This window comes from Halalkalicoccus paucihalophilus, assembly GCF_001593955.1.
In the GTDB taxonomy this organism is placed as follows: Archaea; Halobacteriota; Halobacteria; order Halobacteriales; family Halalkalicoccaceae; genus Halalkalicoccus; species Halalkalicoccus paucihalophilus.
Window position 1 is genome coordinate 57,672 of record NZ_LTAZ01000012.1, and the last position, 57,671, is coordinate 115,342.

At 56.8% G+C, this 57,671-nt stretch carries 47 protein-coding genes, 1 tRNA gene and 4 pseudogenes (2 of these 52 cut by a window edge); 23 read left to right on the plus strand and 29 right to left on the minus strand.

The window, feature by feature from the left end; translation table 11 throughout:
• The 3 genes from HAPAU_RS14860 to HAPAU_RS14870 all read left to right on the plus strand — a co-directional run.
• Positions 1–737 carry the 3' portion of a cytosine permease gene (locus HAPAU_RS14860; RefSeq protein WP_245634152.1) on the plus strand. Its footprint begins 640 nt before the window's first position, so only the last 737 of its 1,377 coding nucleotides appear in the window; its start codon lies beyond the left edge, outside the window; its stop codon occupies positions 735–737.
• A 258-nt stretch (positions 738–995) separates the two neighbouring features.
• Positions 996–1,814, plus strand: a complete 819-nt coding sequence (locus HAPAU_RS14865) for an IclR family transcriptional regulator (RefSeq protein WP_066384349.1) — start codon at positions 996–998, stop codon at positions 1,812–1,814.
• 442 nt (positions 1,815–2,256) lie between these two features.
• On the plus strand, positions 2,257–3,627 hold the full coding sequence (locus HAPAU_RS14870) for a uracil-xanthine permease family protein (RefSeq protein ID WP_066384638.1): 1,371 nt from the start codon (positions 2,257–2,259) through the stop codon (positions 3,625–3,627).
• 40 nt (positions 3,628–3,667) lie between these two features.
• Here HAPAU_RS14870 and HAPAU_RS14875 read toward each other — a convergent pair whose 3' ends face one another.
• The 3 genes from HAPAU_RS14875 to HAPAU_RS14885 all read right to left on the minus strand — a co-directional run bounded on the left by HAPAU_RS14875 (position 3,668) and on the right by HAPAU_RS14885 (position 8,234).
• Positions 3,668–5,086, minus strand: coding sequence for an amidohydrolase family protein (locus HAPAU_RS14875; protein ID WP_066384350.1), 1,419 nt, complete (start codon positions 5,084–5,086; stop codon positions 3,668–3,670).
• 191 nt (positions 5,087–5,277) lie between these two features.
• Positions 5,278–7,731, minus strand: a complete 2,454-nt coding sequence (locus tag HAPAU_RS14880; RefSeq protein WP_066384353.1) for a xanthine dehydrogenase family protein molybdopterin-binding subunit — start codon at positions 7,729–7,731, stop codon at positions 5,278–5,280.
• A complete protein-coding gene (locus HAPAU_RS14885) occupies positions 7,728–8,234 on the minus strand; it encodes a (2Fe-2S)-binding protein (RefSeq protein ID WP_066384356.1) in 507 nt (168 codons plus the stop codon). Before HAPAU_RS14885 ends, HAPAU_RS14880 begins: the two co-directional genes overlap by 4 nt.
• Positions 8,235–8,294: 60 nt before the next feature.
• Here HAPAU_RS14885 and HAPAU_RS14890 point away from each other — a divergent pair, with 60 nt between their 5' ends.
• The 7 genes and pseudogenes from HAPAU_RS14890 (at position 8,295) to HAPAU_RS21075 (ending at position 14,910) form a co-directional block, all read left to right on the plus strand.
• A complete protein-coding gene (locus HAPAU_RS14890) occupies positions 8,295–8,762 on the plus strand; it encodes an XdhC family protein (RefSeq protein WP_066384357.1) in 468 nt (155 codons plus the stop codon).
• A 35-nt stretch (positions 8,763–8,797) separates the two neighbouring features.
• Entirely contained in the window at positions 8,798–8,980 is a 183-nt protein-coding gene (locus tag HAPAU_RS14895) for a solute carrier family 23 protein (protein WP_066384360.1), read from the plus strand.
• Positions 8,981–9,087: 107 nt separating this feature from the next.
• Entirely contained in the window at positions 9,088–10,431 is a 1,344-nt protein-coding gene (locus HAPAU_RS14900) for a 5'-deoxyadenosine deaminase (RefSeq protein ID WP_066384362.1), read from the plus strand.
• Between the two features lie 415 nt (positions 10,432–10,846).
• Positions 10,847–12,238, plus strand: coding sequence for an NCS2 family permease (locus tag HAPAU_RS14905; protein WP_066384363.1), 1,392 nt, complete (start codon positions 10,847–10,849; stop codon positions 12,236–12,238).
• Between the two features lie 331 nt (positions 12,239–12,569).
• On the plus strand, positions 12,570–14,234 hold the full coding sequence (locus HAPAU_RS14910) for an adenine deaminase (RefSeq protein ID WP_066384365.1): 1,665 nt from the start codon (positions 12,570–12,572) through the stop codon (positions 14,232–14,234).
• Positions 14,235–14,380: 146 nt separating this feature from the next.
• A pseudogene (locus HAPAU_RS22970) lies at positions 14,381–14,524 on the plus strand (transposase); the annotation flags it as partial.
• Positions 14,525–14,661: 137 nt separating this feature from the next.
• On the plus strand, positions 14,662–14,910 hold the full coding sequence (locus HAPAU_RS21075) for a hypothetical protein (protein WP_157078495.1): 249 nt from the start codon (positions 14,662–14,664) through the stop codon (positions 14,908–14,910).
• Between the two features lie 66 nt (positions 14,911–14,976).
• On the opposite strand, the gene HAPAU_RS14915 is transcribed toward HAPAU_RS21075, so the two are convergent.
• The 15 genes and pseudogenes from HAPAU_RS14915 to HAPAU_RS14980 form a co-directional block, all read right to left on the minus strand.
• A complete protein-coding gene (locus HAPAU_RS14915; protein WP_066384367.1) occupies positions 14,977–15,420 on the minus strand; it encodes a hypothetical protein in 444 nt (147 codons plus the stop codon).
• Entirely contained in the window at positions 15,417–16,301 is an 885-nt protein-coding gene (locus tag HAPAU_RS14920; protein WP_066384369.1) for a ParA family protein, read from the minus strand. The genes HAPAU_RS14915 and HAPAU_RS14920 overlap by 4 nt, the downstream gene beginning before the upstream one ends.
• 302 nt (positions 16,302–16,603) lie before the next feature.
• A pseudogene (locus tag HAPAU_RS22975) lies at positions 16,604–16,833 on the minus strand (ring-cleaving dioxygenase); the annotation flags it as partial.
• Positions 16,834–16,853: 20 nt separating this feature from the next.
• Positions 16,854–17,954: a mandelate racemase/muconate lactonizing enzyme family protein gene (locus HAPAU_RS14925; RefSeq protein WP_066384371.1), complete on the minus strand. Its 1,101-nt coding sequence runs from the start codon at positions 17,952–17,954 to the stop codon at positions 16,854–16,856.
• A gap of 81 nt (positions 17,955–18,035) precedes the next feature.
• Positions 18,036–20,246 (minus strand): LUD domain-containing protein, encoded by a 2,211-nt coding sequence (locus HAPAU_RS14930; protein WP_066384374.1) that lies wholly within the window; start codon positions 20,244–20,246, stop codon positions 18,036–18,038.
• Positions 20,243–20,761: an LUD domain-containing protein gene (locus tag HAPAU_RS14935; RefSeq protein WP_066384375.1), complete on the minus strand. Its 519-nt coding sequence runs from the start codon at positions 20,759–20,761 to the stop codon at positions 20,243–20,245. The genes HAPAU_RS14930 and HAPAU_RS14935 overlap by 4 nt, the downstream gene beginning before the upstream one ends.
• Positions 20,762–20,869: 108 nt before the next feature.
• Positions 20,870–21,298, minus strand: coding sequence for a universal stress protein (locus HAPAU_RS14940; protein WP_066384378.1), 429 nt, complete (start codon positions 21,296–21,298; stop codon positions 20,870–20,872).
• 72 nt (positions 21,299–21,370) lie between these two features.
• Positions 21,371–22,396, minus strand: coding sequence for an NAD(P)-dependent alcohol dehydrogenase (locus HAPAU_RS14945; RefSeq protein WP_066384380.1), 1,026 nt, complete (start codon positions 22,394–22,396; stop codon positions 21,371–21,373).
• Positions 22,397–22,565: 169 nt separating this feature from the next.
• On the minus strand, positions 22,566–23,702 hold the full coding sequence (locus HAPAU_RS14950; RefSeq protein ID WP_066384382.1) for a UxaA family hydrolase: 1,137 nt from the start codon (positions 23,700–23,702) through the stop codon (positions 22,566–22,568).
• Positions 23,702–24,016 (minus strand): UxaA family hydrolase, encoded by a 315-nt coding sequence (locus tag HAPAU_RS14955; protein WP_066384390.1) that lies wholly within the window; start codon positions 24,014–24,016, stop codon positions 23,702–23,704. Before HAPAU_RS14955 ends, HAPAU_RS14950 begins: the two co-directional genes overlap by 1 nt.
• On the minus strand, positions 24,013–25,200 hold the full coding sequence (locus HAPAU_RS14960) for a UxaA family hydrolase (RefSeq protein ID WP_066384392.1): 1,188 nt from the start codon (positions 25,198–25,200) through the stop codon (positions 24,013–24,015). Before HAPAU_RS14960 ends, HAPAU_RS14955 begins: the two co-directional genes overlap by 4 nt.
• Positions 25,201–25,315: 115 nt before the next feature.
• The gene (locus HAPAU_RS14965) at positions 25,316–26,620 is read right to left on the minus strand and encodes a TRAP transporter large permease (RefSeq protein ID WP_066384394.1); all 1,305 of its coding nucleotides are present in this window, start codon (positions 26,618–26,620) and stop codon (positions 25,316–25,318) included.
• Positions 26,613–27,179: a TRAP transporter small permease gene (locus HAPAU_RS14970; RefSeq protein WP_066384396.1), complete on the minus strand. Its 567-nt coding sequence runs from the start codon at positions 27,177–27,179 to the stop codon at positions 26,613–26,615. Before HAPAU_RS14970 ends, HAPAU_RS14965 begins: the two co-directional genes overlap by 8 nt.
• Before the next feature lie 35 nt (positions 27,180–27,214).
• Positions 27,215–28,111, minus strand: coding sequence for a TRAP transporter substrate-binding protein (locus tag HAPAU_RS14975; protein WP_066384640.1), 897 nt, complete (start codon positions 28,109–28,111; stop codon positions 27,215–27,217).
• 295 nt (positions 28,112–28,406) lie between these two features.
• The gene (locus HAPAU_RS14980) at positions 28,407–29,195 is read right to left on the minus strand and encodes an SDR family NAD(P)-dependent oxidoreductase (protein WP_066384398.1); all 789 of its coding nucleotides are present in this window, start codon (positions 29,193–29,195) and stop codon (positions 28,407–28,409) included.
• Between the two features lie 188 nt (positions 29,196–29,383).
• On the opposite strand from HAPAU_RS14980, the gene HAPAU_RS14985 reads away from it, so the two are divergent.
• The 4 genes and pseudogenes from HAPAU_RS14985 (at position 29,384) to HAPAU_RS15000 (ending at position 33,584) form a co-directional block, all read left to right on the plus strand.
• The gene (locus HAPAU_RS14985) at positions 29,384–30,343 is read left to right on the plus strand and encodes a mannonate dehydratase (protein ID WP_066384399.1); all 960 of its coding nucleotides are present in this window, start codon (positions 29,384–29,386) and stop codon (positions 30,341–30,343) included.
• Positions 30,344–30,544: 201 nt separating this feature from the next.
• Positions 30,545–31,315 carry an IclR family transcriptional regulator gene (locus HAPAU_RS14990; protein WP_066384408.1) on the plus strand — a complete coding sequence of 257 codons (771 nt, stop codon included), beginning with the start codon at positions 30,545–30,547 and terminating at the stop codon, positions 31,313–31,315.
• Positions 31,316–32,569: 1,254 nt separating this feature from the next.
• Positions 32,570–33,010 (plus strand): annotated as a pseudogene (locus HAPAU_RS14995) (Tm-1-like ATP-binding domain-containing protein); the annotation flags it as partial.
• 500 nt (positions 33,011–33,510) lie between these two features.
• A tRNA-Thr gene (locus HAPAU_RS15000) sits at positions 33,511–33,584 on the plus strand.
• 116 nt (positions 33,585–33,700) lie between these two features.
• Here HAPAU_RS15000 and HAPAU_RS15005 read toward each other — a convergent pair.
• The 5 genes from HAPAU_RS15005 to HAPAU_RS15025 form a co-directional block, all read right to left on the minus strand.
• The gene (locus tag HAPAU_RS15005; RefSeq protein WP_245634156.1) at positions 33,701–34,090 is read right to left on the minus strand and encodes a DUF5518 domain-containing protein; all 390 of its coding nucleotides are present in this window, start codon (positions 34,088–34,090) and stop codon (positions 33,701–33,703) included.
• A gap of 279 nt (positions 34,091–34,369) precedes the next feature.
• On the minus strand, positions 34,370–34,711 hold the full coding sequence (locus tag HAPAU_RS15010; protein ID WP_084383774.1) for an SDR family NAD(P)-dependent oxidoreductase: 342 nt from the start codon (positions 34,709–34,711) through the stop codon (positions 34,370–34,372).
• A gap of 94 nt (positions 34,712–34,805) precedes the next feature.
• Positions 34,806–35,309, minus strand: a complete 504-nt coding sequence (locus HAPAU_RS15015) for an SRPBCC domain-containing protein (RefSeq protein WP_066384414.1) — start codon at positions 35,307–35,309, stop codon at positions 34,806–34,808.
• Positions 35,306–35,644: an ArsR/SmtB family transcription factor gene (locus HAPAU_RS19960; protein ID WP_084383775.1), complete on the minus strand. Its 339-nt coding sequence runs from the start codon at positions 35,642–35,644 to the stop codon at positions 35,306–35,308. Before HAPAU_RS19960 ends, HAPAU_RS15015 begins: the two co-directional genes overlap by 4 nt.
• Positions 35,645–35,762: 118 nt before the next feature.
• Positions 35,763–36,155, minus strand: coding sequence for a DoxX family protein (locus HAPAU_RS15025; protein WP_084383776.1), 393 nt, complete (start codon positions 36,153–36,155; stop codon positions 35,763–35,765).
• Positions 36,156–36,369: 214 nt separating this feature from the next.
• Here HAPAU_RS15025 and HAPAU_RS15030 point away from each other — a divergent pair, with 214 nt between their 5' ends.
• Entirely contained in the window at positions 36,370–36,897 is a 528-nt protein-coding gene (locus HAPAU_RS15030; RefSeq protein ID WP_211263596.1) for a helix-turn-helix domain-containing protein, read from the plus strand.
• 288 nt (positions 36,898–37,185) lie between these two features.
• Here the strand turns inward: HAPAU_RS15030 and HAPAU_RS22360 are convergent, their stop codons facing one another.
• Entirely contained in the window at positions 37,186–37,506 is a 321-nt protein-coding gene (locus HAPAU_RS22360) for a SprT-like domain-containing protein (RefSeq protein WP_245634157.1), read from the minus strand.
• Between the two features lie 799 nt (positions 37,507–38,305).
• Here HAPAU_RS22360 and HAPAU_RS15040 point away from each other — a divergent pair.
• Entirely contained in the window at positions 38,306–38,965 is a 660-nt protein-coding gene (locus HAPAU_RS15040) for an ABC transporter ATP-binding protein (RefSeq protein WP_066384424.1), read from the plus strand.
• On the plus strand, positions 38,962–39,783 hold the full coding sequence (locus HAPAU_RS15045; protein WP_245634158.1) for an ABC transporter permease: 822 nt from the start codon (positions 38,962–38,964) through the stop codon (positions 39,781–39,783). The genes HAPAU_RS15040 and HAPAU_RS15045 overlap by 4 nt, the downstream gene beginning before the upstream one ends.
• Positions 39,784–39,993: 210 nt before the next feature.
• On the opposite strand, the gene HAPAU_RS19965 is transcribed toward HAPAU_RS15045, so the two are convergent.
• On the minus strand, positions 39,994–40,416 hold the full coding sequence (locus HAPAU_RS19965) for a universal stress protein (RefSeq protein WP_084383777.1): 423 nt from the start codon (positions 40,414–40,416) through the stop codon (positions 39,994–39,996).
• A gap of 272 nt (positions 40,417–40,688) precedes the next feature.
• On the opposite strand from HAPAU_RS19965, the gene HAPAU_RS19970 reads away from it, so the two are divergent.
• Positions 40,689–41,189, plus strand: coding sequence for an HPP family protein (locus HAPAU_RS19970; protein WP_084383778.1), 501 nt, complete (start codon positions 40,689–40,691; stop codon positions 41,187–41,189).
• 507 nt (positions 41,190–41,696) lie between these two features.
• Here the strand turns inward: HAPAU_RS19970 and HAPAU_RS21805 are convergent.
• Positions 41,697–42,020, minus strand: a complete 324-nt coding sequence (locus HAPAU_RS21805; RefSeq protein ID WP_084383779.1) for a hypothetical protein — start codon at positions 42,018–42,020, stop codon at positions 41,697–41,699.
• 472 nt (positions 42,021–42,492) lie between these two features.
• Between HAPAU_RS21805 and HAPAU_RS15055 the strand changes: the two genes are divergently transcribed.
• From HAPAU_RS15055 to HAPAU_RS22375, 4 genes and pseudogenes are all read left to right on the plus strand, one after another.
• A complete protein-coding gene (locus tag HAPAU_RS15055; RefSeq protein ID WP_066384431.1) occupies positions 42,493–42,858 on the plus strand; it encodes a group I truncated hemoglobin in 366 nt (121 codons plus the stop codon).
• Between the two features lie 1,118 nt (positions 42,859–43,976).
• Positions 43,977–44,396: a universal stress protein gene (locus tag HAPAU_RS15060; RefSeq protein WP_066384434.1), complete on the plus strand. Its 420-nt coding sequence runs from the start codon at positions 43,977–43,979 to the stop codon at positions 44,394–44,396.
• 725 nt (positions 44,397–45,121) lie between these two features.
• A pseudogene (locus HAPAU_RS22980) lies at positions 45,122–46,427 on the plus strand (RNA-guided endonuclease InsQ/TnpB family protein).
• A gap of 452 nt (positions 46,428–46,879) precedes the next feature.
• Entirely contained in the window at positions 46,880–47,467 is a 588-nt protein-coding gene (locus HAPAU_RS22375) for a helix-turn-helix domain-containing protein (RefSeq protein WP_245634160.1), read from the plus strand.
• A gap of 500 nt (positions 47,468–47,967) precedes the next feature.
• On the opposite strand, the gene HAPAU_RS15075 is transcribed toward HAPAU_RS22375, so the two are convergent.
• On the minus strand, positions 47,968–50,928 hold the full coding sequence (locus HAPAU_RS15075) for a PAS domain S-box protein (RefSeq protein WP_066384643.1): 2,961 nt from the start codon (positions 50,926–50,928) through the stop codon (positions 47,968–47,970).
• A gap of 529 nt (positions 50,929–51,457) precedes the next feature.
• Between HAPAU_RS15075 and HAPAU_RS21080 the strand changes: the two genes are divergently transcribed.
• Positions 51,458–51,859: a DUF7344 domain-containing protein gene (locus HAPAU_RS21080; RefSeq protein WP_066384439.1), complete on the plus strand. Its 402-nt coding sequence runs from the start codon at positions 51,458–51,460 to the stop codon at positions 51,857–51,859.
• A 601-nt stretch (positions 51,860–52,460) separates the two neighbouring features.
• On the opposite strand, the gene HAPAU_RS15090 is transcribed toward HAPAU_RS21080, so the two are convergent.
• Positions 52,461–53,744 (minus strand): TIGR00341 family protein, encoded by a 1,284-nt coding sequence (locus HAPAU_RS15090; protein ID WP_066384450.1) that lies wholly within the window; start codon positions 53,742–53,744, stop codon positions 52,461–52,463.
• A gap of 504 nt (positions 53,745–54,248) precedes the next feature.
• On the minus strand, positions 54,249–57,671 hold the 3' portion of the coding sequence (locus tag HAPAU_RS15095; RefSeq protein WP_368085893.1) for a glycoside hydrolase family 97 catalytic domain-containing protein. Its footprint extends 258 nt past the window's final position; the window shows 3,423 of its 3,681 coding nt (coding positions 259–3,681); the start codon falls outside the window, past its right edge; its stop codon occupies positions 54,249–54,251.

Genomic DNA, 57,671 nt, shown 5'->3' on the forward strand with positions numbered 1-57,671 from the left:
CCGTAATCGCAGCGCACGTCGGGACTGCGATAACCGGGGCACTCAACGCAGCTGACATTAGTCGGCATCTCAAGAAGCGCCGTGGCTCGTGGAACCACATACTAGGTCATCTACTCGGGATCGCTCCCGCGATGTTATACATGGCGCTCGTAGGCCTAGTTTTCGGCATCTCAACGGACACAGCGAACCCCGTTTATGCAATCATGAAGGTCGCACCAAGCCCAGCGATTGGGATCGCGATGCTAGTGTTCGTTCTAGCTGCACAGATCTCCTCAAACCTCACACTCAATATCGTCCCGCCGATCCACGTTTTTCAGGACTCACTCGGTATCTCTTGGCAGAACGGACTGCTCGTTACTGGAATCCTCTCGGTTGCGACGTTTCCCTGGGTCTTATTTTCCGCTGAGGGTGGTATATATTTCCTCTTTATCAACTCATATGCTGTCCCTCTCGGTCCGATCCTTGGGATTTTGCTGGCTGACTACTGGATTTTCAGGGCAGAGGACACCTCCATCCCGTCACTGTACGACAAACACGCAGGCTCAAAGTACTGGTTCATCAGGGGATTTTCTGTGACCGCAGTAGCTAGTACAGTGATCGGGTCCGTCGCGAGCCTCCTGTTGTTGGACTTGTCGTGGATGATTGGCCTCCCCGTTGGCTTTGTGTCGTACGTCGTGCTGCGGAAGGGTAATCTCGACGAGCGGTCGCTCGAATATCTGTCTTCGACACGAGCATAAATTGCCGGACGGGCAACGTATTCTTCCACCACGTTATCCTCACGGTCGGTTATCTTCTTTAGTGAGAGAATCGTGGCGTTCAAATTGGGCATGAATCGCGTTCGCTTCGCCGTGTTTGTTTCCAAACCAGCGCAACGCGGTGCGGGCGTGAGAACCCGCCGTTTGCGGCGCGGAGGATGTCACAGTGTCGTCTGCTATCGGCTTCTTGTCCCGGACGGCGGCGAAATACTGAAGCAGTTTCGCTTTCGATTCGGTATCATGCCACCAAGCGATACAACGTCTGAACCACGGACGTTAACGACCGTGCTCAACGCAATCGACATCTTGCGTGCCCTGATGCACTTAGATAGTGCAGGAGTTACGGAACTCGCCAATCACCTCGGTGAGTCCAAGAGCACTACGTACACCTATCTTAAATCCCTTGAGAAAGGTGGTCTGGTTACGCAGATCGATAATGACTATCGACTATCGTACGATATGCTAATTTTCGGTGAGTACGTTCGAAATCAAAGTTCCCTATATACGATAGGGAGGGATGAGATAGACAGTATAGCTACAGAAACGGGACAGTACGCACATTTAGTTGTTGAGAAAAACGGGCGTGGACACAATTTGTATAAATCAAAAGGGGAGCAGGCAGTCGGAGATGACTATCAAATGGCCAAATTTCAACAGCGAGATTATCTCCATATTACCGCTTCAGGGAAGGCAATCCTTGCGTATTTACCTCGAGAACGAGTTGAGGAAATCGTTGATCAGCATGGTCTACCAGCTCGCACTGAGCGGACAATAACCAGCAAAGAACGATTGTTTGAGGAGCTGGCAGACATTCGTGAACAAGGTTATTCGCAGAACGATGAAGAAGAAATCGAGGGGTTCCAGGCGATAGGTGCTCCAATTAGGTCCCGTGAGGGGGCCGTACTGGGCTCGATAAGCGTTTCTGGTCCGAAAAGCATGTTTGGTAGTGAATCTGAATATCAGAAAATTGTTGATCTTGTGGTAAAAACGGCGAACGTCGTTGAAGTGAATGTCAATATGTCCAAACGAAGTTCTGAAATAATCCAAGATACGAACTGACGGGTATTACTAAATCATCCTATACTCATTAGGATGATTTTCGACGTGTGGTCAGCTACTAGACTAGGAAAGTGGAACACAGCTGTCTTACTGTTAGATACTTGAACTACCAGCAGCGTTAGTTCGTCTCGTAATTTTTCTCTTTGACCAGTAGCCAGCAGTTGTTTGTACATGATGAACAGGGCACTATAAACAGACCATTGACTATTCATATAGACAACAATTACAAACGTATGAGTGTAACTAATGACTCTAATTGAGCCTTGTGAACGAGACACGCATATGTAAAAATCCAACTACAAATAAACAAGTTTGTATATAGTGAATATAGATTCCTGTGTATCAGAGCGTGCATCAATATTGCAGTGAGTTCCACAGAAACATTCACGATAGTTAACCAATGCAAAGGTTTAACATGGATCATGGATATCTCTTGGTTGAAATGTCCAGAGAAAGCAGCGAGGGGATTGATTTAGCATACGGTCTCGACGAAAAACCACCGTTACCAAAATCGATTCTCCTTGCACTACAACATGTGTCCGTCATGATCGTCCCCTCAACCGCAGTTGCATTCATCGTCGCAGGAGCTGTAGGATTAGATACTGCTAGCACTACATATCTAGTGCAGATGGTAATCCTATTTGCTGGTATAGCGACTGTCATTCAAGCATACACTGCTGGACCGGTTGGAGCGAAACTACCGATTGTCATGGGAACGAGTTTCGCTTTCGTTGGAGCAATGACAACGATTGGCGTTAATTCTGGTCTTGATGTCGTATTCGGCTCAATTGTTGTTGCAGCAGTTGTGGTTCCATTCCTACTCGGATGGCAGTTCAAGCGACTCCAGTCATTCTTCCCACCCCTTGTTACTGGTCTTATCGTTATTATTATCGGGCTATATCTTATTCCCGTTGGAATGGAATACTCTGCTGGTGGTGTTGATTCGGCCGATTTCGGATCAGTACAGAACCTCGCGCTTGCTACGATAGTTCTGGGGATTACTGTCCTATTCAATCTACTTCTTAAGGGGGTCTGGCGTATGATGAGCATTCTTATCGGTATCAGTGTTGGCTACGTTCTCGCAATCGGATTTGGTATTGTTGAGTTCGGACCAGTCTACGACGCAGCGTGGTTTGCAGTACCCACCCCTGGAGAATTCGGATTTAGCTTCGAGCCAGTTCCACTCCTTACATTTGCTTTCCTATTTCTCGTCTCAGGAATGGAAACAATTGGTGATATGTCCGGTATTACTGCTGCAGAGGGACGAAATCCGACGGGCGAGGAGTTCCGCGGCGGGATCTTCGCCGACGGGTTCATCAGCGCTCTCGGCGCCGTCTTCGGATCGTTTCCCCAGACATCCTTTTCTCAGAACGTCGGCATCATCAACTTCACCGGTGTCATGAGCCGACACATCGTCGGGATTGGCGGCGTTATCCTCGTCGTACTCGGGCTCGTTCCGAAAATCGGGGCGATCGTGACAACGATCCCCTCCGCCGTGTTCGGTGGTGCGGTACTCATCATGGTGGGGATGGTGGCCGCCAGCGGGATGCGGCTGCTCTTCTTGAACATTGAGATGAACCGGCGGAACATGGTCATCATCGCCACCGCGCTCGGACTCGGGCTCGGGGTCGAAACAGTCCCCGAAGCGCTCGCCGGGCTTCCGCTCGGCGCACAGACCTTCTTCGGGGAGCCGGTCATCGTCACCGGGCTCAGCGCACTCGCACTGAACACGTTCGTTCCGGGCCGCTCTAGTCCCCTGTTCGACGCACCCGACCGCATCCCGCCGCTTTCCGAACCCGTCGACGACGACTGACATTGACCTGAGCGACTGACCGTTTCGAGCCGCCCATTCGCTATCCGATGTTCACTCTCTCGACGAGATCCTCGGCGACATCCGTAGCCTCCGCGAGGATGGCGGAGACCGACTCAGTCATCGTGTCGATCTCTCGCTCGTGCATGATCACGGATCCCGAACAGAGAACAGTCTCCACTTCGGACCCCTGTGTGCCGTAGATGAGCGTGTGAACGGGATCCGGCGACGGCGTGAGGTGTGGCTCGTCGAGATCCAGAACAGCGATATCAGCCCGTTTACCTGCCTCTATCGATCCGAGTCGATCGGCGTGACCGATGGCCGCAGCGGCATCACGCGTCACCATGTCGAACGCTTTCCGTGCGGGAATCACGCCGGGGTCCCGGTGGTATCCCTTGTGGCCAGTCGCGACGGCACCCGCATCGGAGAGGGGGTTAACGGTGTCGTTCAGGATCGAGTTGTCTGTGCCGATCGCGGTCAGTACGCCGGTGTCAAGCATTGAGACGACCGGCGCGAACCCGGTTGCAAGCCGCATGTTCGCCCGGTAGTTGTGCACCACCGCCGTTTCGGACTGTGCGAGCAGTCGGACGTCGCGTGCGTCCGTCTGGACACAGTGGGCGAGAAGTGCGCGCTCGCCGAGACAACCGATATTCCGGAGGTACTCGATACTCGATAGCGCCCCGCGCTCCTCGGTCTCGGTCTCCGCCTCCGCGACATGGGTCGTCGTCATCACATCGTACTCCTCGGCGAGCCGATACGCACCCTGAAGGGCATCGGGCGTCGTCGTCGCGAGCGTCGCGGGCGCTGGCCAGACCGATTGTCTACCCTCGGCGTCGTGGAACTTCTCGATGAGTGCCGCGACGTTGTTGAGGGCTTCCTCGGTTTCGACGACGAGCCGGTCCGGCCCCGTGTGGCTCGATTCCCTGTTACGGGCGGTGATTTCCTCAAACAGTCGTCGGAAATCCTCGTCGGGTGTGCGGTCTCTGATACCGGCCCCGTAGACGTTCCGCACGCCCATCTCGTCGTACACGTCGAGTTTGCGCCGCGTCGGCTCGAGATCCGCCCAGTCGAGCGCCGTAGCGTTCTCGACGAATGTCGTCGTCCCCGACTGGAGCGCCTCGATGCAGTATAGCCGCGCCGCGAGCGCATGCTCCTCGGGGCGCATCTCGAACAGTGCGGGCTGTTTGACGTTGAACAGCCAGTCGTAGAGTCTCCGGTCCTGGGAGAATGCGCCCCGCAGAAGGACGTCGGAGACGTGCGTGTGCGCGTTGATCAGCCCTGGTATGACCGCGCCGCCCTCCGCGTCGATTGTCCGGGCCGGCGAAGTCTCCTCCTTGAGGCGGTCGGCGGATCCGACGGCTGAAATCCGGTCTCCGGTCACGGCGACCGCGCCGTTGTTGATGATCCGTCTCTCCTTGTCCTGGGTCACGATCGTCCCGTTGGTGATTAGTATGTCTGTCATGGTCGGTCATCGGCTCGCTGATTCGATCGAACCATCGAACTCGCTTCGATTGTGCGAGCAGTACCTTAGTTCTTGAGAGCACACGGCGCGTTTCCTATCCGAACGCGAAAACGGTCCGAATAGTTCGGGACGTACACGGACCGCGATTTCCACATGAAAACGACCGATACCGGTACGCGGTCTCTCGCCGGCTACTCGTCGAGTTGCGCTCGTATCTTCTCGGCAGTGATCGGGAGGTCGCTCACCCGAACCCCGACCGCGCGGCGGATCGCGTTGCTCAGTGCGGGCGGCACGCCGTTGACCGGAATCTCGGCGACGGATTTCGCGCCGAACGGCCCCGTTGGCTCATAGGTCTCGACGAGGATCGACTTGAGGGGTGGCTGGTCGGCCGTGGTTGGCATTCCGTAGTCTCGAAAGCCGAGCGTCTCGGGCGTGCCGTCATCGTCGAACGAGAGCCCCGCGGAGGTAGCTAGTTCGTAGCTCATGTGCATCGCGCCCTCGACCTGTCCCTCCGCGAGGTCTGGGTTGATGGCGACGCCACAGTCGACCGCGAAGACGAGTTTGTGGATCTCGAACTCGCCGGTCTCCTCGTTTACCGTCACGTCGGCGAACTGCGCGCCGAAGGGCGGCGGGGACTCGTCCGTCGAGAAGCTCGCCTGGCCCATGACCTGTGCGCGCACCTCGTCGCCGTAGATCGACTCATAGCCGACCTCCTCCAGCGTGACTGACTCGCCGGTCCGTTCGGAGCGGACCGTCCCGTCGCGGGTCTCGAGCGTGTCGGCCGGCTCCTCAAGCATTCGTGAGGCGAATTTGAGCAGCTGGTCACGCGCGTCCTCGGCAGCTTTCTTCACCGCACTCCCAGTGACGTACGTCGTCGAGGAGGCGTACGCGCCGTAGTCGAACGGTGAGATATCGGTGTCGGAGGGCTGGACGAGGACGTCCTCCGAGCGGGCCCCAAGCACCTCGGCGGCGATCTGGGCCATCGCGGTGTCAGCCCCAGGGCCGATGTCGACGGCCCCAGTCTGGAGGATGAACGAGCCGTCCTCGTTCATCTTAATGTGGGCCGCGCCGAGCTCGTCGCCGGCGACGCCGCTCTTCTGTGCGGTGAGCGCGACGCCACAAGCCCGGTGGAGGTGGGCCTCCTCAGGCTGTTCGATCTCGTCCCAACCGATCGCGGCCTTTCCCTCAGCGATACACTCGTCGAGACCGCACGAACGAATCCGGCGGACGTGCTCGCTTTTCATCGTGATGCCCGAGACGGCCTCGAGGTCGCCTTCCGCAATGAGGTTCCGCGAGCGCAGTTCGATGGGATCTATTCCTAGCTCGTGGGCGACCTCGTCCATGTGACCTTCGAGGGCGAAGTGCCCCTGGGGCGCGCCGTACCCACGGATCGCACCCCCGACCGGGAGGTTCGTGTGGACGGCCGTCATCTCGAAGCGGACGTTTGGCGTGTGGGTGTACAGCGGCAGGGGTTTTGTCCCGATGGAACCGGTGACCGTCCGGCCGTGGGGACCGTAGGCGCCGGAGTTCGTGACGGCCGACATGTCGAGGGCCTTGATGTCCCCCTTGTCGGTGACGACGCTTCGCAGCCGAACGCGGGCGGGGCGTCGGGACCGCAGCGCGTAGAACTGCTCTCGGCGCGTCGTCTCCAGTTTTACGGGCCGGCCGGCGGCCTCCATCAGTGCGACTGTGATCGGCTCGATCAGCATCGACTGTTTGGAGCCGAAGCCGGCGCCGATCCTCGGCTTCGTCACCCGAACGTCCCGGATCGGGACGTCGAAGAGGTGTGACAGCTGTCTGCGCGTGTGGTAGGGCACCTGCGTGCTCGTGACGAGGTGAATTCGGTCGTCCTGGTCGCGGCGCGCGATCGTCGTATGCGGTTCGGGGACACAGTGGGACTGATACGGCGTCTTCCACTCGGTCTCAGTGACGACCCAGTCGTCCCTGGTCGCCGCTTCCTCGAAGGTCCCGTCGACGTCACCGATCTCACCCTCGTCGTGGGCCTCAACGTTCCGCTCGTAGTCCGCACCGGGCTGGGCGTTCTCGACCTCCTCGGGATCGTGGATCCGCGGCGCGTCGGGGTCGGTCGCCTCCTCTGGGTCGAGGACGGGATCCAGCTCCTCGTAGGTGACGTCGATCGCCCTGATCGCTCTGTCCGCGATATCACCGTTTTTGGCCGCGACGGCGGCGATCGGGTCGCCAACGAAGCGCACCTTCCGCCGGAGGATCGTCAGGTCCCACGGGCTCGGTTCAGGATAGGACTGGCCCGCGGAGGTGTACTTGCGGTCGGGTACCGTCTCCGAATCGGGGGTGATAACTGCATAAACGCCGTCCATCGCCTCGGCGGCGCTCGTGTCGATCTCCGTTACGTACCCGTGGGCGATCTCCGAGCGCAGCACCGCCGCCTCCGCGAGGTCCGGGAAGTTCGGGGCGTAGTCGGCGGTGTACTTAGACTCGCCGGTGACGATCTTCCGCGCGTCGTTCTTCTCCTCACGCTTGGAGATCGCCTGACGTTCGTCGGCCGACTTCTGGTTGTTCGGTGCCTCGTCCCACTCGATCGGGTGTCGGACCTCGGCCGACGGCTCCGAGCCCTGCCGTTCGTCGGCCGCCGGCTCGTCCTCGGCTGGCTCGTCGGTTCGGCTCATTCGCCCTCACCCCGAACCAGGCCGCCGTCGGCGGCGACGCCCTCCTCACCCATTCGTCCGGCAGCGTCCTGGACGGCGTCGATGATCTTCTCGTAGCCAGTACACCGACAGAGATTCCCGGAGAGCGCCTCACGGATCTCCTTCTCGGTCGGGTCGGGGTTCTCCACGAGCAGGCTCCGCGAGCGCATGATCATCCCCGGGATACAGAACCCACACTGGAGCGCAGCGTTGTCCACGAACGCCTCCTGAACGGGGTGGAGGTCGTCCTGCGTGCCAAGGCTCTCAATGGTCTCGATCTCGGTCCCATCGATCGTGGCGACCGGCTTGACGCAGGACAGTGCAGGCTCGCCGTCGATCGCCACGGTACAGAACCCACAGTTACCCGTATCACAGCCGCGTTTCGTGCCGGTGTAGCCGTTGCGCCGCAGGAGATCGAGAAGCGAGTCCGAGCGCTGGGCCTCGAACGTCCGTTCCGTTCCGTTCAGCGTGATATCTATATCCATCGGTGTTGAACAGGAATGTGTGACGATAACACATATATGTGCCGGTGAAATAACGAATCCATGCAGATTGCGACCGAACCCTGGAGTGCCACGACGCCCGAGATATTCAAGCGTATTGGTCGTGCAATCGGGGCCGATCGATCGCTTGCCATCGCAACTGTCATTGGTGTCGATGGAGCTGCCTACCGACGGCCCGGGGCGAAGGCGGTGATCGGTCCTGACGATACGTATGGCGGGGTAACCGCCGGCTGTCTTGAGGAGCCGCTGCGGATGATCGCGAGCGATGTCGTTGAATCGGGATCCGCACGAACCGTCACCTATGACCTTACCGAAGACGACGGATGGGGGCTCGGGCTCGGCTGCAATGGTGTTATCGACATCTTGGTTGAGCCGATCGATGGCTCCTGGCAGCCTGTGGTCGACACCTACACCGACGGGGAGGCCTGCAGCCTCGTGACGGCTGTCGAGAGCAGCGACCCATCGATTCCGGTTGGGGCGCCCTTGGGCTCACGAGGCTGGTCCTGCTGATTACCGCCCTCTTCAACCTGTTTCTGGTTTCAGGGATGGCAACGATCGGAGATATATTAGGGATCACCACCGCCAAGGACCGCAACCCGATCAATGATGAGTTCCGCGGTGGGATCTTCGCTGACGGATTCATCAGTGCTCTCGAAGCGGTCTTCGGGTCGTTCCCGCAGACGTCATTCTCGCACAACATCGGTATTATCAATTTCACTCGACGCTGACGCGTCATTTGCCGGACTGTCCCTAGTTGGTCCATCGCACCTACTACCCTCGCATGGGCGTCCCGACAGAGAAATGCTTTTGCTCCGATGTTGTATACGATCGATACATGTTGCTAACCGGTTCTGTCGTCGTAGATCCTCGTACGGTACTCCGCGACGGAGCGATCGTTACCGAAGGACCACGTATCGAGAGGGTGGGCAAGCGATCCGAGATCGCACCACAGTATACCGACCACGAACACCAGTCGTACGACATCTTATTGCCGGGGCTCGTCGGCGGACACATCCACTCCGTCCAGAGCCTCGGTCGCGGGATCGCCGACAACACCGAGCTGCTAGACTGGCTGTTCGACTATATTCTTCCGATGGAAGCTTCTCTCTCGGCCAGAGAGATGGAGGTCGCGGCGAAACTGGGGTATCTGGAGATGATCGAGAGCGGAACAACGACTTGCATCGACCACCTTTCGGTCGCCCACGCCGACGAGGCCTTCGAGGCTGCGGGCGAGATCGGCATCCGCGGTGTCCTCGGCAAGGTCATGATGGACCAGCGCTCACCCGATGGCCTCCTCGAAGACACCCAGGAAGCCCTCGACATGTCCGAGCGTCTCATCCAGAAGTACCACGGATCGTTCGACGACCGTATCCGATACGCCGTGACGCCGCGTTTCGCCGTCTCATGTACCGAGGACTGTCTCCGCGGCGCTCGTGAGCTGGCCGACGCGTACGACGGCGTCCGCATCCATACCCACGCCAACGAGAACCGGAGCGAAATCAAGACCATCAAGAACGACACCGGAATGCGAAACATCCACTGGCTCAACGAAGTCGGTCTCACGGGCAAGGATGTGGTGCTGGCACACTGTGTGTGGACCGACGAGAGTGAGCGAGAAGTCCTCGCAGAGACGGGCACACACGTCACGCACTGCCCGTCCTCGAATATGAAGCTCGCGAGCGGGATCGCCCCGATCTGGGATTACCTCAACCGGGGAATCAACGTTGCACTCGGTAACGACGGCCCGCCGTGTAACAACACTCTCGATGCGTTTACCGAGATGCGCCAGGCCAGCCTCCTCCAGAAGGTCGATCGACTAGACCCGACGACGACACCGCCTGCTAGAATTTTCGAGATGGCGACGCTCAATGGAGCGAAAGCCGCCGGCTTCGACGAACTCGGTGCGATTCGGGAGGGATGGCGTGCCGACATCGTGGGGCTCAGTACGGACTGCACGCGTGCGACTCCACTTCACGACATACTCTCCCACATCGTGTTCGCTGCGCACGGCGACGACGTGCGGTTCACGATGGTAGACGGCACCGTCTTGCAGGAGAAGGGGAAGATGACTGCCATCGACGCCGAAGCGGTCCGGCAGCGTGCGTCGGAGATAGGTCTCGACATGGACCTGGAGGAAGAACGGCGGTCTGCACAGCAACAGAAACCTATAGAAGACTAGGTTCTCCCGATTCAGACACGGTTTGTCGATAGTCTATTGAGTACCACAGGTATGTCAATCGAGCCTCGCTCAGTCGATCGGTACGAGAGCGGTCATTGTACATACCGGAATGAAACGTTTCGACCACGTACCATCGAGTCGACCCACCACGCTGGCAACCTCGTCCACAGGGAAATGTCCTCTCCGTCGAACCCTGCAGCCGTGCATAATTACTTTTACCTCCGACCAGAAACCATCGTCGCAGTAGAAACTTATGGCTCTGTTGAAACCCTCTTGCAGTCGTGCGATGTGCTGAGAAGCGAGTTTCGCATCGGATCCGTAAAATCCGAGAAGAAGAGTCGCTCTTCTCATTGTCACCGCTGAAGGATTTCAACAGAGCCAAACTTATTTGTACCTAGTAGGGTAGTGAACGGTTATGGCAAGCGATAACAAGGTACGATCACGCATAGCGACGTTTTTCGGATTTGAACGTCACGGGACGGACATCAAAACCGAAGTCGTTGCGGGCATCACGACGTTCCTCACCATGTCGTATATCATCGTGGTAAACCCAGCGATCCTATCGGAGGCGATCTCTATACAGGGATATTCCGACGGGCAGACGTTCCAGATGCTCGCCATCGCGACTATCTTGGCCGCCGCTATCGGCTCGATCGTGATGGCGTTGTACGCGAACCGGCCGTTTGGTCTCGCTCCCGGGATGGGGTTAAACGCGTACTTCGCGTTTACTGTGGTGATATCGCTGGGGATTCCGTGGGAGACCGCGCTCGCGGCGGTGTTCGTCGAGGGCGTCATCTTCATGGCGATGTCCAGCGTCGGCGCGAGACGGTATATCATCGAATTCTTCCCGGAACCCGTGAAGTTCGCCATCGGGGCCGGTATCGGCCTGTTCCTCCTGTTGCTCGGCCTCATCGAGATCAACGTCGCCGTCGCGGACGAGGCGACGCTGGTTTCGCTCGGTAACGTCGCGTCCGACCCGGTTGCATTGCTGGCGCTTGCTGGACTCGCCTTCACGATCGTCCTCTACGCCAAGGGAGTCACTGGCGCGATCATCGCTGGTATCGTCGCAACTGCGGCCGCTGGGTGGGGATTGACGCTTGCTGGTGTCGTAAATGGCGGCGTCCTCACACCCGAAAGCCTCCCACCAGTTCAGTATGATATCACGCCGCTGTTTGGAGCGTTTATCGGCGGCTTCGGGAATATTGACCCGATTTCGTTCATTATCGTGGTGGTCACTTTCTTTTTCGTCGATTTTTTCGACACCGCCGGAACGCTCATCGGCGTCTCGCAGTTCGGAAACTTCCTCGATGAGGACGGCAACCTCCCAGAGATGGAGAAACCGCTGATGGCCGACGCCGTCGCGACCACCTGCGGGGCGATTGTCGGGACGACTACCGTTACCACCTACGTCGAGAGTTCGACCGGGGTCGAAGAGGGTGGCCGCACCGGATTAACAGCGCTTGTCGTTGCTGTACTGTTCCTGGCTTCGCTCGTCGCTGTCCCGGTAGTGGCAGCGATACCGACGTACGCTTCCTATCTCGGGCTCATCCTTGTCGGGCTCATCATGCTCCAAGGCGTCACAGACATCAAGTGGCAGCGTTCCGACTGGCTTATTCCTGGGGGGCTCACCATCGTCATGATGCCCCTGACGGCCTCAATAGCCAACGGCATTGCCGCGGGTATCATCAGTTATCCCCTCGTCAAAGCGGCACAGGGCGAACACGATGACGTCCACGCCCTCCAGTGGATCCTGGCAGTGTCGTTCGCTCTCTACTTCTACGTCACCGCTGGTGGCGTGATAGGTTGACACGACCGACACGACCGAACCGTCTTCACGCCCCCTCTCGCGGGATCGCCAACTGAACCCGTACTGTCCTCACACTCCCACAGCCGGGGAGCGGTCCACACTGTCCGTCCGACTGCCGCAGGAAAGTGGGGGAGGATGTGTCGGTTACTCTATAGGATCGTATTCGACGATAATGAGTGGTTTCGGCGGCCACCGAGCCAAACGACTATCTATCTACGGTAACTACTATCTCGAATGTGGTATACTAACCCACACTTCGGGTCAGATAACACTTCGTGCATTCGATCGCGGGTGAGTGAAAGCAATATCGTTGCCGGCACAGTCGACAGCGATGACTGATTCGGTCGACATACTCGTTCACGGAACACTGGTGAACGTCCACACCGGGACGCTCGAAGACGGTACGGTCGCTATCGACGACGGCAAAATAGTTGCTCTGGAAGACCGTCCGGCCGATCACATACTCAACACGGGGTACATCACGCCTGGACTCATCGACGCCCACATGCACGTTGAGTCGAGCATGGTGACGCTACCAGAGTACGGTAACGCGGTCCTGCCCGGTGGTGTAACTAGCATCGTTCACGACCCACACGAGATTGCGAACGTCTTGGGAGAGGCTGGCATTCGTGCCGTCATTGAGGACGCTACGAACACGCCGCTGAAGGCACGTTTTACTGTTCCGTCCAGCGTCCCGGCCTCCGGGCTACAGGACACTGGTGCGACGCTGGACGCGACAGCCGTGGAGACACTGCTTGACCTCGATCCTGTCGTCGCGCTCGGCGAGGTGATGGACATCCCGGGACTGATCGCCGGTGACAGCGAGATCCACGCGAAGATAACAGCCGCCCGTGAGCGCGGTCTCACCGTCGACGGACACATGGCAGGCGTCGACGGGACGTCCCTCCACGAGGCGGCTCGGTATCTCGACACCGATCACGAGAGTATTACGCTCGCTGAAGCGCGACAGCGGGCAGGACTCGGTATCCGGGTCTATCTTCGCGAGGGGTCTTCGAGTAAGAACCTCGCCGACCTCCTACCACTTGTCGACGCTGTCGATACCCATCTGTTCTCTCTCTGTACCGACGATACGGAGGTGACCGATCTCGTCGACCGTGGCGGCGTTGACTTTGCAGTCCGCAAGGCCATCAACGAGGGTGCCGATCCCGTCGAAGTTGTCCAGATGGCGACACTCAATACGGCCGAGAGCTACGATCTGCCCTTCGGGCGGCTCAAACCCGGGACACCGGCCGATCTGGTGTTGCTCGACGACCTGAACTCGTGGGATGTCGCCCACGTGATGGTTGACGGCGAGCTGGATCCCACAGCGAAGAATCGGACCGGGACTACGAACCTAGCGGATGACACTGTCCAGTTCGACCCGGTTTCGGGCAGGGATCTCGTGATCACGGCGGCGGACGATGACGGCGAGACTGTCCCCGTCCGGGTTATCGATGCCGTCGGCGGTCTGCAGACCGATCCCATGCGAGCAACCGTCTCGGTCGAAGCAGGCGCGCTGGTCCCGTCGGTCGACGAGGACATCCTCTCGCTGGCCGTTATCGAGCGACACGGCCAGGATGGGGGGATCGGACGGGGATTCGTCCATGGTCTCGGCCTGTACCGCGGAGCCATCGGTTCCACCATCGCCCACGACGCACACAACTGTGTGGTTGCCGGTGCGGACCGCGACTCCATAGCCCGTGTGGCCAATCACCTCCGTGACATCGGCGGCGGTATCGCCGCTTTCGACCCGGAGGCCGCTGAAATGGTGTCGCTCCCCCTTTCGGTGGCGGGACTGATGTCCGAGGAGTCGATCGAGGTGGTGTACGAGCAGTACGAGAACGTCGAGGCGTTCGTGACCGATCTCGGTCTGGTCGACAATGGATTGATGGAGCTGTCATTCCTCGCTCTCGAGGTCATTCCGACGTATCGCCTGACAAACAACGGGCTAGTTGATGTCGAAGCGGCAGAATACATCGACGTGGTCCGTTCCTGATCGCCGGCCAGTTACAGAAGTGCGAGGAGAAAGCCCCGCCCTAAAGGGCGGGGATGAATCCGACAAACGATGGCACAAACCACCGACGATAGTACAGCCCGATATTCCAACAGACACTTACACAATCATATCCAATTACAAGTGTAATGGTCACGGTGACTGTCACCACGAAGTTCCACAATCCATCCCTCTCACGTCGGAAAGAGTGGCAACTCGCCACTCAACTCTACCGTGACACCAAACAATTCTGTATCGACGGATGGGAGAACGGCGACTTCGGAAAATGGGTAAACCATACACGGGCTAACATCCTCGAAAACGCTCCGCGTTTTCGGGCGCACGGAAATCTCTGATTTCCGTAGCCTTCGGGCGAGTCGAACCGTGCGACCTCGCGGGCTGAAGAACCCGCCGTCGTTGATGCCTGTAGTTGAATAGGGAGGAAGGCCCCATTGACAGGGCTGTACGTGCTGAAAAGCACACCGTTGGTCACAACTCGGTGGTAACCTTCGCCGTTCCACGCGAAAGCGTACTTGAGAACCGAGAAAACGCGCAACCTGAATATCCCCGTCGGGGAATTCTTGCTCTTCAGAGCGGGGAGGATGTCAACGGCTACTCTGATGGGTTCAAGGCCGAGTTCACGGACAAGCCCCACTCTCAACACGCCGAAGGCGTGTAGGGTGGGAAAGTTGACTATCTATTTCGGCTATTCATAGAACCACAGATCGTTTCTGAAATATGGTTCTCAGAAATCGTATCCCCAATGCCGTAGAATCTCTTCTGCATCATCGAGATGCTGCATCCCCGCTCGATAAATCGCTTCCCGAGCATCGGTACGGGACAGATCATCATTGATACGATCCTCAAGGTCACGCTCGGCACTGATTGCAGCTGCGTGCGTTTCCTCCTGAACAAATAGTTGGTGTACCTCCGGCCTTTCGTCTTTTACTTTATCACGTCGAAGGATGTACGGTAGTTGATCCCGACTGAATTCTCTCTCCTGATTATCTACTTTCGTCGCTTCTATCTCCTCTCTGTTTTGCTCTGAATCTCCTGTGTACTCCTGTTCAGTTCCAGAACGCCGACCAGCTGCAGTCGTGACTGATTCGTCTGACTCTCCTTCATTTTCGGCGTTAGTTTCGCTTGATTGCGATTCCTCGGCGAATGGATCGGAGGCTCCAGACTTCATGCGACTACCTCCGTTTCTTCAGTACTGATGTCCTCTTTCGTAAGTTCGACATCGAACTGTTCGGCGATAAACCGAGCTAGTGTATCGAATTGCTCGAGGGTATCACGCTCGCGATCTGGCCGCTTGTTATCTATTACAAATTCGTAGGCGGTCGTCTGTGCATCCCATGCCCCATTGAGCATCGCGCCTCGTATTGGAATTTTCGTCGGAGCAACTGGATACGACAATTCGGAAAATGCTTGTTGGTATTTGTCTCCGACGCGCGTTCTACGTACTTTGTTTGGAACAACGGCTACCACTCCAATTTCTGTGTCTGTCTCTGCTTCAAGGTTTGATACCGTGTCTTCGAGCCCATAGAGCGATTGCTCTCCTTTTGGAGACAGCTCGAGCGGAATAACAACATTCCCTGTTGCCGAAACCGCATTGTAGACATGTTGGCCACCCGTTGCCGGTGGATCAATAATCACTACGTCGTATTTCTCTGGTATACCAGCACTACGTAATACGTTCTGTAGTTGGAGCTCTTTTACAAATCGTCCACCCATATCCTGTTCCATTTCCTGTGCGCGCTGTAGATTTGTCTCTAAACTATCGAGCATATTGTGGCTTGGAATTACATGAATACCATGTGCCGCTTCACGAACTAGACCATCGAATTCTCCTTTCGGTCGATCGATGAGATGACGAACGAGATTGTCCGCTTCTGGATCTGATCGGTTTTCATCAACTCCGATATGATGGCTTGCCCCTCCATTTTGCGGATCAAGGTCGATAAGCAGCGTCCGCTGACCATGCCGCCGATGGGCCGCAGCTAGATTTACTGCCAGCGCTGTTTTACCAACTCCTCCTGCCTCGCTCCATAAGGTGTACGAAATCAGCATAGTTGATACTAATACTAATAGATCATAAAGACTCGTCAGACAAATTCATATTTACTAACAGTACTAGCAAACAATAATACTGGGCAGTATTTTCGCTCAATAATACTGAACAAGTATTCTTCCTAATAATATTAAACAGCGCTCTTAGAAGATTCCTCTATCCATAGAGGAACTCGACTATATGATATGGTACTCCCGCAGTACCTCCTCGATTAAGTTCTCCGCGAGAATCGTATCTATCGACTATTAAGTCACTGACGTAGTCAAGCAGATCCACGGCAGCGCATGGTCGCCTATGCCTAATACCTAACGTGGGCGCCTTCTTGATCGATAAGCTTGAATCCTAGCGTATCCAATACGCTTGCAGTAACGAAGACGTTCATCGAAAGTAGTGTCACGTTATGGATGCCGCAAATCGCGTGTTGCGTTAAGATCGATCCGTCTGCCCACGGCTCCATGATGACTCGCCGGTGACGAGTTCGAGTTTCGTGCCAGCCCAGTCAAAAAATTGAAACATCATCTCACCAAACCGTCTGTCGAACTTATTGCCCCTTAGGCATCTCGATACTGTTCAGTATCCTTGAACGACATCCCGTGTCCCGGACGATCTGGTGGCAGTATCAAGCCGTCATTCACTTCGATCGGTTTCGCGAGCAGTTTATTGAGCACGATCGAGTGGTGTTCAATGTACGGGACGTTGTTGGCTGCGCAGGCGAGGTGGGCGTGGATCGGCTCGATGTAGTGTGGTGAGACGGAAAGACCAGCCGTGGCCGCCTGATCCGCGACGTTCATCCATGGCGTTATCCCGCCGATACGACAGACGTCCGGTTGCAGATAGTCGACGGCGTTTCGATCGATTACCTGCCGGAACTGCGTCTCGTTGTAGAAGTTTTCGCCGGTGGCGATCGGCACGTTGACGCGGCGTCGGAGGTCGGCGTACGAAGCGTAGTCGTCCTTCGGCAGTGGTTCTTCAAACCACGTTATCGCGACGTCATCGAGGCGGTTCGTTAACTGTCGCGCTTCTGGCAACGTATACGAGCAATTGCCGTCGAGCATCAGGTCTAGATCCGTCGGAAGCGCGTCCCGAACCGCACGAACTCGTTCGACGTCGCGTTCGATGGATGATCCGACTTTCATCTTCATCCCGGCGAACCCTTCGTTGGCGATCTCGCGCGCGTTCTCAACGAGCGTGTCGGCATCGTACTGAAGCCACCCACCGTTCGTTTCGTACATCGGTACCGGCTCTCTGGTCCCGCCAAGGAGTTCACACAGTGGCAGACCGGCGTGCTTGCCGAGTGCATCCCAGATCGCGATGTCGACTGCGGCGATGGCGAACTCACTGATTCCCTCGCGGCCGATGAACGTCGTCTCTCCCCGCAGGGCCGACCGTACGGCGCGCGGCGCGACCGGCTGTCCCTCCAGAAGTGGTACGAGTTCGTCGTCGAGGAACCGTTTGATTGCCGCCCCTCCGCGCCCGATCGTGTAGGTGAACCCGAGGCCACGATGCCCGTCGTCGGATTCCGCGGTGAGCGCGACGATTTCCAGCGTGTCGAACGACTGGGTCGCGTCCTCCAGTGTCTGTTCGTTCGGAATTCGGTAGAGGCTGGTGTCGACCGTCCGGATACTGCCGGCACTCGCTGCTGGCTCGCTCATTGCTCGCTCGAGACGGACCCCCGGTACATAACAGTTTACGACGACTCGTACTTGCGAACTCGGCCTACCAACCGCCCCTCATCATCTGACGGGATCGAGGAGTTCGATCGGATGACGCGTCCCCGGCGAGAGGAGAGAATCGAGTTGCTCCATACAGGACGTCCCGCTGGCGACGATCGTTCGCTCGTCCGCGGCCGTTTCGAACTGCTCGGCGAGCGTTTCGCCGACGTCCATACTGAGGTCGTAGTACTCGCTCTTGTAGCCGAAACTCCCGGCCATTCCGCAACACTCCACATCGGAGGTGAGCACGTCGTATCCGAGCCGCTCCAAGACCGTCTCCGTGTACGATTCGAGACCGAGCGTTCGCTGTTGGCAGTGACTGTGGTAGGCGATCCCGGCGCCATCACCGGTGGGGAGGGCGTCGATGTCCCCGTCGTTCTCCAAGAGTCCGTAGACGAACTCCAGTATCTCGTAGCTCCCCTCGTCGATCCGTTCGTACGCCCCCGTAGGCAGCAGCTTCTCGTACTCGCGTCGGAACATCGCGATGTCGCTCGGTTCGACGACGACCACGTCGTAACCGTCTTCGAGGTAGGGAAGCAGCGACTTGGCGACGTTCCTCGCTTTGTCCTCCGCCGTCGCGATCATCCCCTGTGAGAGCGGTGCGCGCCCGGATCCGCCGACGTCCGGCACGACCACCTCACAGCCCAGCGTCTCCAGGACGCGGACGGCGGCTTTGCCCCGTTCAGTCTGGACGTGATTGGTGTAGACGTCCGGATACAGGGCGACGCGGCGAACCGGATCCACGACGTGGGAGTCCCGGGAGCGAGCCCACTTTCGCAGTGTCGTGCGCTTGAACGCCGGCAGGTCGCGCCGGGCGTCCACCCCGAGGGTTGATTCCATCGCTTTTCGGGCCACGTCGCTGGAGGCGACGGCGTTCGAGAGGGGTGCCGTCGTACTGCCGATCTTCGCGACGGTCTCGAAGTTGCCGAAGAAGCGCTTGCGCAGCGGTGTCCCGCTCTCCTCTTCGTCAGGGACGAGGCCATCGACCAGCAGGTCGTCGAAGCCGGGGTCCTTGCCGCGGTTGATGCGGTCGCGTACGACCGTGTTGATCCAGGGGATGTCGATCTTCACCGGGCATGCGTTCACACACCGTGAACACCCGGTACAGAGGTCGTTGAACTCCTCGGCGACGTCCAGTCCCTCGATTCCGGCCTCCCAGCCCGTGGCGATGCCGCCCGTGTACGTCTCGCCACCGAAGGCATGCCCGCCGACGGACTGGAAGTTCGCACAGGAGTTCGCGCAGGCCCCACACCGGATGCAGTACAGCGTCTCGCGGAGGTCGTCGTCTTGGCGCATCGAACGCCGCCCATTGTCGATGAGAACGAGATGGAAGTCTCGCTCGGCGTCGCTGTTTCCGAAGCTCGGTTCGTCCTCGTGATCGAAGTCGATCGTCGGCGTCTCGACCGGGGGCGTCAGGAGCGACAGGTACTGTGGGATGTCCTGTCCCGTCGCCGACCGCGAGATGAGTTCCGCGAACGGTTCGAGCTCGGCGATCGAGGGTATGATCTTCTCGATCCCGGCGACGGCGACGTGTGTGTCGGGAATCGAAGCGCACTTGCGTGCGTTCCCTTCGTTGGTCACCAGCGCGATCGACCCACTCTCGGCCATGACGAAGTTCGCTCCCGTGATGCCGACGTCGGCCTCGTCGATGCGTTCACCGAGGAACTCCCGCGCGAACGCCGTCAGTTTCTGTGCAGAATCGAGCGGCTCGTCGGGCTCGAACTCCCGTTCGAACAGGGCCGTGATCTCCTCACGAGATTTATGCAGCGAAGGGCCGACGATGTGCGAGGGCGCTTCCTCGGCGACCTGAATGACGAACTCGCCCAGATCCGTCTCCCAGACGTCGTACCCGTCCGCTTCGATGGCCTCGTTGAGGTCGATCTCCTCGGTTGTCATCGACTTCGATTTCACGACGCTATCGGCCTCTGCATCCGCTATAACCGTCGTGATGTACCGGTTCGCGTCTGCAGCGTCGTCGGCGATATACACGGTTCCCCCGTTGGCTTCGACGGCCGTTCTGGTCCGGTCGGTGAGATCCGGCAGCTGTTCGATCGACTCCTCCTTTATCTCCCGTGCCCGGGTTCGATACTGTTCGTGTGTCTCTTCTCCGACGGCTTCGACCGCATCGTATCGGGCGGCGTTGAACAGCCGTGTGTTCCCCTTGATCTCGTCGCTCTCCGTCTCGAGCAACGCGCGGATACGGTCGGCCTTCGGTCGTGTTGACTCACTCATTGGCTCTCATTGTCTCTGATGATGACGATGTGGACCTGTTCGGGGCCGTGGACACCCTGTACGAGCGCACCCATGTCGCCGGTCGAACTCGGCCCGGTCGCGAGGATGAGCGACTGGCGGCCCGCCTCGAACTCGGCCCGAAGCCAGGTAAACGCATCCGAGAGGGTTGCTCGAATGTCGCTCTCCCTGACGACGACGACGTGAAACTCCGGGTAAAGTGCGACGAACTCGTCGCCCTGTGATCGTGATTCAACGGCAACGGTCCCCAGCGAGGCGATGCTCATCCGAGCGCCCGTCACGCCCGTCACTGCCTCACGCAGTTGTGCCGGGGACGGTTCGAGCTGTACCGGGAGCTCCGATAGAGAGAGGTCATCGAAGGGAAGTGCGGCGCCGACCGCCGGGGTCTCGATGATGTCCTTAAGTTCGGTTTCGAACTCATCGGGCGAGACGACGGTCGACGCCGTATCTAAACGCGCCAGTGACTGCTGGAACTCGTGTACCGAACCCGCACTCATATCATCGAACACGTAATCCTTGATGATAAACCTTGTAGTCTTCCCGACGGTCGGCTGACGACCGTCCGTGGCGAGTCCTCCTCGCGGATGACTCGGCGTCGGAACTCGCTACTCGAGTGCCGGGACCGTGACGGCAGGTCGCTCCGTATTCAGAAGGATCGACTGGGTCACGCTTCCAAAGAGCGCTTTTCCCACCGGAGAACGGGCTCGTCCGCCGACGACAACATATCGGGCGTCGACCTCGTCTGCGTATTCGACGACCTTCTTGCCGGGGTTCCCAACCCGGCCGATGACGTCGTAGTCGGTGGAAATGACCTCATCGAGTCCGTCCGCCGCTTGAGCAGCCGCGTTGTCCTCTACGGACCCTGCACCGGTCTCCCGGGTGTTGGATTGTTTTTCGACGATCCTCGTGTACTCGGTCTCCTCGATGACGTGTATGAGTGCGAGTTCGTCGTCGAACGCTTGTGCCAGTTCGTCCGCTCGTGCGGCGATGTCTCTCGACTGCTCGGAGTCACTAATCGCTGCGACGATGACCATATCGTGAGAGGTGTCCGTTCAGGTATAAATGTTCTCGTGAACGGGGTACGCCGAGCGGTCCGATCGGCCGTCTCAGTCCATGGAGATCATCCCTTTGATCACGTCGGGCTCTTTGGCTCGTTCGAAAGCGTCCCCGATACGGTCGAAGGACATCTCGAAGTCCATGATTCCCGTCGCGTCGACCTCGCCGGCCGTGAGTAATGAGATCGCCGTCGGGTACGTGTTCGCGAACCGGTAACTCCCGCGAACGTCGATCTGCCGTCGGACGAGCTCAAACGTGTCCATCGGGACCGTCTCATCGGGGGCGAGGCCGATCAAGACGACGGTACCGTCCGGTCGCGGCGCATCGAGCGTCACTTCGATGGCCGGCGAGGCCCCCGTCGCCTCGATCGCGACGTCGACACCCGCGCCGAACTCGTCGCGGACCGCCTTCGCGACGTCCGTCTCACGGGCGTCGATCGTCAGCGTCGCTCCTCGTTCGGCAGCCCGGTCCAACTTCGAGGGAACGATGTCGACGACAACCAGATTCGCGGCACCGGCCGCCTTCGCGACGTCCATCGCGAGGGTCCCGATCGGCCCCGCCCCCATGACGAGCACGGTGTCGCCGACGTCGATCTCGGCGCGTCGGACGGCCTGAATGCCGACGCTTATCGGTTCACACAGCGCGCCCTCGCGAGTGGAGATGGACGACGGAAGCCGGTAGACGAAATCCGCCGGCCACGCGACGTACTCTCTGAAGGCCCCATCGGTGCCCGGCGTCGCCATGAACGCCACGTCCTGACACAGGTTGTACCGACCGCTTCGACAGTACTGACAGCGTCCACACGGGACCCCCGGCTCGATCGCGACCTCGTCGCCGACGGCGACGCGATCGACGTCTCGACCGACCTCGATGACCCGGCCCGCGCTCTCGTGGCCGAGCACCAGCGGGTCCTCGACGATCCGATCATCCATCCGGCCATGGTCATACCAGTGAAGATCTGATCCACAGATGCCGACATCGCTCACGTCGACGAGGACCTCCGATGCCTCCGGCTGAGGTCGCTCTCGAGACTCGACTTCGAACGTCCCTGCGTCGACGAGTGCTGTCGATTTCATGCTCTCCGTTCGAGTGACGACCGCTGAGTTGGGCTCGGTGCGAGGTGATGCATCGTGCCTCCGTCTAGTCGATCAGTTGCTGTCATGCTCGTAGTGAGGTCGGTTCTCAGCGAGTGTGGGCCGGCTATCGCGATCGGTAGTCCTCTTGGGAACGCCTCCGGAAGCGACGTCATAGTGACGGTCCGACGCGGTTTATTGCGAACTTGGTCAGGCCGTGTTCCTCCGTCGCGGTCCGACCGCCGTCGGCCACCCGGACGATTTCCTCGAGAATCTCCTCCGATTCGGCGGTACGGGTGTCAAGATCGATATCGGCTGCGAGCGCCGCCGCCGTCGTCTCATCGGCGGTCACCTTGAGCACCGGCACGATCGGGTGTCCCGTCGGGATCCCATCCGCCGTCACGTGAATGACGATGGACGCGCCGGCCGCCGCGAGCGCCGTCGCAGCCTCCTCGAAGCGAGATGGGGAGTCGATCAGTGCGAGCCCCTCATCGACGGTCACCCGATCACCGTAGGGGACGAACTCGTCGACATGAGCGGACCCCCACGTCCCGACGACCGACTCGAACTCGGCGTCCGCAGCGCGTCGGGTGATCCGCTGGGCGCTCCCGGGTCGGTCCGCGTCGCGCTCGCAGGCCGCACGGATCTCGTCGGCGACGGCGTCGGTCGCGCCGCGGGCAGGGGCGGCGTCTCGGTGTGGAGCGAGGCGTTCGGTGCCGGCGACGACGACTTGCGCACCGGCATCGAGCAGCGCGTCGACGGTCTCGCCGACGAGCGAGTCCGCGATCTCGCAGGTCGATCGATCGAGGTCCGAACTCACAATACCAATGGTGAGGTCAGCGAGGGTCGCGTCGGTCCGATCGTCCGAGAGGGCGGTTTGTGTCAGTTCTTCCGTGGCGGCGATCCCCTCCTCGATGCAGGCTTCCGATCCGCCGGCGTCTTGGATGGCCGTCTCGCGAACGGGAACGCCTTCGGCGGCAATGCGGTCGGCAAAGGGCTTGCTCTGGAGGTGCTCACAGCCGAGACCCACGACGGTCGCCCCCGCAATGTTAGGGTTCTGTGCGAGGTTCAACAGGGTCCGTTCGGTCTGGTCGTGATCGGCACCGATCTGGGCGCAGCCGTGATCGTGCGGCGTGCAGACGGCGCGGTCGTTGGCATCCGCGATCCGCTCGGCGACGATATGCGAACAGATCACGGACGGGGCGACAAGGATCCGATTTCGGACACCGACACGGTCGTCGGTCCGTCGGAACCCTGTGAACGTCTCTCGGCGACGGGAGTGAGAGCGCTCCGAGGTCGGTGCCGACATCAGGCTACCTCCCCGTCGTCCGTGCTGCGGTCACCTCGGCCGCGGGCGCTCTCACAGTTATGCGTGTGAACCCACTCGCCGGGCTCGATCGATTCAACCGCCGCGCCGATCGGTTCGCCGTATTTGACGATGGTGTCGCCGGGGTCGATGGAGGTCAGCGCGATCTTGTGACCAAACGGCACGTCTTCGACGAGTTCGATCGTCGCCTCCTCGGAGGCAATCTCCATGCCAGCGTCGAGATCAGCGATGGCGGTGACGACGTTGTCCGCGTGTGCCATGTGCAACCCGCGGTCGTCCAGAATGACGCCCTTCATGCGTTCCCCCGTCGTTCCGCCAGTTCGTTCGGCTGGAGTTCGTTGATCGCGAACTCCTCCAAGCGGCGTTGTTCCGCGGCGGTCCGCGCGCCGCTCGCGACCTCCAGCAGCGTCTCGTAGACCCGCTCACCGACCGCGTCGATGGACTCGCCGTCGATAATCGTACTGGCGTCGAGGTCCATATTCGACGCCAATCGGTCCGCAGTCTTCGGGTTCCCCGTGACCTTGATCACTGGTGCGAGGGGGTTTCCGGTCGTCGAACCACGGCCCGTCGTGAACGCGACGATCTGTGCACCGCCGGCGACTTTCCCCACGACGCTCTCGATGTCGTATCCTGGCGTGTCCATCAACACCAGCCCGCCACCGATGGGGAGCGATTCGGCGTAGTCGACGATCCCGCGAACGGGCGTCGTCCCCCCCTTGGCGATGGCCCCAAGGCTCTTCTCCTCGATGGTCGTCAACCCACCGTCCTGGTTTCCGGGGGTCGGCTGTGCGCCCCGGAGGTCGACCCCCATCAGCTGAGCGGCCGACTCCCGCCGCTCGACACGAGCGAGGAGTTGCTCGCGGGTCTCGTCGTCGACGCATCTGTCCGCGAGGATGTGTTCCGCGCCGATGAACTCGGGCGTCTCCGAGAAGCTCGCGGTGCCGCCATCACGGACGAGCCGGTCGCAGGCGGCCCCGACCGCCGGATTCGACGCGATCCCGCTGGTCGTGTCCGACCCACCACATTCGACGCCGAAGACGAGTTCGCTTGCGTCCCGCTCTTCGCGTCGGGCATTGGCGATCCCGTCCCAGAGCTCGCGAGCGAGGGCGACGCCCGTATCGACCGTTGCCGCCGTCCCTCCGGCCTCCCGGATCGAGAGCGTCTCGACGGCCCGTCCGGTGCCAGCGATCTCATCGGCGATCACGTCAGCGTCGATCGTTTCCGGGCCGAGACTGACGACGAGCGTCGCCCCCACGTTCGGGTTCCGCCCGACGCCCGCAAGTGTCCGCTCGATCTGCTCGCGTGCGGCCTTCGGCGGGTCGATCCCCATCTGGTGGGGCGTCGCACGGACGTTTTCGGTCGCGCGGTCGGCGATCGCTTCCGCGACCGCAGACGCCGCGACCGATGTCGGTACTACAGCGACGTAGTTCCGGACTCCTGCGGGACCGTCAGGTCTCGGGTAGCCGTCAAACGTTGCCATGGGTGATCCACCCAGCCGATCAGTAAAAGCGTTTCCCCCCTCCCAGCTGATACGATGTTGGTCCGGGGTTCGAAACGAGACGAAACGAACGCTGAACGGAAAACGGCCTGTTGCCTTAGCCTCCCATCATCCCCGTCGCCGGGTAGGTAACGATCTCGGGAATGAAGATCGTGAGCAACAGCACTAGAAGGATCGGCACGTAGTAGGGCAACACCGCCTTCATCGCTTCCTCCAAACTCGCGTCGGTCACCTTTTCGAGAACGAAGAGGATGACACCGAACGGCGGGGTGAGAAGGCCGAGCATCAGCGTGAGGATCATCACGATCCCGAAGTGAAGCGGATCGATGGCTGTCATCTCCAGAATCGGCATGAAGATCGGAACCAGGATCGTGATCGCGGCGATCGTCTCCATGAACGTTCCAACGACCAGCAGGAGACCGACGAGAAGTAACATCACGATGGTGGGGTCGGTCGAGAAGGTCGTGATCGACTCGGCCATCAAGATCGGGAGGCGAAGCTGTAGGGCGACGAGACCGTACAACGACGCGATACCGATGATAAACGTCAGTGAGAAGGTCTCGACCATGCCGTACTGGAGTTCCTCGAAGAGCCCTCTCAGGGTGAGTTCGTTGTAGATGAAGATTCCGAGCAGGACGGTATAGACGACGGCGACGGCTCCCGCTTCGGTGGCGGTGAACGTTCCGGTGAGGATGCCGCCGATGATCAGTATCGGTGCAAGCAGCGGGAACACCGCTTCCTTCAACCCCTTCCAGAAGTCCTTGAGGTCGAAGGAATCGCCGGCCTCGTATCCCCGGAGATGAACGAACAGGAAGACGAGCATCATCAGAAAGACGCCAATGAGGACGCCGGGGATGATGCCGCCGAGGAACAGCTGGCCGATCGACTCCTCGGCGAGCACAGCATAGATGATGATCGGCACGCTCGGCGGGATGATGGGGCCGATGATGGCCGACGATCCGGTGACGCCGAGTGAGATGTCCTTCTCGTAGCCCTGATCGCGCATCGCGGCGTACTCGACGCGGCCAAGCCCGGCGGCGTCGGCGACCGCGAGGCCGGACATCCCGGAGAAGATCATGCTCGCGACGATGTTGACGTGGGCGATCCCGCCGCGGAACTGCCCGACCATGGCGTTGGCCAGATCGAAGATCCGCTGGGTCATCCCGATGCGGTTCATCAGCCGTCCCAGAAGCAGGTAAAACGGGATCGCAAGCAGCGTGAAACTGTTGAGCCCGTAGAGCATCTGCTGGGCGATGATGTTGAAATTGATTCCTCCTCCGAAGGGGGGAAGCATCATCAGGACACAGGTCGCACCCATGGCGATCGCGACCGGCACGCCGAGCGCGTACAGGACCAGCAGCGTCCCGAGGAATAGCGTGCCGACGATGAGCAGTTCACTCATCGATCGTGCCCTCTTCGAACCGTCCGCTCTCGATATCGTCGGTTCTGTCCGTCACCAGCCCCCGTACGATGATCGCGATATCGAGTAGCGCGTAGATCAGCATCAACGCCACGCCGATACCGATGCCGAGATAGAGGTGGCCGGCCGTGACGATACCGATTCCGCCGATCGATGTCGTCCAATTGCTGGTCGTCGCGAGGATCGCTCCCCAGAGCGCGACCAGGAGGAAGCCGATGACGATCAGCTTGCCCAGCAGTTGGACCGTCAGGCCGAGCCTCGGTTTCCAGCCCGTGAGACGCTCGAGGAGGAATCGGATGGCGATGTGTTCGCTGTTTCGGACGGCGACGGCTGCACCCAAGTACGTCGCGACGATGAGCACGAACCGCGCCGCCGGTTCGGTCCAGTGTAAGAACCCGAACGTGGGGATGTTCAACAGCCGGACGAACACCTGAATCGTCGTCAGAACGATCGTGAACGTAAACAGGCCTGTCGTACCGTAGAGGACGACCTTGTCGAAGAGGTGATCACGATGGAGTTCGAGTGATTGGTCTATTTCCATGTTCAATTGTTGAGTTCGTACCTACTGGTATATATTCACATGTTCCGGACGGTTTCCAAGTCGAAGGCCCACGTGCTCTCGAACAACTGTTCCACAGCGGGCGCTGCTGCCTCTTGAAACGCAGCCGTATCGACGTCTTCGACGATCTCCATCCCCTGGTTGCCGAGTTCGTCGATGAGTTCCTGCTCGCGGTCTTGGGACGTTTGTGCGGCCGATTGCGTCGCTTCCTGGCCGACCTCCATGATCATGTCCTGCTGGCTCTCATCCAGCTCCTGATAGAACTGTTCGTTGATGTAGATGTTCCCGTTGGCGATCAGATGGCCCGTGAGGCTCAGGTGACTCTGGACCTCGAAGAGGTTGAACGAGCTGATCTGTTCTGCGCCGCCTTCCGAGGCGTCGACGACACCCTGTTCGAGGGCGCTGTACAACTCATCGAGCGCAACGGGAGTCGGTGAAGCACCGACCCCTTCCCACGTTTGGACCCATGGCTCCAGTTCCGGGAGACGAAGGTCGAGTCCGCTGACGTCGTCGGGCGTTTGGACCGGCGTGTTCGACGTGAAATGCCGGGCTCCCCGGTAGATCTGCTGGCCGATCGGACGCTGGTCCCCGTTCTCGATGAGCGTATCGTGGGCCTCCTGCATCTCGTCGCTTTCGAGGACCGAGAGCAACTGGTCGTAGTCCGAGAGGACGAACGGACACCCGAAAAACCAGTACTCGGGTGCGAACTGGTAGTACGGGAAACTCCCCGCCGCGTGGGCTTCGACGCCACCCTCGCTCACGACCTCGCCGATCTCGTCTTCGGATCCGTAGGACCCGCCGGGACTGATCTCTACCGAGACATCACCGTCGGATTCCTCCTCGATCTGTTCTTTGAAGTTCTCGGCTGCTTGGACGAGAATATGCCCCGGTTCGAAGGTACTGGCGATCGTCATACTGACGCTACCGTCACCACCGCCCCCAGCCCCGAGGTCGCTGATACCCGAACAGCCGGCCGTCGCTGTGATCGCTCCGGCTCCGATTCCCGTGAGTAACGAGCGTCTGCTGACCTCCCTGTCTCGGTTTGCCATGATTCATCACAGAGGTTTGTGCTCGGTCATAAAAAGATTGCTATACCAGATAATATTACCACTCGTTTTTATCTGTTGATTTACACGTTGGATAGACGTGGGTGATCTCCTGGTCATATGCTGCATGAAAAGGTCGAGATCTCGAACGGGGAGTCCTCTTCTATACCCTTCCCTCGTGATATCGCCATGCGTCTGACGTCCACCCGCCATCGGCTTGGAGGACTTCCCCGGTGACGAAGGTGTCGTCCCTCGCCAGGAAGCTGACGCAGTTCGCCATCTCCTCAACGGTGCCGAATCGGGCCATGGGCGTTCGGCCCCGGATGTCGTCGTCAGTGTAGCCGGCCGAATCCTGCGTCTGGTCCGTGATGTCGGTCTTGATGAACCCCGGGGCGAGCGCGTTCACCGAGATGTCGTCCGCCGCCCACTCGACGGCGAGCGTTCGCGTGAGGTTGATAACGCCCGCCTTTGCCGCGCAGTACGGTGCCCGCATGTGGTATCCCATCTGGCCCATCATCGACGCGATGTTGACGATGGCCCCACCGTCGGCCTGCTCCTGCATCTGGCACCCCGCGACCTGACACCCGATGAACACGCCCGTCAGATCGATATCGATGACCCGTCGCCAGTCCGCGATATCAACTTCGGCTGCCGGACCGATCGTCGTCATCCCGGCGTTGTTCACCAGAATGTCTAGGGCTCCAAACCGCTCGACGGTCGCCTCTACCATCGCTTCGACATCACCATACTCGCTTACGTCGGCCTGCACAGCGACGGCGGTTCCACCGTCCGCTTCGATCTCCTCGACCACCTCCATCGCTCGCTGGTCGGACGATCGGTAGTTGATCACCACTGATGCGCCGTGTTCAGCGAGTTTCGTCGCGATACCGCTGCCGATCCCTCTCGATGCTCCCGTGACTATCGCCGTCTCGTTTTCGAACAGGTCGCTCATACTGGTTCGTCAAGGGATCGTACGAGGTGATATTTTTATTTTCGCCCGCTGCCTCTTCGCGTCGCCGTTGGGGCACTCAGCGTCCCCATCCGGAAACGGGACGCACCGAATCGTCAATCTCGCCTCCCGAATCGGAGTCGATCGCTCCGAGAGAAAGCTATTTGTTCATGGTTGTAATTCGTCGTTCTATGGTTGATCTCGCGGTAGTCTTACCGCCACAACCCGACGAGAGGTGGCAACTCGCAAAACAGATGGACGTCACGAGCGCCGTCGTCCATACCCTCGAGATCGGTGACGACAAGACGTCTTGGAGCTACCACGACCTCCTGCACCTGAAGAACTGGTACGAAAACGCCGGCCTCGAGATCAGCGTTATCGAAGGCAGCGTCCCCCTCACCGACCGGATCCGGCTCGGACGGGAGGGGCGAGACGAGGACATCGAGGAGTTCAAAACGTTCCTCAAGGACTGTGGTCGTCTCGATATCCCGGTCGTCTGCTATGATTGGATGGTCGGGATCCGCTGGGCACGGACGGAAGCCCACGTCGAGGCCCGCGGTGGCTCGCTCGTGACCGCCTACTCCAACGATCGGATGCACAGAGGGCGCGAGGAACCGGTAGTCGAGACGTCACGCGAGCAGCTGTGGGAGGCGCTCGAGTACTTCCTCCAGGAGGTCGGGCCTGTCGCGGAGGAAGCGGGAGTGAAACTCGGCCTCCACCCGGACGATCCCCCGCGATCATCCCTCGGCGATATCCCGCGGATCATCAACAGCCCCGAGGCCTACGAGCGCGTTCTCGAGTGTTACGACAGCGAGTACAACGGTATCACGTTCTGTCAGGGCAACTTCGCCGCCATGGGCGTCGATCTTCCCGAGACAATCCATCGATTCGGCGACCGGATCAACTTCGTCCACTTCCGCGACGTCGATGGCGACGCCGACGACTTCGTCGAAACGTGGCACGATGCGGGCCCGAACGACATGCTCGCGGCGATGCAGGCGTATCAGGACGCGGTCGACGACGACGTGCCGATGCGCCCCGACCACGTCCCGACGATGGCTGGCGAGGACAACTCGAACCCAGGCTACCATATGATGGGGCGACTCTTCGCCATTGGCTACATGCGCGGGCTGCTCGAACAAACTCAATAGATCTCTTCGGTTCGTAGCGCTGACGAATGTCTCGACCCCTTTCATGCCTGAAGAGTGTCTCTCGATCTGCTTCCGGGATCCCTCCCTGCTCGAACGATCCTTGGTACTCTGTCACAACATCACTGGGTCTAGAGACGACTGTCCCATTCTGTTGGACATGTGCAAAAAATGTTATCAGATAGCACGCCATGGATGTAGCTAATGGCCCAAAACACATCGAACGAACCGAACCGGATTCAGGCGGTCGTAAACGTCTTCGAGATTGTCGAGGAGGTGGGTGAACTCGATGGGTGTGGGGTCCGGGAGCTTGCGGCCCATATGGACCTCCCGAAGAGCACGGTGCACGTGTATCTCAAGACGCTTGAGGAGATCGGCTACGTGGTGCAAAATGAGGGAAAGTATCAACTCGGGTTTCGGTTTCTGAATCTAGGTGGGCGGGTACGACACGAGAATAGTCTCTATCAGATGGGTCGAAATAACGTTGACGAGCTCGCACAGATGACCAGCGAAGTCGCAACCATGGGCTGTGAGGAGCGTGGCTATCGCGTCATGCTGTACTGGACGGAGCCGACTGGGGCTATCTTCAATAACGCACCGACCGGCGAGTATACCCGGATGCACTGGACGGCACTTGGCAAGGCGATACTGGCACAGAAGTCCGCGTCAGAGATCGAGGAGATCGTTACCCGTCTTGGTCTCCCTCAGGCGACGGAACACACGATCGTTGACCACGATGCGCTGATGGACGAGGTCGAGTTGATCCGGTCTCAGGGATACGCCGTCGAGGATGAGGAACGCGTTCGGGGCGTTAAATCCGTCGCTGTTCCGATTGAGAATGACGAGACGCCTGATGCTGCTATCTCGGTAGCTGGCCCAAAACACGACTTCGATGCCACTCGTATCGAAGAGGAACTTCTTCCTGCACTCCGAAACACAGCAAACGTGATCGAACTCAAGACAAAACACTACTGAAACAGGCTCTCTATTCCGATCTACGGCAAATCAAAATACGATTTATTGCCATGGATAATGTCCATAACCATTGTTATAAAATTCCTCAATCAGATCCTGTACATGATTATTGGACATTCTAGATAATCCGAATATCTCTTTTGACTGATTAAGGGTCGTTCTCTTCTGAACTCTGCCAACGAAAGGTTTTCAGTGCCAATATTACAATAGTATTATTGTAATCCATTGTTATCAACCTCGCTGTAATCGCCCGTTAGCCCCGATTGATAGGTCTGTTTTGTCGCACACTGATCATTGACCAGGGATACAGGAGAAACGCAATCGTCAATTACAGAAAAGGCTCTTGAAGGTTAAAAGAGCATGTCCAACCATGTTGACTTTGATCTAGATGTGAGCCTCTGCTACATTTTCTCAGTCAAGATCTATAGATGATGTGTTCTCCTTGTAGAGATCTTATCTCATTTTGAGATACCCGGTCATTTGAGGTGGAAAATACCTAGACTCTGCTGAGACTCAGTTGTTGATCCCATGTTATTAGCTTCTCCTCAGTAGAGACTCGTGCTGTCTCTATCTCTCTTAGAATACTTCTCTTTGAGCACTGATAACCTTGATTTTGCTTAATAATTCTGAGAGAGTATTTGGGGATTCTTCGAACATGAATAGACTCTGACCTTGCACGAATTTGGCTTGAGTACCGAAATTTTAGATACGACTGGTGACATCCTTTGAGCTATACGTGACGCGCCAAACAGACGATGGCAGGATCTGCAAGGATTCAGTCGCGCATCTGGGTGAGCGTGAGGTTACCGGCGTAGTGAGCGAGAACGGTTCATCAAGTTGCTCAAAGCACTCGACATCCCGCTGAGTAAGCTAGTCGATCCAGCGAGTGATAACGCGTTTGGCGTTGCGCCGGTAATTCCCGGAGTCGTCGCCTTTGGCTCTGTCCTTGAGAAACTGTGTGAGTCCGTCTTGGAGCGTTGGAGGGCCTTCTGTAGTGGTTGAACCTGGGGGTTGGGGCCTGGCATGGAGGTAGATGAGGTGAGGGCGTGGAGAGTAGTAAGTCCACTGTTGACTTGTGGATTAATCAAAAGTAGATCGCCGAATCGCTGAATCGGCTGTATTCCGTAGATACGATGCTGCTATCTCGATAACGGTATTTTATAAACTGCACAATGATATATAGAAAATCGTCGAACTGGTTCTCTGGATCGTTAATTCAGCCGAGGCATCATTGTCGTCACGACCAAGGCGTGCGCTGCGGGAGCAGCCGGGATTCCGCAGGTCGTTTCCACCGGTGCGCTTGATATGGTCAACTTCGGCCCTTGTGATTCGGTGCCCGAGGAATTCGAGGGGCGGCAATTCGACATTCACAATCCACAGGTTACCCTCATGCGGACGACGCCTGAGGAAAACGCCCAATTGGGGAACATTATCGCCGAGAAGCTCAATACTGCCACAGGACCGACGGCACTCACGGTACCTCTTGGTGGGGTTTCAATAATCGACATTGACGGCGAGGACTTTCACGACCCTGAGGCCGACACAGCGCTCTTTGAGGCTCTTCGAGATCACATTAACGGAGATGTAGAACTCATCGAAATGGAGACGGCCATTAACGACGAGACTTTCGCCATCACTATCGCTGAGAAACTCGACGAATATATGCGGAATACCGGTACTGGCCCTGTATCATAATGCATTCTCTCTATTCAATAGTCAATTTCTATCGGTTTGTTAAAACCATCAAGCGATGACAGCATTCAGTGGCCGTGCTGAATACAAGGAGTAATTCATCTGTCAATTATGAATAATAGAGAAAGAGATTGAAAATTGACATATGTCCTCAAAGAAAGCAATCGGTATCGTGCTACTAGTGATAGGACCATTCTCGCGAGTCGATCGCTTGGCCAGATCCTCAACTCAGGTTTTTCGCTGTGGATGAGCACTAGTTTCGTCGGCGGGTTGCCGCGATACTCGTAAGTGCTGGGATTCTCTTGCAGTGGAGAGGATTCAACACCAAGTCAGAAAAGACGACCGACCGTTCGGCGATCATGCTTGCTGTGACTGTCGTATAGTTGGTTTCTTGTCCAATAGACTTAATTCTCCGTATCCAGCACGCCATTCTTGTCAATTACTATGGTATTTATGGAGCCAATAGAACTGCTTTTACGCTATCAACTGAAAGCGACTATAGTGCCGGAGTAGCTCAGCCTGGCAGAGCAACTCCTTTGTAAGGAGTCAGTCACGAGTTCAAATCTCTTCTCCGGCTTCACAAAACGAGCCTTGTTCCGTTGTCTTATAGTTTGTACGTTTAGTGAGTGCCTGAGTAGGGCTGTAAACCGAATATCGACCATGGCCGCTGTGTCCATCGATGATCTAACATTTTTAGTTGATGTACCCGCCGATTGCACCACCGACCGAACTCGGAATCGCGGTGAGGAATGCGATCACAATCCCGATAGTCACTACACTCCCGCCGAACAGTGCCCCCAGTTCTGATGAGCCGAGTGCGAAGCCAAGGAGGGAGATAGCGACACCGGCGATAGTTGCAATAATAATCCCACCGAGAGCGCCGGAGAGAAGCGAGTGCCAGGCACCGTCTCTGGCATCATGATTGGTGAGGTAGGCCGAGACGAGGCCAGCGAGAAACCCAGCGATGGCGGTCCCGACCCCTAGGAACGCAAACGCGATGATTCCGAACACTACTTGCAAAACGAACCCAATACCGACGGAGCGCCAATCAGTCATGAACACTTGATATGCACGCTCGGGCACTGAAACCAGTACGGCTTGCGACATTCGCGCCCGTAACTGTCGAGAGCATTCCTTGCCCGAGAGTTCTTACGAAACCATCGGCTTTCTCACGCTCCTAGATTGATGATCTACAGGAAACTGACGACCTGGGAAACACCTTCTTCAATCTAACACAGTACCTCTACGTTGTTCAGAAACCGAATGAGTGATCCAATAGTTGGCGAGCAGTTATCGTGCTATTAGGTGAGGACTCTAATGCCGTGGGGGATCGAGTTCGACCGCTCGTTGCCGGCGAAGACCCTACAGGCCATCAAGCGAGACTTTGAAATCATCGGCTGAGATCCCCAGTAACGGTTCCTGGACGTCCCCGTACGTGACGAGGTTGAACGAGACATCGAGCCGGCCGGTCTCTTCAATCACCGAGTCGACGAATTCGTCGACGACCTGCTTGTCCAGGGTATCGACCACGGTGGTGTCCTCCTCGCCGCAGTGCGAACGGATGTCGTCGGCGACCGCGTTGAGCGTCGCTCCGATGCGCCCGGCAAGGAAGACACTGGCCCCTTCATGAGCAAAGATGCGGGCAACGGCACCGCCGATCGACCCGCCTGCGCCGTAGATCACGGCGACTTTGCCATCTAGCATCCTGTCGATCCTCTCCCCGGGGTTTCTGTGTACTCCGATAGAGTCTCGATCATTCGTGGGATGGTCAAGCATATATTGACCACTTCGGTTATCCTTACACTCCTTCGACCAACTCTGCAAGGTTCCCGAGCGAGTCATTCCATCCTTCATTGGCGTCCTGGGGCGGGATGTTCTCGGGGATTCCTGCTTGCCGAGCGATGACTTCAGTCCCGTCGGGAACCTCTTCGAAAGTGACCGTGGTGGTCATCTCGCCGGCCATTCCGGGATCGTCGGTCTCGAATTCCTCGGTGTAGACGATCCGTTCGCCAGGAGATAATTCCTGGTATGTTCCGTGGAATGTGCTGGCGTACGATTCTAATTCTTCGATTTCGGCGTTGAACGACATGCGGAAGGTTCCACCCTCCGAGGCGTCAAATTCGTGGACCTCTGCGGAGAAGCCCTCCGGCGGGAGCCATGCGGCGAGTTCGTCGGGGTCGACAAAGGCTTTGTAGACTCTATTTGGGTGGGCTTCGATCACGCGAGTAACGGTAATGCTTCGGTCTTCGTTTGTGGTGGTTTCGTCCATCGATTTGCTCTCCTTATCAGTGGTGTCGGTCATTGGTCTTCTTGCTCCAGATGGTCGGCCAACGCGTCGAAGCGATCCTCCCAGAAGACACGATAACGGGTCAACCAACCGAAGGCTGCCGAAAGCGGCGCGGCGTCGAGATGGCAGCGGCGAACGCGGCCGTCCTTCTCGATGTCGACCAGGCCGGCGTCTTCCAGTACGTGGAGGTGTTTCGATACAGCGGCGAGAGAGACGTCGTGCGGTTCGGCCAGTTCGCTGACGGTTTCCGGTCCGTCGGCCACCTGTTCAAGGATATCCCGGCGGATCGGATGTGCCAGTGCCTGGAAGACCACGTCGAGATCGAGCTCGTCCGACTGTTGTTCAACCATCCGGTTGAATGAACGCTGGGTGAACACTTAACTCTTTAGTTAAATGACGCTTCTGGGATATCTACCGGTTGCTCGCAGCATTGACAACGTCTTCGCGATGATCCGCTGCTCGTACTTCTTATGGCTCAGCTGTTGAGCTATTGTTAGAACGAGAATAGCAGAAATTCGTGACGGAGAGTCCGGCGATGAGGTAGACCACTGGCCCGACCAATCTCCAGAATGGATCGTCAACCCGAAAAAGATGCGTCAAGATTGCCCCGAACATTGTAGCGGTAATTAATATTCCGCCGAGAACAGCGAGAATTGGCGCGAACACGAGACCAACGAGCAATCCGAGACCCCCAATAGCTTCGATGCCACCGGTAACGAATCGGAACCACTCTGGATAGCCGTACCGCTCGAAATCCTTCTTCGCGAAGTCAATACCGATTACCTTCACGCTGCCTGCACCCACCATGATGAGTCCGAGTAATCCTTGTACGACGGACATGGCCGTTTCAATTGTGCGCATAGATGTTCATTACTTAGTACGCGGGGCGAGACCACGGATTCACGCGTGAATCGATTCACCGTTTTAAGTCATCCGCGAGTCTGTTAAGCCACTCGTCGACTAACTCAGCAGTGTTATGTCTCGGATACGTCTAAAGGTCAAGATTGGGGCAGACGACGACAATTGGCTGGCTGGTGTCTCAACCGCTTTCCCAAATATCAAGTTCACAATTCTGGTGAGCCAGCCCACAGACGATGGCGTGCTCGAGATCGTCGAAGTAATGACACCTGACGGAGATGCCGTCATTCGCCAGTTCGACGACGCACCGGAGGTGCGCTCATACGAAGTACTCTATTCCGACAAGGGGATGGTACTGATCCAGGTGGTGTTTCCGATGCCGTCAACGTATGAGACGAGGCGTGCAACGGGGAACCTTCCGCGATTTCCCCTCATTATCCGAGACGGCTGGTTAACAGGTGAACTCATCGGCTCACAGGAGCAGTTGTCGGAGTTTACAACCGAGTTAGCAGCGACTGACGTCCCGTATGAGATCGTGTCGGTTACTCAGTCATACGATGCGAGCGGACTCCTGACCGAGCGCCAACGGGAGTTGATTACTGAAGCGGTCGAACGCGGCTATTACGATAGTCCCCGCAGTTGTACGCTCGTCGAACTTGCAGACAAATTCGGGATCAACCAATCGGCGGCTAGTGGCGTTCTACACCGAGGTGAAGGCCGAATTATCAAGGAATTTATCTCATAGAGAACGACATCGGTAGACAAATCGAGGGCAACGGGGGTGAAGTCAATCTATAACTATATTGTTGGGAGACGGTGAGCGCGCTGCCGGGATCATAGACGCTAATGATACAGGACTTAGGGCGATGTCGCTCGCTCGTTCAAAAGAGTTTACATTCTATCAGAATAATATGTAACTTCTAAAACATATAGCCGACCGCGAACTCACGACCAATCAAGAGCGCGCCCGCTTCATCGCTCAGGACGTTTCTGACTACGCCGAGAAAGCACCTGCTGGGCTCATGCTCGATAGTCAAACGATCATAAAGGTCTCAACTGCACTCACATGCTTCGTAAATGACCCAGTAGTTCGGCTCAGCGTACCGCTCACAATGCCGATCCGTCTCCAAGGGTTCAACCCATTGGCGAAACGTGACCCATGGACTACCTCACCGTACTCGTGATACTGCCAAGTGTGGATCAACTCGTGGCGAATGACTCCGGAAAACTGCTCCCATCCATACGATTCATAGGCATCCCACGAGAGGCGAATCGTAATCTGCTCACACTGACGGTCATAGACCGCGACGCCGACCGAGCGCTGTATCCGCGTTGAGGTTTCCCAGTCGACCATCTCAACAGGCAGTTCTGGAAAGTGTTCGGCCGCAATCTTACTAGTATGTGCCGCTGCGCGATCGCACAGCGCCGCTTTCGTAGTCGGACGCTTCCTCACCACTCACTTCGTTCTCAGTACTTTGAGCGGGCGCTAAGCATGTCTCAGCCGCCGAGGCAGCCTAGTCGTCGTCAGTCAATCGTGCTGCTTCATTAATCAACTACCATCATTTAAACCTCAATTCGTGAGATTCGTATGCTCTCCCAACACTGTCTCTGTGTACTCTTTTTGTCTCTCATCACATTTTTAGGGCGAAAGCTCGCGAAGTCTACTCTCACTCTTGTGGTACAAGATTAGTTCGCTGTTGTCCTACATCTACTGTTTTGAAAAGCACACGAAATCTACTCTCTCACTACTCTCCGTCCCGCTTCGTTGACCATAGGCTGCAAGCACCTTGTGCAACATCATGGTCCATCGAGGACAGTCCGTTGAACAAGGTAAAAGATGGATGAATTCTCACTACACGTTCTCAATCGAGATCGTACCGCCACGCGGACCGCATGCATACTTCTCGGGATGTTCCACAACCTTCAACCGGCGATAGCGTGGACCATGACTTTCGCAGGCTCGGTTTTACCGTCATTCCCGACGACACCGGTGAAATATAACGACTATCTGTATAGCTCGATCACATCAGTAAATCTCGACTTGAGGCCATTCTTGGTACGCTTCTTTGAGGATACTCGCTTCGACTGCATTAATTGTTATCTGGCTATCGGTGTCATGAAGACTTTGTTCGAACGGGTGCGAAGAGTCGCTCATGCCACCGACACTCGAAACGCGAAACCTCACGCGAGTCGTCGAGGACGACCGACTCGTCGATGGAATCTCAGTTGCGATTCGCGAACGTGAGGTGATCGTTATCGTCGGCCCGTCCGGTGCAGGCAAATCGTCGTTTCTTCGCCTGCTCAATCGACTCGACGAGCCGACTGCAGGTACCGTCCTGCTCGATGGCGTAGACTACCACGAAATCCCACCGCGCGAGCTTCGTGTTCGTGTTGGGCTCGTTCCACAGAGCCCTGCGCTCGTTCCCGGAACGGTTTTTGAGAACGCAACTCGCGGACTCACGCTTCGAAACGAGCCGATCGATGCTGAGCGTACCACCCAGATGTTGACACAGCTGGGACTCGACGGATACGAAGATCGTACCGTTGAGGAGCTATCCGGAGGTGAAACACAGCGTGTCGCTATCGCTCGCACCCTGCTTAATGGTCCCGAGGTACTGTTGCTCGACGAACCGACTGCAAGCCTCGATTCAGCCTCAGAAGCACGCGTCGAGGACCTGCTATCTGAACTGGGCCTTACAACCGTCCTCGTTACTCATGATGAGGAGCAAGCCCGGCGGATCGGCGATCGAGTAATGGAACTACGTAACGGGCAGCTAGTTCGTCTTGGGTCGCCTACGGAGGTCCTTTCGTGAACACGCTTGCGCCGATAGTGGACCTGCTCGGGCAATTTCAGGATCCCGTTGTTTGGACCGGGCTAGCGCAGGTTTTCGTCGCGAGTCTGCTCGCAGTCGTTGTTGTCGGCATCTCCCGCTATCGAGAACTGGCACTCGAACGTGAACTTGGGATCGCACTGGTCAGAGGGCTGATCCAGATCGTCGCCATGGGCTCGATCGTTGGGATCTTACTGACCGTGGATCTCGTCTGGAGTGGTGTCATTCTGCTTGGAATGATGGGTGGGGCGACGTGGATTTCGAAGAATCGCGGTGAAGGACTTCCCGGCGTCGTTCGGGTCTCGTTTCTCGCTATCGTCTTCGGATCGGGGCTGGTGATCGTGACGATGACGCTCGCAGGGGCGATCGAGGCTAATGTAAGAAACCTCGTTCCCGTCGGGAGTATGATCATCGCAAATGCGATGCAGATCAACTCACTTGCGCTTGATCGATTCAAAAGCGAGATCAACGCGAACCGCGAGACAATCGAGGCTGAACTTGCGCTTGGTGCCTCCCCCACAGCTGTCATCTCGCGACACGTCGAGACGGGGGTCCGTGCCTCGCTTATCCCCGTGGTCGACTCACTAAAGAGTCTCGGCTGGGTGTGGATTCCAGGGATCATGGCCGGCATGATCCTTGCCGGAGAGAACCCAATCTATGCCGCGCTCTATCAGTTCGTCATCATGGCAATGATCTTTGGTGCCGGCGGACTGACCAGCATGACCAGCAGCCTCCTCATCGGAAACTACGTCTTCACCGAGGCCGACCAGCTCAAAGCGATCGATGACGCAGACGAGTAGTTTCGAGGCGAGCTATACCCTTGAGGAATCCCGTGCTTGACAGCATGGGGTCCGTCACTCTTTGCACAAAGTAGGGTTATGCACTGAAACCGACGGCCACGGCCGGAATCCCCTTGAAGGGAAGCCCAGCCGTTCACGGCAGGAAGGATGTCACTCAGAGAGACTCGTTCTTGATCTGGGAGATCTGGGGAAACTGCTCATAGCGATGTGCTATCGAGCGATTGTTACCGTCAGCGGTGAATTCCGGATCACTGTTTCAGCGACACTCCCAACGACGATCCGTGAGAGACCTGAACGGCCATGGCTCCCCATGATAATATGATCGATGTTGTTCTCTTGGGCATATTCGACGATTACCTCGCCTGGAGTACCGACTTGAACGGCAGTTTGAATGGTCATATCGTAGTCGGCAGCGTGATTTTTAGCCTGCTGGAACAGTTCTTCAGCTTCTTCACGCTGAGCGTCATTGAGACTTTCAGCCCCACTAGCTTGAACCCCACTATAGGCACGATTTGTCGAATCAAGGACGTTGAGGACGGTGATTTCGGCATCAGGATTCTCCTCTAAGGCACGTTCGAGTGCTGTCTTTGATGCATCCGACCCGTCATATGGGACGAGGATTCGCTGATCCATACTGGAAATCTATGGTTCGAGCATAAGAGTCTATGGTCGATATCAAGCTTGCTTGGCTTGGAGTTGCCACTTCAGCAGGAAATGGTCAATAACATTGGTTGCCCTAATTTGAGGCCACCAGATCGACGAGAAGTTGCCGAGCAATAGTTCTCAGATATGAAGCAAGCATTAGGTTCAACAGCTATCTTCCAGCCGTCGGTAGCCTGTTTCTGTTACAAGGCCCTGTCGATTGAATTGAACAGGCTTTACACGACGAGCGGTTGAAAGCAAACATGGTACGGCAGAGAGTCGGAACAAGTCTGTATGCGGGCTTTTTGTTTACTGTCTTAGGACTTGTTGCCTGGGCAAGCGGACAGCCGTTTGTTTTTCCCAGTCTTGGTCCGTCAGCGTTTATTCTTGCATTCGATCGACGGGGTGAGCGTACCCGAACCTATCGTATCGTTGGAAGCCATCTTATTGGCGGTGTCGTAGGACTAACAGCTTATACAGTTTTCGCGGCTGGTATCTCAATCACAGCGACTCATGCTGCATTTTCGCCTGATGGACTCCGCCTTGCAGGGAGTGGAGTTCTCTCCATTATCGTGACGAGCTGGGGGATGATTGCAACGGATACCAATCATGCGCCAGCGTGCGCAACGACATTGATTGTCTCGCTAGGGCTACTCTCGACGCCTCTGCAAGTTGCGATTATCGTTATCAGTGTCGTTATCCTTGTGGAAGTCCACGCAATCGTCCTCCATTTCTTTGAGCGAGTGACTAGTGATTCACAGTAGATCTGTTCTCACAGCACGCCCGAAAGTTGATGAGTACGTCCGTCACTAGGTGATTCCAACGAAGGACCGCTACACGCTCCATGTGAGCCGTTGAAATCATAGGAGACTTCACGACGACGATACCACTATGCGTGATACTTCCAAAAGAGACCGGACGAAGTTGAGACAGACATCCACCCCAGTATCCTTTGAGAAATTATCTGGGCGTTGCAAAACCGGGAGTGAGACGTGCAGTTCTGTACGTCGGTGTGTCGCCCAGTCGTTCGAGGAAACGCTCCGGGAAACACTGTGTAAAGCAATCCAGAACGGATACGACGGGGTTGATATTTCTCATATTGAAATGGAAGGACTCTCTACACACTCCAAATTGGATGTCTGGCGAGTCAACAGGTGGTCCGATGAATCCGAGCAATTCGATCAGTACTACCGCAGGTATGACTTTCGCTACTACGATCGGGAGCGGCTTCGCCAAGAGATCCAGTATCGGGACTGACCGTCTGTATTCGACTAATGGAAGAATTGCCGATTAGGGACATGAATGGACTCTGGATCAACACCTAAAAACGTTTGATCAACTGGATTTACCCGACCAAGGACAAGCCAACTGGTCGTTCCTTCAGTTCCGCATGCGATACATCGACCTGTAAACTGAGCTTCGATATTTGGTGGATCAACACCGATCTCAGCGATACCTTCGGCAAGAAAGTCAGTTACTTCACACGCACAAAGGTCTGATTCGGCGAGCGGCCAGAGATCACTTATGCCGAATTCACGCGTTCCATTTATGCTGAGCCACGCACCTCGATCTACTGTCTGGATCGACGTTACCATAGATACAGATTCGATCGATCGATACTGAGTGTGTCGCCGAATACGATACTCGCCGTAAACACGGTTTCCCGATCAGGAGTACTTATAATGAGATACTCAGTACGATTCTGTGCATTCATCGTAGATCAAGATTGAATACCGCTTTTTCAATTGCCCAACCAGCTAGTCACCCCGTATCGTCGGCACACTCATCACACAACGGTCGGTAGCAGACGGGACTGTGTGTCGTCTGGAAGTGATGTCTCTTGCCCGCAAGCGAAGCAGGGTGCCGTTTCTTGCAGCTCGCTTGCTGATGTATTGCGATCGGATTGGACCATTAGGGATCGCTCTACGGGTACGTAGACAAGACACTTAGCCTATTGGCTCAGCGTAACTGGACTGCTCTGGTCCGAGCAGCATCGGAAATAATCCAGGATATGTGGTTATATTATCAAAACTGTATTAGGACACGCGAGTGTAGCCAACGGTGTCGATGAGTACTGACGAACCACTGTTCGATCGCTTGGGTGGTCAAGACGCTATTGAAACCGTCGTGGACGATTTCTATGAACGGGTTTTAAATGATGGGCAAGTTGCGCACCATTTCGAGAAGACGGATACGACCGCGCTCCGAGCCCACCAGGCGCAGTTCATCTCGGCTGTAACTGGTGGCCCGGTTGACTACGATGGTGCCGATATGTACGACGCACATGAAGGGATGGGGATCACAGATGACGAATTCGATGCCGTTGCAGAGCATTTAGAGACTGCTCTCGAGATAAACGATGTTCCCGAATCTGATCGCCAGCAGGTTCTGATAGAGATCGATAGCTATCGGTCAGATATTGTCGGCGCATAAGATTCATCTGCGGTGACGAAAAGAGGAAGAAGGAAATTGTTTCTGCTACAGCTTGACTGGTTCCTTCAGCGTCCCTTCATCGTCATCTGTTGTTCAGAGTAGCATATCCCGAGAGAGTCTCTAGAGTCATCACCAGCCGTTTATAGGACATCCCATAGTAGTCGTACCATCTGAACGACTGGTTGCGTGATGCTTCGGCGTGCTCGTCCTCGCGTTTTCCCCACCGTTCCAGTGATTCGGCCTCCTATTGGGACTGAGTATCGTCTCACGTTCATCACCTGTTTAACCATGCTACTATGCTTGCTCATGATCCGAGATCAATTGCTTGAGTGGGTATCTCATCGCGGACGCTTTATTTGAGTATACATCAATCGACGAACATTACTCCCCTTATCATAAGTGAATACCGTACTGCTTGCGTGTGCTCTTTCTAGATGAGGAGTCGATCCGGGACTAACTGTTGATCGAATGGATAACTAGTATGGCCGGTTGTGGGTTGGGAGATAGCTTAGACGTATCAACCGGTATGGACTCCAGACAGTACGGAACGATCACACTATTCATTGGGCTCGCAGCTGCGTAGGGATCGCCGTTCGTCGCGATTAACGCTGGACTTGAGTACTTCCCGCTGATTCTCTACGCGGCGCTTCGGTTCGAGCTCGCGATCAGCGATATGCTCCGGGAGCGCACAGATCCGTTCGAGTGGCGGTTTGGTGCCATGTTCATGAAAACCGGAATGGTCCTAGTCTCGGTATCCTCGGTGCTTGTCTCCTGGGACGTTACTTCAAGTTCGTCGGCCTGTGCTTCGACACAGTAATCCGACCGTGAACGGCGGCGAACTCCGAGCCGGCAAAACGCTTGTACTCAGAGAGTTCTGTTTCACGTTTGTCGATGCGCTCAACCTCATCATTCGTTTGCTGAGTTGACCGAAACGCTCACAGATGGTCTTGAGCGTCAGGTTGCGTGAGTCTATCGAAAGATCCCACCGAGGGAGTAGAACTACTAATCAAACAAGACCCAATATACGGGTCACTCTCCGATTACCACTATCGAAGAGTAGTGAGGCGGCCTAGGCAAGGACTGAGTATAGATGTATACGACTCCATTCTTAGAATGATATGGTGTACCATGTCTTGGTTCCAATGAACGACTCCGAGATGGCTACGAAGGCTCTCGAATTTGCGCTTGAAACGTACACTGGTGCCGAGTTTACGGTCCTCAACGTTATCGGTGTCCCGACGTGGTACATGGGAAGCGCCACTGGGTTGGTGCTTTCAAGCGATCTCCCAGAGGCGGCTCAAGCTCAAGCGGAAAGCGTCTTCAAGGCGGCTCGTGAAGTGGCTAACAGACACGACGTCGAAATCACAACCATCATTGATGTGGGCAACCCATCGCGAGCGATCACTAAGCGAGCTGAAGGCTTCGATATCGTCGTCATTGGGGGCCACGAACGCGAGCTTTCGTCACGGTTACTGATCGGAAACGTCGCTGCAACGGTCACTCGCCAATCGCCAGTGCCAGTGACGGTTGTTGGATAATCAATAGTCTTGTAACACGCGAGACGGCGCCTCACTACTGTCCGTTCGCGCTGCTCATGAGGAGAGCGCTATAGTTCTCGTCCTATAACTCTATGAGCTGGGAACCAGACTCAGATATCCTTTCCTTGGACAGCTACGATACTGCATATACTAGTCGGGTGGACACTATCGATTATTGGCACACTTGAGCAGCAAAATCAGCTAGAAACACTTCTCAGCGAATAATAGAACAGCTCCTACGTTGTGATTAACGCGCAGATATTGTTTTAGTCCGGTTCTGAGCACATTCTTGATCATGAACTCACAGGCAGCATACGTGAGTCTGCTCAGCCAGTGCAAGCAAGAAGTACAAATACCAGAGGAGCCAAATATATACCAATAGAAGGATTTTCGAAATGACATACGATAGACGGAATCCAGACTGTGAACCATGGCAATACGCCTGTCAACGCTGCGGAACTCCATATAAAGCAAAACCGAAACTTTGCTATAACTGTAATGAAGCAACTGTTGTCCCGATTACACACGTGAGTCGCGAGTGAGAATTTTTTGAGCGCCACTTCGATTTTCACACTGAGATGGGTGTCGATTTCGTTCTCCTGAAGTGGTACGTGGAGTCCCCTTCCGCAAGGAGCGAGCGAAGTGAGCGAGTAGGGAGAGGAGGAGCGCGTTCGTATCGGTTACAAACGCCAATCTGTAAGTAGCCACCGTCTCACATTGAGTATGTGGCAGACGACTACGTGCGTCGGACGGCAATCACTCGTCTTGAGGTGACAGACGAACAATGGGACCTCCTCGAAGACATTATCTCCGAATGGAAACGTGGATGCCAAATCGCCACGGAATGGCATGGAGCAAGTGCAACGCTAAGAGCGACGTACAGCCCTCGCCTACGATGACGTGCGCGAATACACCGACCTCGGTAGCCAGCACGCGATTCTCGCCACCCACCAAGCCGCACAAGCCATCACCGGCTGTATCGAACGCTGGTCAAAGGCAAGAAAGTGAGTAAGCCCACGTTCACCGCACACACGGTGAAGTACGACACCCGAACTATGACGCTGTTTGACGACGATACGGTATCGCTCTCCACTACAGAGAGTCGAGTCCGGTGTGAACTTGCTCTCCCCGGCGCCGACGAGGGGTATCAACGGCAATACCTCAACTCAGATACGTGGAGCAGTACGGAAAGCACTCTCACCGCCCGCGGCGGCGACTACTTCTTACATATCGGCTTCCGCCGACCCAAGAACGACACCGAACGAAACACCGCCGAGGACGGAACGATCCTCGGGGTTGACCTCGGTATTGAAAACCTCGCTGTCACCAACACCGCCTACTTTTTCAGCGGGCGGGAGTTGACTCACAACCTCCGTGAGTTCGAGAAGGTACGCGCCGGGTTGCAACAGACCGGAACGCGAAGCGCTCACCGGACGCTCGTACAATCGAGTGGTCGGGAACTTCGTTACATCCGTGACGTGCTACACCGAGCGTCGAACGCCATCGTAGACGAAGCACTCCGGTACGAGTGCGACGTAATTGCCTTCGAGAACCTAACCCACATCCGCGACAGAACGGGTACGTCATGGGGTCACAAGTGGGCGTTCCGAACGCTCTACGAGCAAGTGGAATACAAAGCCGAAGCGGTCGGTGTCTCAGTGAAGCAGGTGGGTTCGGCGTACACATCGAAGCGGTGCGTCGAGTGTGGATTCACGGTAGACGAGAATCGCCCGACTCGTAACGACTTCCAATGCGTGAAGTGCGAGTCGGAGGCGAACGTGGATTACAACGCGGTCGTCGGATGATATCCGACGGGCAGCAACGTCGTATTGCGACGTTATGACGGCGAAGAATATCGGGATGCGCTATGTCCGTCGGGACCAACAGTCGTCTCGGCGGACGGGCAACAGTCAGCTTGCCCTGAAGTCTGGAACTGTGACGCCGAGCGGCGGGTTCACCGCCCATCCGGAAGGGTTCGAGGCCGAGTTCATGGACAAGCCCCACTCTCCACGAGCGAACCCATCAGGGTGAGCGAAGTAGAGTGGGGTAGTTGACCAGAGCCATCGCTGACTCTCGTATCCTGCCAGAGCGCCGGCGGTCAGTTACTCGTTCGCTTTCAGGGAGTAATCTTGGGCCTTAAGTGCACTGCTAGCAGTACGGGCGATGTTGCTCGTGATTCGTGGTACTCCAAAAACGGACGAAGTGTCAGAGGCACCCGTTCGGTGAACGCCTGCCATCTGCGTGCTCATGAGCGCAGGAGGGATTGATTCTCCTCGGTCTGTCCTTGATCAACCGATAGCGGGCGTTCACTCCTCTAATCGCTCTCTATGGAAGAAAGCAGGGGGGTTGGTAGAGAAACATGTTTATGTAGTCGCCTTCACTGTGTGAATGAATCACAAGGTGAGAATATGAGTATCATCGCTGAATTCACCGTTCCGGCAGAACAGTTCGCACTGTATGAGACGCTGTGCCGAGCGACAAACATGGTCGTCGAGGTCGAACGCGTGGTCACGCATGGCCCCGATCGGATCATGCCGTATTTTTGGACCTCTGGTGGAGATCGAGAGACGTTTGAAGCGGCTGCGAGAAACGACCCCTCGGTCGAGGACCTTACAAAAATCGATGAATTGGATACCGCAGTGTTGTATCGGGCTCACTGGATACAGGACGTCGAATCAGTCGTCTACGCCTATACGGAGACAGGAGCCATACTGCTTGATGCCACTGGGCGCAACGAGCGATGGGAGTTGCAGCTCCGGTTCGATTCGGAAACTGACGTTGCACAGTTCAGGGACTATATTACAGAAAGCGATTTTATTCTCAACCTCACCCGACTGTACCATCCGTCACATCCGACAACAGAGTCCTATTGTCCCCTGACAGAGATACAGCGTGAGACGCTCCTTGCCGGGCTTGAATCAGGGTACTATGAGACGCCGCGTGAAACAACAGGGAATGAGCTCGCTGAGCACTTCGGTATCTCCTCACAAGCGATGTCGAAGCGATTCCGACGGGCACACAAGACCTTGGCGGAAAACGAGCTCGTTATCACTCCCCCGGAAGACGAGTAAATCGCCTATCGTTTATTAGCTGTCCCGTATTAACTCGCAGGCAAGCGCAGGCCTAAGTGGTTCGCTAGTAGGGTGGTTCCCTGCATTTGGACACAACAAACACGCTCATGGTCGACGTGTGGGTGTCCAAAAGGGGAGAGGGACGCAGGACGCCTCTGACATCACCCTGTGTCCCACTCGTGGATGAGCTCCGTAGCCTCTGACAGGCTACTTTCCCCTTATGCGCTGCTGTATATAGCGTCTTAGATACCCCCATTAGATTGCCGGTTTAATTCTTATGCCGACGGAGCAGGCCGAATACCTCCGGGATTGACCCGAGGCGGTTCACTTCCAAGTATCACAGTCAAACTTGAACTCCCTACGAGGAACATCTGCACCGATCGTGAGTGAATTCATACACTGTGTCGCACGCGTAGTACCCGATTTGCATATCAATGGTCCTGTTGAGGAAGAGAAAGATATGTCGGCATCGCCGAATGCGCAACGCTGTCACCTGGCTATTACGCTGGTGGCGACGAGAACAACGACTCGAACACTCTCTTCTGGGCCTTTCGGAGGTGCTGAGAAAACGTCGGGGCCGCAATCCCGAAGGATTCGGCGAGCTCCTCTCCAGTCGTTTTACGCGGCCACTCGAAGTATCCTGAATGCACAGCCGCTTCAAGCGTGGCCCGTTGACGGCCGGTCAGGTCTTCAGTTACCGCTCGCTGGAGCTGCGTAAGCGTGTCGTCGCTTCGCGTAATCTGCCGACGACTCACAAGGTCGGTTGTCGGGTACGCAGCCTTTACTTCGTCAATGACCCGACGGGCGGTAATAGTGACGGGAAGGTGGATTCTCATGTGAAAGATGCCGTCCTCGATCCTCGCCTGCCGCAGATACCCGCCGTGAGCCGCCACGGCCGACACGACAGGGGGATCTGACAGCTGCAGCTCAAACTGGGCCATGCCGGCCTCCCGGTCGACGATCGTTACCGCCTCGAAGTGAGATAGCTGATCGACAAGCGCCTCGAGGGTATCGATGGCATCCTCAGTAACGGTCCCATACTCGAGGAAGGCCCCGCCACCGGTTGGTACCGCCCGGTCGAACGTAATTGTCCCACCGACGCCCGAATCAAGGCCGATAGTATTGAGGAAATCAGGAACTATAAATTCGAGTTCAGTGATCTCGTCGCTCATCAGTGCTTGCTTGCGTTCGACGGCTGCGATGGCATAGCCGACGATCTCTCCAAGTTGGGCGATCACGTCCTGTTCTTTGCCACTGAACGCCTTCGGACGGTCTGCGTAGACCCCGAGTACCCCGTAAAGGGTGTCGCCGTAGACGATAGGAGCCACAGCTAACGATCGGTAGCCATACGCCTTCGAATATTCATACCAGGGCTCGAAGCTAGAGTCTGTCAATGCGTCCTGGACGACTTGTATTTCCTGCGTTCGAATCGCCCTGCCAGCAGGTCCACGTCCTGCCGGATCGTCTGAATCCATCGAGAGGGGAATCTCCTTGAGATAGCCGTCGACACCGGCCTCAACGCCTGAGATAATTGACCGCGTCTGGGGGTCCACCTCGGCGAACCAGGCAAATTCGTAAGAAGCTACGTCGGCTAGGCGCTTACAGACGACCGCCACGATCTTCTCGCGAGTAGACTGGTCGATGACTGCTTCGGTGATGTCCCGGATGACGTCGTTGAGGGCGTTGAGTGCGGCCAACTGTTCTCGCTGGCGTTCAAGTTCCTGCTCGCGTTCCTTGCGCTCGGTGATATCTCGGACGACGCCTACGCGTCGGCGTCCGTCGCCGGGAAGCATCGCAAACGTCGCCTCGGCCGGTATCGTCTCCCCGTCGGCTGTCTGTACGTCCGCCTCCAGACTCGCGTGCTCGCGCTTCCCGGCCACGAGTTCGTCTTCGAGCCGGCCGGCGGCCGCCTGCGTCTGCTCGTTGACGACCATCGCGGCCAACGACCCTAGCAGAGCCTCGCGGTCGTAGCTCGTCAACTCGCAGTAGGCGTCGTTGACCAGCACGAACCGACCCTCCGCGTCGAGGACGTAGACGCCATCGTTGATCGTTTCTATGATGGTCTCGTACTGTTGTAGTTCGTGCTCACGCTGTTTGCGCTCAGTCACGTTCCGGAAATAGACAGACACTCCTGACTCCGAGGGATGGATGGCGGTTTCGAACCAGGCGTCGAGCGGTTCATAGTACTCTTCATGGACGACCGATCGCCCCTCCTCGGCAGCCTCAACGAGTGAGTGTTTGAATGAATCCGTCATGTCGAGTGTATCTCCCACGTAGCTGCCGATCGCATCTGATTTAGACAGGTCCAGCAGCTCTGCTGCATGGTCGTTGATATAGCTAAACCGAAGATCGTTGTCGAGCCCGTAGAAGCCGTCAGAAACCCGCTCGAATACCTCATCGAGTTCGCTCTCAAGCTCGTCGCGCTGGCGTTCGAGACGGCGCGCCTGCTCTTTGAGCTGCGTAATATCCTTGCCTGTGACGACAATTCGATCGCTGTCGCCTTCCGCATCCTCTAGCGGTGCGGCATTCACTGACAGCCAGCGTCGCTCGCCGTTCGACTGTTCGAGCTGACACTGCCAGTCAAACACGGGTGTACCGGTATCTAGCACCTGGGTGTGTGGTTGCTCGTCCAGCGGAACTGGGTTCCCGTCAGCGTCATAGATTGTGCGCTCTTCCGCCACGTATTCGTCAGGATCGTTGTCGGTGACACCCAGGAGGCTATCGGCCCGCTCGTTCGCGCGGATGATATCACCAGTGGGCGAGAGCACACCGATACCGACGGGAGCCGTGTCGAAGATCTGCTGGACGAGTTCCCGCTCACGGCGAAGCTGCTGTTCGTGCTTCTGGTTAGTGATATCGTAGTAGAGGTCGACCTGACCACCAGCGTACGCGCCGGATTCGATCGGCTTGCTGCAGTGCTTGAGCCAGCGCTCCTCGTAACCATCGTCCGATGTCACGTGGCACTCGAAGCGTTCGGTGGACGCGTTATCGTCGTCGGTCGCCAGTACGGTCTCCACGAACGCATCCAAATCGTCAACGAGGGGTGCGATATGCTCCTCAAGAAGCGTTCGTTTGTCCGTGCCCACGACTCGTTCGGGAGTGAGCCCAAAGTACCGTTCTATCGCGGCGTTGAGCCAGGCGACGTCGAAGTTCTCGTCGAAGACGACGATGCCGACATCGACATCCGCAAGAACATCGTCAACAAGCGATGCGATAGCTGCTGTTTCGTCCGGAGTAGTCGTGTCGGCGCTCGTCGGTGGCTGCCACCACACACGAGCGCTTGCCCCCACTTTCTTCGTTTCGAGCCGGCCGTGTTCGACAAGCCGATCCAGCCGGTTGTAGGTGCTTCGGCGACCCAGATCGAGGCGGGCTGCTACCTCTGGTGTCGTTTGTGGCACCCCGGGGTCCTCGAAGAGTACAAGTGTTTCTCGAAGAGCATCGGTCAGTGCTTCCCCAGTCATTGAAGTACACTCCTGATACACACACGCATTAACATTCCGTTGGTGGAACTTCCAGCAACAAGCAAACACCAGTAATCGGATCTCCAGCGCGCACCATACCTAGCTGCAAGAGTACAAAGAGGACAGGTAATCCGAGGTCGGGGTTCGATTCTAGGATGTTCTAGGTGTCTCTACACCGTTATGCAATAAAGCGGCGCACAGGAGACTCATCTGTAGTAGAGAGCTTCCGTCCGGCTATTTACGTGAATTATTCTACAGGTAATATCTCTGTAGGATCTCTACTGTCGGAAGCGATCCATAGGAGCGACTATAAGACTGGTTGTCTACCTAGTCATATAGGGACGACTCTCTTTATCATGTACGGCTTTGCCGCAATTGTACGCCACGATATGCAAGGGGAAGAAGAAAGTCGGTTCGCTCTGCGCTCCTGGTCACAGTAGTCGCAGCATATCGATAGCGTACACGGGTGCCTCTGACACCATGAACCAGTATTCACAAACTGAATGTGGGCAGACACGGAGTAGCAACGATGAGTAGCAACATCGAATCAGTTGTGTCCGCTGAAACGGATGTCTTTGGCGGGACAACCGCTCATACGGCTGTTTTCAAGACACTGTCATCGCAGTCATGCCGCTATCTCATCTATTATTTCTTAGCAGCATCTGACTCCAGTGTCCCGATCGAGGACGTAGTCACAGGAATTCAAACGCTTGCAGCCCACGAGAGTAAGCAACCGTCGTTGGTCGACGATGAGTGTCTCAAATCGCTCCTTCTTGAGAGCGCGATCCCGCAGCTCGAGCAGCTTGATGTGGTCGAATACGATTCCCGAAGTGGGAGTGTTCGATATTATCAACAGCCCTTCATCGAAGAGTACGCCGAACATGCGGCCTATCAAGAGTTATCGTCGGATTTCGTTCAGGAGTCACTGTAGCAGCGTCCACAGTATTGCTGAGTGACCGCTGGATGACTGCCAGTGGCTCTAGGTCTCGCTGGTGGGAAACGGATCAGTTGTCGCGTGCCGAGAAGTGGAGCCTTGTACAACTATACCCGATCATGAACGATACAATGTTGTACAAGGTACTATCCGACGATATCGTAGCCAACTGGATCCTTCAGGCGCACACATCACCGATGCCGTTCGATTTGCGATTGCGGAACTATGAGCTTCTATGATAATTATAAGAGTTAAGGTTAGAACGGATCGGTGTGCGCTCTATCAAAGATCACTCACTCAAACTCCGTCCTGAGACGAACTGGCAGTGGATGGTCGCAAGTGGTGCCATCTCAATTGTGCTTGCCGATCTTATCTGGGTAACGTTGCCCTTTGCTATTGTGTGGGTTGTTGGTCTTCTCTTTGGAATTAATCTGATCACGACTGGAGCATCGATGATCGAGATCGCTTTCGGCGGACGGAGCGCTAGTAGGGAAGGGAGGGCACCTGCTGGCGAGCCACGTGGCGCCTAACGGTGCCTTACGTCTTTTATTTTGAATCGGATACCTTGGAGGGATCGAATAACGATAGAGATAATTGGTTAGGTTGAACTCTGTCCCCGAACGAATTCAACGTCGACAGTGACGTCTTCTCCTGTTTCACTCGTCAGGCGGTCATCGATACGCTGAGCGACATCTGGTGGGATCTGAGCGTTCGGCCCATGTGCGACGACAACGGTTACTTCGGCAGGGTTTCCGAGGAGAACATCATCGATATCGTAGTTGACTGTCGCTGATTCGAATCGTAAGTCATCGAATTGACCGCTATCGAACATCGCTTCGATTTCAGCATTGGCGCTTGTCTCAACAGTTCCAACTGCGAAGGATGCCCAAGTAATAGTTCCAAGGACAACCGAGAGGAGAAGGAGACTACAAATGAGAATCACGATACGGACGCGGACTCCCTGCCATGCCCGTCCTGTGTGCTCACTTGTTTCGGGACGGTAGCCAGCGATCCACAAGAGAATGAGCGCCGAGAGATTGATCGCAAGCAGGTTCACCAGCACAAGAACGCCAGCAGTGAGAACGACCCCAGGATAGCCCCAAGCAAGACCGAGACCAGACGTGGCAGCAGGGGGAATCAGTGCGACCGCAATGGCAACTCCCACAAGTGCCGATCCTGCCCCACGGATGATACTCACGGCACCAGCAACACCTGATCCGAGAGCGAGAAACAGCGAGAGGAAATTCGGCGAAGTCCGTTCAAGGACCTGTGGAATCGTGCGGATATCAACCGGTGGTAACAGGGCAGTCTCATTTAACAGTACCCCGAGGCTGGCAGCTGTGAGGACTGCAGCGAGCAACCCAGTCACCTGTAGTGTCACACCACGAGAGGTCATATCCGGGTCCGCTAGAACTGCTCCAACACTGGCCGAGATAGCGGGTCCCATCAACGGGGCAATAACCATTGCGCCAATAATAGTTGCCGCCGAGTCGAGGAGCAGTCCCGTCGTAGCAATGAGCGTGCTTACAATAAGGAAAATAAAGAACGTTGAGGTCGCAGGGGCAAGATCTTCGGTATGTGCGATAAGTTCGTCGCGTGCAATACGATGTCCCCGGTATCGGTTTTTGAGGGTCTCTATTTGCTCGGAGACGACTGTCTCGGTCGGTAGAACAATCGTATAGGAGTGTTCCTTGATGCCTGCAGCATACAGTTTTTCAAGTACGGGTTCAACACCAGCATCAGGGATTGGGAAGGAAACTACCGCTTCAAACTCTCCGCGGCCAGTTTCTTCAGAGACCGCATAATCCATTCGTTCGTCGTCGAGTACCGCGAGAACGTCCATTCGATCACCGTCGGGGATAAGCACTTGGACAAGTCGCATACGACCACTACGTGTCAATTGAATATAAAGAGTGGTCTTACTTTCCACTACTTTTTCATCAGAAAGTGACAAGAGTATCTGAAATTTCTGCGATTATACCAGGTTTCAATTGATTATTATTGGGAAGGGGGTTGGAGAGCCTTGTGCAACACTTTGCCTTCTGGAGAACCACGCTATTGCACAAGGCATCGTCTGATTGATCTCACCATGGTGTGATACACTCGCGAAGGCAGAACCACCAAAACCGTTTCTACCATCTCCACTACTACCAACCCAAGGTACGGTTGTTCGGAGTTGTGACTAGGAGAGAAGGGCGTGGGGTGGTTGGTTCGAACCATGCGCCTTCTTGTTGCCCCGTTGTTAGGACATCACACTCTCTGCGGGGGGTTACTCGATATCCCGATCACAACGATCGTGATAGCGGTCGGCCACTTCCACGTCATCGAGTCGACTGTGGGCTTGATCTGCGTTCTCTATCGTGTTTTGGAGGATCGCTGTCGTGAGTCACTCCGTGATTTCAAAGTCGCCGAATGCCACTCTGCTCTTCTCGCCCACGTTGTGTGAGAGGGCGAACATCCCGGCATCCTGTACCTTGGCCGCCGATGAGACGTCGACGGTGCCGATCTCGGTGAACGTTGACCCGCCGTCGACGCTCGCTAGTCCCGTGAACGTCGTACCCTCCTTTTCGAGTCGAAGGTGCGTCGGGAAGCTGTAGGACACCTCCGAACCGATGAACTGATCCACGCGGCCACTCGCGTCGGTATCGACGTGCATGAACGGCCCGAGCAGCGGTGAGGTCGCTATCAACAGGTAACCAGGGGATTCGCTGGCACCGGTGATGTCGTTTCGCACGATAATACCCACCTTAGCGTACGGATCGGTGTTTTCTTGGTCAAGAATCTCTGCCGTGACCGTGCCGCTCTCGCCGAGTCCGTCGTCCACGTAAATGGTTCCGTACTCGTCGGCGTAGGTCTCGATGTCCTCGCCGGCGGCGTTGATAAGGAGTCGGTCGTCGATGCGGCCGAACTCGGCAGGTGCCGACGCGAACGTCGAATACTGCTCTGGGAGCTCGGCGGTATAGGGATCCTCGATACTAATAGTCTGTGCGGGGAGAGTGTCTTCGAGTGTCCGACCGACGGTGATATCGTACTCGCCAGCTTCGTCGAAGGTGAGACTGAAGCTATCCGTCTCTTGTGTCTCCGAGAACCGAACGAGGACAGTGTCTACCTGCTCGCCGTCAGCGTAGACGTTCAACTCCTCGCCGCCGATGAACTGACCGGTGTGAGAGCCGGTTATCTTCACGTCGAAGGGGAAAGTCACGTAGGTCTGTTCCGGGAGGGAGATGGCGTCGTACTCCTGTTCGGGTCGCTCGTATTCAAGAAGTTCGGCGCGTTCGCGGCCGCGGGCCTTCCGGAGACGAATCGCCTGCCCGCCACTGGCCACGGCCGACGCCAGCAGTGTCGTGCTTGGATCGACGATGGCCTCGTCGATTCGAACGTCTGTCGGCTCGCCGGCAAGTGACGCGTCGATACCGTCGCTGTACATCTCTGCAACGTATTTCGGCCCTCGCGGGACGTTCGAGCTATTCGCGGGCGTGCCGTTTTCGTTCGCGTGCTCGTTCCCTCGGCCTGGCGCGAGGAAATCGAGGGGGACGTCGAGCGCACGCCCGCGCTCGCCGGTCATCGTGCCGACGAACCACTCCTCGCCGGATTTACGCGCCGTAACGGTATACTCACCGATCACGGCGTCCAGAACGCTTGTATCGTCCCAGCCGCCGGCTGGAATCGCTTTGAGGAAGTCGAACTCGGGTTCCGTCTTGAAGTTCTCGTTTTCGGGCGTATAGTCGGCGTACTCGCTCGGAATCGGTGACATGTCACCCTGCTCGGTGACGGCGATCGTGTTGAGGTTGAACCCACCGACATCGCCGGTAAAGGTGCCGTCGGAGTCATCGTAGTGTAGTTCAACGGCGACGGTGTTCTCGCCTTCCGTAAGCTCGACAGCGGTAGTGAACACCTGCCAGTCGTCCCAGTACTCCGTAAAGGGAAGTTCGATGGAGTCCGTCGAGTCGTTCACTCGAAGGGTTGCTCTGGTCTCTCCGGCCTCGATTACACGACTCGCGTTCTGCTCGGCATCGCTCGCGTAGCGCAGGTGGAGGTCGTACGTTCCGTCGGTGGGGACATCCGTAACCGTGAACGATACCGAAGCACCGGGCGGGACGCGACTCGGATCGACCGCGACGTAGTTGGTGCCGAAGGCGTTCCGCCAGTTATCGGCCGTTATCATCCCATCGAGATTACCGGCCGCCGCTTGGACGAGTTCGCCAACCCCCAGTTCGGGGTTGATGTACGCCTCGATGCGGTCGGCGGCCATCTGTATCCCGGCGTTGTAAGTCGGGTACATGGCGAGTTGCTTCGCGAGTGTCGTCTGAATTTGGCCGCCAGTGTCGTCGTTGAATGTGATGTCGAAAATGCCGGGCTGAAAGCTCGTTGGGCCGGCCAGCATCCGCGTGAACGGCAATTCGACATGATGGTCGGGACCGAGGTCGGACGCAAGGGCATTGAAACCGTCGAATTCCTGTGCTTTCACCGTCTCTGTAGCCGCCAAATTTGGGTAGGTCCGACGCTTGCCGGTCGGTTTATCGGCCTCGTGCCGTTCGAGTAACTGTCGGTTGCCCGCCGCTTCACGGGCGACCAGTTCGTGGTGGTTAACCGCGATCTGACAGTGATGATTGATGGTCGGCGAATTGTCGGGACTTTCGTGAATCAGACCTGCGTCGGAGACGTAGCCGTTCTTGATCGTGCGAATGTCGTTGTCCTCGTAATACTGGAAGGTATCGTCACCGAGAATCTGCTCCTCGTAGTTGCCGAGGTTCCCGCCCGTCTCGTTGTGTGCGGTCATCTCTACTGCTGGGTCAAGCAACTGGCCATAGTCCGTGACCTCGGCCAAACTGAAGTCGGGGTAGGATTGATCGAAATCCATCGTCGCTCCGGAGCCAGGGTAGCTGTCCCACCCTTCGTTCCATCCCTCGACGAGGACACTGTCGATGCCGTTCTGGCTGGCGAAGGACATGTAGCGTTTCATCCGCTCGGTGCGTGCGCCGTGGATGTACGCGGCTGGGTCATTCCCGTTGGCTTCGATCTCGGCGTCGGGTTTGTATTCCCATTGGGCGTTGCCGGCGATCATCGTCCACCAGATGCCGACGTACTTTCGCGGCGTAATCCAACTCGTGTCGGGCTCGCCGGCGACGGTCGGGAGAACCGACTCATCGAGTTCGTCGTTGAGCAGCGGAATCAGTGATGACTCTGCGAGCTCTCCGGGCGTCTGCGTTACCTGTATTGTCCGCCACGGCGTTACGGTCGGCGCTTCGGTGACGACCTTTGTCCCGTCGGGTAAGGGAGCAAGTTCGGCGGTGAAGTCGGTCCCGCCATCGTCGGACTGTGGTGCGAGCGACATGGTCGCGTAGTCTGTGAGGTCAGCCTCGTGGACGCTCAGATAGGCATCTTCACCGGCCTTGACAGTGAATGGCGTGTGTGCGCCGTTTCGAATCGTGTTTTCGTTCGGCCGAATCGACCGCGTCCCAGCGGAGACGCCGCTGAGATCGGTCTCCTTGTACTCTTGTTCGAAACGGGGGTTGACGAACTCATTTCGAATCCACCACGCCGTGTAATCATCCGCGAAGTTGAACTGCGTGTTCTCAGACGTAATGACGGTCTTATCGCTGTTGGCGGCGAAATCGTCGTCGAACGCGAATCGAAAGCCGAGGCCATCGTCGAACACGCGGAGTTCGAGGTTCACCGATCGGTTCGGACTCGCCGTTTCTTCGAGGCCAAGACGCAGGTAGTTAAATTCCTCAGCGACGCTGTCGTACTGGTCCCAGACGGGGTCCCATCGCTCCGACTCTACGCCACTCTCACTGCCCGTAACAGT

Excerpts from the sequence above, each read along its gene's own strand:
- HAPAU_RS14865 (WP_066384349.1), top strand. The coding sequence starts at position 996 with ATGCCACCAAGCGATACAACGTCTGAACCACGGACGTTAACGACCGTG.
- HAPAU_RS14870 (WP_066384638.1), top strand. The coding sequence starts at position 2,257 with ATGTCCAGAGAAAGCAGCGAGGGGATTGATTTAGCATACGGTCTCGAC.
- HAPAU_RS14875 (WP_066384350.1), bottom strand. The coding sequence starts at position 5,086 with ATGACAGACATACTAATCACCAACGGGACGATCGTGACCCAGGACAAG.
- HAPAU_RS14880 (WP_066384353.1), bottom strand. The coding sequence starts at position 7,731 with ATGAGCCGAACCGACGAGCCAGCCGAGGACGAGCCGGCGGCCGACGAA.
- HAPAU_RS14885 (WP_066384356.1), bottom strand. The coding sequence starts at position 8,234 with ATGGATATAGATATCACGCTGAACGGAACGGAACGGACGTTCGAGGCC.
- HAPAU_RS14890 (WP_066384357.1), top strand. The coding sequence starts at position 8,295 with ATGCAGATTGCGACCGAACCCTGGAGTGCCACGACGCCCGAGATATTC.
- HAPAU_RS14895 (WP_066384360.1), top strand. The coding sequence starts at position 8,798 with ATGGCAACGATCGGAGATATATTAGGGATCACCACCGCCAAGGACCGC.
- HAPAU_RS14900 (WP_066384362.1), top strand. The coding sequence starts at position 9,088 with ATGTTGCTAACCGGTTCTGTCGTCGTAGATCCTCGTACGGTACTCCGC.
- HAPAU_RS14905 (WP_066384363.1), top strand. The coding sequence starts at position 10,847 with ATGGCAAGCGATAACAAGGTACGATCACGCATAGCGACGTTTTTCGGA.
- HAPAU_RS14910 (WP_066384365.1), top strand. The coding sequence starts at position 12,570 with ATGACTGATTCGGTCGACATACTCGTTCACGGAACACTGGTGAACGTC.
- HAPAU_RS14915 (WP_066384367.1), bottom strand. The coding sequence starts at position 15,420 with ATGAAGTCTGGAGCCTCCGATCCATTCGCCGAGGAATCGCAATCAAGC.
- HAPAU_RS14920 (WP_066384369.1), bottom strand. The coding sequence starts at position 16,301 with ATGCTGATTTCGTACACCTTATGGAGCGAGGCAGGAGGAGTTGGTAAA.
- HAPAU_RS14925 (WP_066384371.1), bottom strand. The coding sequence starts at position 17,954 with ATGAGCGAGCCAGCAGCGAGTGCCGGCAGTATCCGGACGGTCGACACC.
- HAPAU_RS14930 (WP_066384374.1), bottom strand. The coding sequence starts at position 20,246 with ATGAGTGAGTCAACACGACCGAAGGCCGACCGTATCCGCGCGTTGCTC.
- HAPAU_RS14935 (WP_066384375.1), bottom strand. The coding sequence starts at position 20,761 with ATGAGTGCGGGTTCGGTACACGAGTTCCAGCAGTCACTGGCGCGTTTA.
- HAPAU_RS14940 (WP_066384378.1), bottom strand. The coding sequence starts at position 21,298 with ATGGTCATCGTCGCAGCGATTAGTGACTCCGAGCAGTCGAGAGACATC.
- HAPAU_RS14945 (WP_066384380.1), bottom strand. The coding sequence starts at position 22,396 with ATGAAATCGACAGCACTCGTCGACGCAGGGACGTTCGAAGTCGAGTCT.
- HAPAU_RS14950 (WP_066384382.1), bottom strand. The coding sequence starts at position 23,702 with ATGTCGGCACCGACCTCGGAGCGCTCTCACTCCCGTCGCCGAGAGACG.
- HAPAU_RS14955 (WP_066384390.1), bottom strand. The coding sequence starts at position 24,016 with ATGAAGGGCGTCATTCTGGACGACCGCGGGTTGCACATGGCACACGCG.
- HAPAU_RS14960 (WP_066384392.1), bottom strand. The coding sequence starts at position 25,200 with ATGGCAACGTTTGACGGCTACCCGAGACCTGACGGTCCCGCAGGAGTC.
- HAPAU_RS14965 (WP_066384394.1), bottom strand. The coding sequence starts at position 26,620 with ATGAGTGAACTGCTCATCGTCGGCACGCTATTCCTCGGGACGCTGCTG.
- HAPAU_RS14970 (WP_066384396.1), bottom strand. The coding sequence starts at position 27,179 with ATGGAAATAGACCAATCACTCGAACTCCATCGTGATCACCTCTTCGAC.
- HAPAU_RS14975 (WP_066384640.1), bottom strand. The coding sequence starts at position 28,111 with ATGACGATCGCCAGTACCTTCGAACCGGGGCATATTCTCGTCCAAGCA.
- HAPAU_RS14980 (WP_066384398.1), bottom strand. The coding sequence starts at position 29,195 with ATGAGCGACCTGTTCGAAAACGAGACGGCGATAGTCACGGGAGCATCG.
- HAPAU_RS14985 (WP_066384399.1), top strand. The coding sequence starts at position 29,384 with ATGGTTGATCTCGCGGTAGTCTTACCGCCACAACCCGACGAGAGGTGG.
- HAPAU_RS14990 (WP_066384408.1), top strand. The coding sequence starts at position 30,545 with ATGGCCCAAAACACATCGAACGAACCGAACCGGATTCAGGCGGTCGTA.
- HAPAU_RS15010 (WP_084383774.1), bottom strand. The coding sequence starts at position 34,711 with ATGCTAGATGGCAAAGTCGCCGTGATCTACGGCGCAGGCGGGTCGATC.
- HAPAU_RS15015 (WP_066384414.1), bottom strand. The coding sequence starts at position 35,309 with ATGACCGACACCACTGATAAGGAGAGCAAATCGATGGACGAAACCACC.
- HAPAU_RS19960 (WP_084383775.1), bottom strand. The coding sequence starts at position 35,644 with ATGGTTGAACAACAGTCGGACGAGCTCGATCTCGACGTGGTCTTCCAG.
- HAPAU_RS15025 (WP_084383776.1), bottom strand. The coding sequence starts at position 36,155 with ATGCGCACAATTGAAACGGCCATGTCCGTCGTACAAGGATTACTCGGA.
- HAPAU_RS22360 (WP_245634157.1), bottom strand. The coding sequence starts at position 37,506 with ATGGTCGACTGGGAAACCTCAACGCGGATACAGCGCTCGGTCGGCGTC.
- HAPAU_RS15040 (WP_066384424.1), top strand. The coding sequence starts at position 38,306 with ATGCCACCGACACTCGAAACGCGAAACCTCACGCGAGTCGTCGAGGAC.
- HAPAU_RS19965 (WP_084383777.1), bottom strand. The coding sequence starts at position 40,416 with ATGGATCAGCGAATCCTCGTCCCATATGACGGGTCGGATGCATCAAAG.
- HAPAU_RS19970 (WP_084383778.1), top strand. The coding sequence starts at position 40,689 with ATGGTACGGCAGAGAGTCGGAACAAGTCTGTATGCGGGCTTTTTGTTT.
- HAPAU_RS21805 (WP_084383779.1), bottom strand. The coding sequence starts at position 42,020 with ATGGTAACGTCGATCCAGACAGTAGATCGAGGTGCGTGGCTCAGCATA.
- HAPAU_RS15055 (WP_066384431.1), top strand. The coding sequence starts at position 42,493 with ATGAGTACTGACGAACCACTGTTCGATCGCTTGGGTGGTCAAGACGCT.
- HAPAU_RS15060 (WP_066384434.1), top strand. The coding sequence starts at position 43,977 with ATGGTGTACCATGTCTTGGTTCCAATGAACGACTCCGAGATGGCTACG.
- HAPAU_RS22375 (WP_245634160.1), top strand. The coding sequence starts at position 46,880 with ATGGTCGTCGAGGTCGAACGCGTGGTCACGCATGGCCCCGATCGGATC.
- HAPAU_RS15075 (WP_066384643.1), bottom strand. The coding sequence starts at position 50,928 with ATGACTGGGGAAGCACTGACCGATGCTCTTCGAGAAACACTTGTACTC.
- HAPAU_RS21080 (WP_066384439.1), top strand. The coding sequence starts at position 51,458 with ATGAGTAGCAACATCGAATCAGTTGTGTCCGCTGAAACGGATGTCTTT.
- HAPAU_RS15090 (WP_066384450.1), bottom strand. The coding sequence starts at position 53,744 with ATGCGACTTGTCCAAGTGCTTATCCCCGACGGTGATCGAATGGACGTT.